A 57,671-nucleotide genomic window follows, 5' to 3' on the forward strand; every position below is an offset into this window, starting at 1 on the left:
GCGGCGCCATCGCGCTGGGCCATCCGCTCGGCGCGTCCGGCGCGCGCCTGGTCCTCACCGCCTTGCGCCAGCTAGAAGCCATCGGCGGCCAGCGCGGCCTCGCCACCCTCTGCATCGGCGTCGGCCAGGGCGCGGCCCTCGCCTTCGAGCGCGTCTAGTGTCGCTCGCCGATCCCGAACTGATCGAGGCCCTGCGCCACACGGTGCGGTCGCTGTGCCGCGACTTCCCCCCGCCCTATTGGCGCGGCCTGGATCGTGAAAAGGCCTATCCGACCGACTTCGTGGCCGCCATGACCAAGGCCGGCCTGCTGGGCGTTCTGATCCCCGAGGAATACGGCGGCGGCGGCCTTGGCCTGACGGCGGCGGCGGCGATCCTGGAAGAGGTCCACGCCAGCGGCGGCAACGCCGCAGCCCTGCACGCCCAGATGTATACGATGGGCACGGTGCTACGGCATGGATCGACGGCGCAGAAGGAAACCTGGCTGCCGCGCATCGCCGATGGTTCGATCCGCCTTCAAGCCTTCGGCGTCACCGAACCCACGGCCGGCACCGACACGACCTCGATCTCGACCTTCGCCCGCCGCGAGGGCGACACCTATGTGATCAACGGCCAGAAGGTCTGGACGAGCCGGGCAGAGCACTCCGACCTGATGGTGCTCTTGGCCCGCACCACGCCCAAGGACCAGGTGACGCGCAAGGCCGACGGCCTGTCGGTGTTCCTGGTCGACATGCGCGCCGCGCTCGGCCAGGGCCTGACGATCAAGCCGATCGCCACCATGCTGAACCACGCCACGACCGAGGTGTTCTTCGACAACCTCGTCATTCCGGCCGACAGCCTGATCGGCGAAGAGGGCAAGGGCTTCCGCTACATCCTCGACGGCATGAACGCCGAGCGCATCCTGATCGGGGCCGAATGCCTGGGCGACGCCGCCTGGCTAATCGGCAAGGCGCGAGACTACGCCAACAGCCGCGTCGTCTTCGGTCGTCCCATCGGCCAGAACCAAGGCGTGCAGTTCCCGATCGCCCGCGCCTACGCCCAGACCCACGCCGCGCGCCTGACCATCTATGACGCCGCGGCGCGCTATGACGCGGGCCAGCCCTGCGGCGAGCAGGCCAATATCGGCAAGATGCTGGCCTCCGAGGCTTCGTGGGCGGCGGCTGACATGTGCCTGCAAACCCACGGCGGCTTCGGCTTCGCCGAGGAGTACGACATCGAGCGCAAGTTCCGCGAGACGCGCCTCTATCAGGTGGCCCCGATCTCGACGAACCTGATCCTGGCCTATGTCGCCGAGCACGTGCTCGGACTGCCCCGCTCCTACTGATGTCGCCGCACGCGGACTGGATCGGGCGGACGCGCAAGAGGACCGCCGTGCTGGAGGCCTCCGACGTCGCCCGGCTGGCCGCGCTGCTGAACCGGGAGGCGCCCGCCGAGGTCCCGCCGGCCTGGCACTGGGCGTGCCTGGCCGAGCCGGTGGCCCGCGCTGACATCGGCCCCGATGGTCACCCGCGTCGAGGCCTGTTCCTGCCACCCATCGCGGCGACACGCCGGATGTTCGCCTCGGCCGACATGACCTTTTCCGGCACGCTGGCGCCGGGCCAGGAGACGGATCTCGTCGAGACCATCGCCAATATCGAGGAGAAGCCAGGCGCCAGCGGTCCCCTCACCTTTGTCACCGTCGATCGCGTGGTCTCACAGGCTAAGGAAGTCCGCGTTCGCGAGCGCCAGACCATCGTCTACACGAGCGCATCGCCGGCGCCGCGTGTGGCCGACAGCGGGCCTCCCCCGCCCGCCGCGTGGAGCCAAGACACGGCCACCGACCCCGTTCTGCTGTTCGCCTTCTCGGCCGCGACCTCGAACAGCCACCGCATCCACTACGACCTTGGCTATGCGACGCAGGTCGAGGGGTATCCAGGCCTCGTCGTGCATGGCCCGCTGATCGCCCTGCTGCTGCTGGACGCCATGCCCCCTCGGGCGATCAGCCGCTTCTCGTTCCGCGCGCTCAAACCCGCCTTCGCCGGGGAGACGGTCACGGCCGAGGGCCGTCTGACCGAAGACGGCGCGGAACTGTGGGCCAGATCCGGCGACGCCACCCTGATGCAGGCCCGCGTCGCCTTCTGAGCGCCCTACTCCTCCAGGGTCGACGTATCGAAGCCGTGGTACAGCGACAGGAAGCGGAACGGATGGCCGGGCACGTACTGGCTGAACATCACGTTGTTGATGTCGCTGAGCGTGTCGAAGGCGCCGATCTTCGCGTCCTGGACCTGCAACGCCAGATGATGGCGCGCCAGGTTCAAGGCGACCTGATCGATCCAGCGCGTGACCGTCTCGCGCGACAGCCGCGCGTCCAGATAGGCGCGCAGCCAGCGCAGCATGATCGCGGTCGTCGCCGTGGGTCGCGCCAGGAGCAGGTTGGCGGTGATCCGCGAGCCCGCCTGGGTGTTGCGCTCGTTCTCGTTGAGCACGAAATCGGCGTCGCGCCATTGGTCCAGAAGGTCCTCGACACCCCGCTGCAAAAGCAGGTCGATGTCGGAGACGAACACCGGCCTCTGTAGCAGGTCCAGCAGCCCGCCCAGGCGCTGGAAGCGCACCGACTGATAGTGCGCGACCGGAATCTCGATCAGCCCCTTGGGCGGGGCTTCGTAACACAGGGTGGTGACGGCCGAAGCGTCGAAGGCGTCTCCTGTGAAGACGAGGCGCGGATCGTTCACGCCGACGGTCGCAGCAGCGTCCGCGAGGCGCTCGGCCCCGCCGATGACGTGGATCACGACGAGGAACGGCACGTCGCTGTGCTTGATGACCGACAAGGCCAGCCAGCGCCCGTAGAGTTCGACATAACGCGCGTCGGCGGCGGCGAAGAACACGACTTGGGCGCCCACGGCGTCGGCGTGCGCCTTCAGCCCTTCAGCGTCGAGCGTGCGGCCATCGCCGGTCAAGAAGACTTGAGGGCCATCGTCGACCGCCGCCGGCGTGGGCGCGTCCAGCTCGGCGCCCGTCAACGCCTCCATCACCACCTGATAGTGGATCACCCAGTCGCGCCATTCGGGCGCGGGAGGCTCGACCTGCAGCGCCGCCGCCTCATCGAGCAGCGCTTCGAACAAGGCCAGACGCTCGGCGCTCAGCGGCTCGCACAGGATCAGGCTGACGGCGTCATGGTAGTATTTCATGCGCCCCAGAGGGTGCAAGCCGGAGGTCGTATCGCGCGCGGCGGCCATCGTCTTGGCCAGCTCGGCGGCGACATCGAGCGGCGCTTCCGTAACCGGGAGCGGGGCCGCGTCATCGGGCGGGACGCCCTCGAAGAAGCGCCCCAGCAGCGCCGTCGCCGCCGCCTGTCCGGGAAGAACGCCCTCCCCCGTCAGGATCTCGTAGCGCAGCCCGCCGCGCCAGCCGACCTGCAGCTCGAAGCGGTCGGTCGCCTGCCGCCACTGGGCTTCGCCCGGAAAGGCCATGCGCTCGACCAGCGGGGTCTTGGGCGCCAGGAGCAGCACGCCCTGGTCGTTGTCCACGCCCCATCGGTGGTGGGCGAAGCCGCGATGCGCGCCCTCGATCTTCAGGACTTCGAGATAGCGGGACGGCGTCGTGATCCAGCCGGCTTCGGCGAGCAGCGGCAGGCGCTCCAGCAGCACCGACGGACGGGCCAGGGTCTGAAGAACGTGCGGCGCAACGGCGTAGTCGAACCGCCCTTCTCGCGCCACCTGAGCCAGCAAGGCTCGGTACGTGTCCGGATCAGAGAGGTCGCCGGCGTGCTCCCCCGCTGGTCCGCCGAGAGTGGCGTCGCGCAGATCCTCAGGCCATCCGGGCGGTCCGCCGCCGATCAGCAGCACGCGGAAGGCCGGATCCTGCGCCTTGCGGGCCCGCAGATGGGCGACCAGCTCGCCCAGAGCGTTCAGCCCCGTGAGCTGGCCAAACTGCGAGGGCCGCGCCGCCCGGCGCTTGAACAGGAAGTCCAGTTGCAGAAGACCGCCGTCGCGCACACCCCGCAGACGGTGGAAATCGGTGACGTCGGCCGGCACGAAACCCATCGCCCGCAGTTGCTCGAACACCTGCTCGGCGGGCGGGGCCCCCTCGTTGAAGTTCACCACCGAGATCTCGAGCAGGATGTAGTCGGCCTGGCGTAGGACGGTCTCCCCGCCGCGCAGCACGTCCAGCTCCGCGCCCTGGGTGTCGATCTTGACGAAGTCAAAGCGCCGCCCGGCCAGCAGGTCGTCCAGCCGCGCCTTGGGCACCACGCGGCGGATCATCACGTCGTCGCGGAAGAAGTCGGTATTCTCGCGATACAGCGATGTGCCCGTCGACTGCAGCCATTCCTTGGTCAGGAACAGCTCGGCCTCGCCGTTCTCGTGCGAGGCCGCGACCATGTGGCGCTCGAACGGCATGGCCGCGAGGTCAGGCTCGCAGAACGGGTTCGGCTCGACCAGGGTCGGCGCGCAGTCGGGAAACACCTGCAGGAAGCCCCGTGTGAAGCTGCCCACGTGCGCGCCGATGTCCAGCATGGTGCGCGGCGCGTAGCCGTCCAGCTTCAGGGCCTGCAGTTGCTCGCGGTTCACCGGCCCTGCCCCTCCCACAGGCGGCCATCGGGCGCGATGGCCTTGACGGCGTGCCTCCGCGCCAGCTCGCGGCGATAGACCTCGTGCAGATCCGGCTCGGCTTGCGCCTCGCGCTCGTCCCGATCCAAGGCGAGACCCACCGCGAGATAGGCCGCCAGATTGGCGAGGTTCGGCTGCGGACGCAGGCCCGCCTGATACTCAGCGATCATCTCGCCGTAGAGCGTCTCAAGCTTGTCGGCCAACAGGTCCATGTCAAACAGCACGCAGGTGTCGCGATTGGCCTCCAGCGTGGCGCGCAAGGCCTGGGCGCGCGCACGATCCGAACCGATCTCGACGGCCTTTTCGACATAGGCTGCGGCGCTATCCACGACCAGTTCGGGAAGGCCGGCGCTGCGCACCAAGCTGCCGCAGACCCGCGAGGCGAACGAGCGGCCCGACCAGGTCAGGACCGGCACGGCCATCCAGAGCGCGTCGGAAGCCGTCGTGTGGGCGCCGTAGGGCGTGGTGTCCAGGAACAGGTCCGCCAGGCGATAGCGCGCCAGATGGAAGGCGTTGGGCATCTTGGGCGCGAAGACCAGACGCATGCGGTCAACGCCCCGCGCCTCGGCGGCGTCGCGCAGGCGAGCGTTGGTCTCCGGGTTGCTGTCCAGCAGCCACAGCACGCTGCCAGATGTGCGCTTGAGAATCTCCATCCAGCGGTCGAAGACGTGCGGGGTGATCTTCTGCGTGCCGTTGAAGCAGCAGAAGACGAAGCCGTCTTCGGGTAGGCCCGCCTCGGTCCGCGTCGGGACGTCGCTGGCCACGATGCGTCGCCGGTCATTCGGCTGGTAGCAGGGAATCCGGCGAACGGCCTCCGAGTAGTAGAGCTCCATCTCCGGCGGGATGATCCACGGATCGCCGACAATGTAGTGGTGGTAGTCGCTGCCCATCGTGCCGGGATAGCCCAGCCAGTTGACCAGGATCGGCGCGGGGCGGCGGGCGAAGACGGCGGTGCGAGCGTCACGGGTGTGGCCGTTGACGTCTACCAGGATGTCGATGCCGTCGTCGGCGATGCGCTGGGCGGCCTCGTCGTCGCTCATGGGGCGAATATCGATGAAGTGCTCGGCCGCCGCCCGGATGCGCGTGTTCAGGCCATCGCTGGACTCCGGGCCGCAATAGTAGGCGAACACCTCGACCTTGGCCTTGTCGTGCACCTCGAAGAGCTCGGCCATCAGGTAGCCGACCGCGTGGTCGCGCAGGTCGGACGAGATATAGCCGATCCGGGGGCGGCGCCCCGCCAAGTCGATCGGCGCATCGCGGCGATCGGCACGGACTTGCTCTGGCGTGGTCTTGGCTTCGCGCTCGATGAACTGATTGGCCGCGCCCAGCTGCAGAAGCGGATCGTCGGAATAGGCCGCGATCGACAGCGGATTGACCCCATTCAGCAGCGTTTCGCGGCTCAGGCGCTCGGTCGGCTGCACGGCGGGCCATTTGCATTGCGACAGGCGCGTGGCGACCAGCTGGCCGATGACGTCCATGGCCTTCGGATCGATATCCGCCGCCCGCTGCAAGGCCAGTTCCGCCCGGGCGGGCTGGTGCATCTCGCCCAGCAAGCGCGCGATCTGCTTGAGGCAGGTGAAAGCGTAGCTGACTCCCATGCCGTTCAAGACGATCGGCCGATTGGCTCCGGCCTCCCAGGTCGCGATCGCCAGCTCTTGCAGGCCAGCGCGTTCCTGGAGCCCGCCCAGATTGACATAGGCGGGCATGAACTCGGGATTGATCTGAATAGCCTGCTCCAGCGAGGCGGCGGCGGCGACACTGTCGCCGAGTGCGGCCTGGAGAACCGAGCGGTTGAACAGGGCCACGCAGAGCTGCGGATGGTCTGGGTTGAACTTGATCCAGATCTTGTAGGCCTGGTCCGCAAGCGCCGGTTGGCCGCCGGTCGCCAGGTTGCTGGCCAGGGTGATCACATCGCCCAGCGAACAGCCGTCTGCGGTCAGCTTGCTGAGCATTTCCAGGGTGTCGAGGTCAGCCATTGTCTTCCTGAAACCGAGGGGCGGCGGACAGGCGCAAGCGAACGCGGCGCGCGAGTCGACCGAACGCGATCATGGCATGGGGGCGGAAACTCGACCATCGGCCGAGAGGCGATCGGCCGCCGACGTCCGGAGACATCGGCGGCCGGGCTCAAGATCAGGTGACGGTCAGGTACGAGCTGACCTGGGCGTCGCTCAGGCTTTGCACCTGCGTGGCGGTCAGAGCGTTGGCCTGGGTGCTGGTCATCGCCTCGATATTGGTCGTCGAGAGGAAGTCCAGCTGGGTCGTCGTCAAGCCGGAGATCTGGGTGGTCTGCAGCTGTCCGATCTGGGTCGTGGTCAGGCTGTTGATAACCGTCGTGGTCAGAGCGCCAAGCTGTGTAGAGGCCAGAGCGCCGATCTGGGTGGCGCTGAGGTCCGAGACGTCCGTCGAGCTCAGGCCCTTGAGCTGCGTGGTGGACAGACCCCTGAGCTGGGTCGTCGACAGCGCGGCGGTCTGGGTGGCGTCCAGCGCCGACAGGTTGGTCGCCGACAGGGCGCCGAGCTGCTGCGTGGTGAGCGCCGCGATCTGGGTGTCGGCGAACTGGCCGATATCCGTCGTGCTCAGAGCCGCCAGCTGGGTTGTGCCCAGGCCCTTGACCTGGGTGCTCGTCAGCGCGCCCACCTGGGTGGCGTCCAGCGTCGAGAAGGCCGTGACCGTCAGAGCGCCCAACTGGGCGCCGGTCAGGGCGGACAGCTGGGTGGTGGTCAACTGTTGCGCCTGGGTCGTCGCCAAGGCCCCGATCTGCGAATTGGTCAGAGCGCCGACCTGGGTATCGGCCAGTTCGCCGATGTCCGTGGTCGAAAGCCCCTTCACCTGGTCAACGCTCAGACCCTTGACCTGCGTCACGGTCAGGGCCGCCATCTGGGTGGCATTAAGAGCCGAGAGGTTGGTCGTGGACAGTGCGACCAGCTGGCTGGTCGCCAAGGCCCCGATCTGAGTGTTGGCCAGTTCGCCGATGTCGGTAGTCGTCAGACCCTTCAGCTGATCCACGGTCAGGCCCTTGACCTGCGTCGTGGTCAAGGCGGTGACCTGGGTGGCGTTGAGCGCAGACACGTTGGTCGCCGACAGCGCTGCGATCTGAGCCGCCGTCAGGGCGGCCACCTGGGTGTCAGCCAGCTCGCTGATGTCGGTGGTGGTCAGCCCCTTCAGTTGGGTGGTCGTCAGACCCTTGAGCTGGGTGCTGTTCAGCGCAGCGACCTGGGTGCCGTTGAGGGTCGAGAAGCCGGTCGCTGTCAGTGCGCCCAACTGGGTCGAGCTCAGCGCCCCCACCTGCGTATCGGCGAGGTCGCCGATATTGGTGGTGCTCAGACCGGCAAGTTGCGCGACCGTCAGGCCCTTGACCTGGGTCGTGGTGAGCGCCCCCACCTGCGTGGCGTTCAGCAGGCTGACGTTCGTCGCCGAGACCGCGCCGATCTGGGTGGCCGAGAGGCCGCCGATCTGGGTGGTCGACAGCTCCTGGATCTGGGTCGAGGCCAGCGCCGCGACCTGGGCCGCCGACAGAGCGCCGACTTGGGTCGCCGACAGCTCGTCGATGTCAGTCACCGACAGACCCTTCAGTTGCGTCGTCGACAACGCCTGGATCTGGGTGTTGCTCAGCGCCGCGACCTGGGTGTCCGCCATGGCGGAGATGTTGGTCGCAGAGAGGTTCTTCAGCTGATCGGCGGTCAGGGCCGTGATCTGTGTGGTCGAGAGCTCGCCGATGTCAGTGGTGCTCAGGCCCTTCAGCTGATCTGCGGTCAGACCTTTGATCTGCGTGGCCGAAAGCACCGCCACTTGGGTGGCGTTGAGCGACGAGAAGCCGGTGGCCGTCAGCGCGCCCAGCTGGGTCGCGCTCAACGCGCCGACCTGCGTGTCGGCGAGGTCGCCGATGTCGGTGGTCGTCAGGCCCTTCAGCTGCGTCGCGGTCAGCCCCTTGACCTGGGTCGTCGTCAGCGCCGCCGTCTGGGTGGCGTCCAGGGCCGAGAAGGCCGTGGCCGTCAGAGCGCCGAGCTGGGTCGCGCTCAGGGCGCCCACCTGGGTGTCCGCGAGCTGGCCGACGTCCGTGGTCGTCAGGGCCGACAGCTGGCTATTGGTCAGCCCCTTGACCTGGGTCGTCGTCAGAGCGCCGACCTGGGTCGCGTCCAGAGCCGAGAAGGCCTGGGTCGTCAGCGCACCGACCTGCGTAGCGTTCAACGCGCCGAGCTGGGTGGTCGACAGGGTCTGGGCCTGGGTCGTGGCCAGGGCCGCGAGCTGCGAGGTCTGCAGCGCCGCGATCTGGGTGTCCGCAAGGTCGCCCACATCCGTGGTGCTCAGCCCCTGGATCTGGGTGTTGGTCAGCCCCCTGATCTGGGTCGAGGTCAGGGCCGCCGACTGGGTCGCCGACAGCGCGGAGATGTTGGTGGTCGACAGGTTCTTGATCTGGTCGGCCGTCAGGGCGGCCACCTGGGTGTCGGCCAGTTCGCCGATGTCGGTGGTGGTCAGGTTCTTCAGCTGATCCGCCGTCAGGCCCTTGACCTGGGTGGTGGTGAGCGCTCCGACCTGGGTCGCGTTCAGCGCCGAGAAGCCGGTCGTGGTCAGGGCCCCGATCTGCACTGCGGTGAGCGCGCCGACTTGCGTCGTCGCCAGTTCACCGATGTCGGTGGTGGTCAGCCCCTTCAGTTGGGTGGCCGTCAGACCCTTGACCTGCGTCTCGCTGAGCGCGCCGACCTGGGTGGCGTTGAGGGTGGAGAAGCCCGTCGCGGTCAACGCGCCCAACTGGGTCGCCGAAAGCGCACCGACCTGGGTGTCGGCGAGATCGCCGATATTGGTCGTCGTCAGGTTCTTCAGCTGATCCGCTGTGAGGCCCTTGACCTGCGTGGTGCTGAGCGCCCCGATCTGCGTGGCGTTGAGCTGCGTCAGATTGGTTGTGGAGATCGCCGCCACCTGGGTGGCCGCCAAGCCGCCGATCTGGGTGGTCGACAGTTCCTGGACCTGGGTGGTGGCCAGGGCCCCGATCTGCGCCGCCGAGAGCGCGCCGATCTGGGTCGCCGACAGCTCGTCGATATCGGTGACCGACAGGCCCTTCAGCTGGGTCGTCGAAAGCGCCTGGATCTGAGTGTTGCTCAGCACCGCGATCTGGGTGTTCGCCAGGGCCGAGATGTTGGTCGCCGACAGGTTCTTGAGCTGGTCGGCCGTCAGGGCCTGGATCTGGGTCGTCGAGAATTCACCGATGTCGGTGGTCGTCAGACCCTTCAACTGATCGGCGCTCAGCCCCTTGATCTGGGTCGCGCTCAACGCCGCCGTCTGCGTCGCGTCCAGCGCCGAGAGTCCGGTCGCGGTCAGAGCGCCGATCTGGGTCGCCGCCAGGGCGGCCACCTGGGTGTCGGCCAACTGGCTGATATCGGTGGTGGTCAGCCCCTTCAGTTGGGTGGCGGTGAGCCCCTTGATCTGAGTGCTCGACAGCGCGGCAACCTGGGTGGCGTCCAGCGCCGAGAAGCCCGTGGGCGACAGCGCGCCCAGCTGGGTCGCGGTCAAGGCGGCCACCTGGGTGTCCGCCAGTTCGCCGATGTCGGTCGTCGTCAGGCTCGTCAGCTGGCTGGTGGTCAGACCCTTCAGCTGGGTCGCGTTCAGGGCGGCAACCTGGGTGGCGTTCCAGGCCGAGAACTTGGTCGGCCCGATGGCCCCGATGACCGTGGAGCTCAGACCCGAGATCTGAGTGGTCGTCAGGTCCTGGACATTCAGCGCGGTGATCTGCGCCGACGACAGCGCTGCGATCTGCGTATCGGCCAGGTCGCTGATGTCGGTGGTGCTCAGCCCGGCCAACTGGGTGTTCGTCAGGCCCTTGAGCTGGGTGACGGTCAGGGCGGCGGTCTGGGTGGCGTCCAGAGCCGACAGGTTGGTGGGCGAAAGGTTCTTGATCTGATCGGCCGTCAGCGCGCCGATCTGGGTGTTGGCCAGCTCGGAGACGTCGGTGGTCGACAGACCCTTCAGCTGGTCAGCCGTAAGGCCCTTGACCTGGGTGGTCGTGAGCGCCGCGACCTGAGTTCCGTTCAGCGACGATACGTTCGTCGCCGAGAGGGCGCCGATCTGCACCGCCGAAAGCGCGGCGACCTGGGTCGTCGACAGTTCGGCGACGTCCGTGGTCGTCAGGCCCTTCAGCTGCGTGGCCGTCACGCCCTTGATCTGTGTCTCGGTGAGCGCGCCGACCTGGGTGGCGTTCAGGGTCGAGAAGTTGGTCGCGTTCAGAGCGCCCAGTTGGCTCGCCGAAAGCGCAGCGACCTGGGTGTCTGCAAGGTTACCAACGTTGGTCGTCGTCAGCGCAGCCAGCTGGCCGTTCGTGACGCCCTTGAGCTGCGTCGAGGTCAGCGCCCCGAACTGCGTGGCGTCCATCAGGCTGAAGTTCGTCGGCGTGAGAGCGCCGATCTGGGTCGAGGAGAGACCACCGATCTGGGTGGTGGACAGCTCCTGCACCTGGGTCGAGGCCAGGGCCGTGATCTGGGCCGCCGACAGCGCGCCCACCTGGGTGGACGACAACTCGTCGATGTCGGTCGTCGTCAGGCCCTTCAGCTGCGTCGTCGACAGCGCCTGGACCTGGGTGTTGCTCAGCGCGGCGATCTGGGTCTGGCTCAGCGCCGAAACATTGGTCGCCGACAGGTTCTTGATCTGGTCGGCGGACAGAGCCGCGACCTGGGTGTCAGCCAACTCGCCGATGTCGGTGGTCGTCAGCCCCTTCACCTGATCCGCAGTAAGGCCCTTGACCTGGGTCGTGGTCAGCGCCGCGACCTGGGTTCCGTTCAAGGCCGAGAAACCGGTCGCCGTCAGCGCGCCGAGCTGGGTGGCGCTCAGGGCGCCCACCTGGGTGTCGCCGAGCTCGCCGATGTCGGTGGTCGACAGCCCCTTCAGCTGGGTCGCGGTCAGGCCCTTGATCTGGTTCGTCGTCAGGGCGGCGGTCTGGGTGGCGTCCAGCGCCGAGAAGGCGGTGGGCGTCAGCGCGCCGATCTGGGTCGAAGCCAGCGCCGCCAATTGGGTGGTCGCCAGTTCGCCGATGTCCGTCGTCGTCAACCCGCCGAGCTGAGCCGTGGTCAGGCCCTTGATCTGGGTTTCATTGAGCGCCCCGACCTGGGTCGCGTCGAACGCCGAGAAGTTCGTCGCCGACAGGGCTCCCACTTGAGACGCGCTCAGAGCGCCGACCTGCGTGGTCGACAGGCTCTTCACATTGGTCAGGCTCAGCGCGGTGATCTGCGACGTGGCCAGAGCGGCGATCTGGGTGTCGGCCAGTTCGCTAACGTCGGTGGTCGTCAGGCCTTGCAGCTGGGTCGCCGTCAGACCCTTGATCTGGGTGGCGTTCAGCGCCGCGACCTGGGTCTGGCTCAGAGCTGAGACATTGGTGGCCGAGAGATTCTTGATCTGGTCAGCGGTCAGGGCGGCGATCTGAGTGTCCGCCAGTTCACCGATGTCCGTGGTCGACAGGCCCTTGAGCTGGTCCGCCGTCAGGCCCTTGACCTGCGTGGTGGTCAGCGCGGCCGTCTGGGTCGCGTTCAGCGCCGACACGTTGGTGGCCGTCAGCGCGCCCAGTTGCGCCGTCGACAGCGCCGCCAGTTGGGTGGTCGCCAGTTCACCGATATCGGTGGTGGTCAACCCCTTCAGCTGGGTTGCGGTCAGACCCTTCACCTGGGTTTCCGACAAGGCGGCGACCTGGGTGCCGTTGAGGGTCGAGAAGCCCGTCGCGGTCAGGGCGCCCAGCTGGGTGGACGACAGGGCGCCGACCTGGGTGTCCGCCAGATTGCTGACATTGGTCGTCGTCAGCCCGGCCATCTGGGCGTTGGTCAGCCCCTTCAGCTGAGTGGTCGTCAGGGCGCCCAACTGGGTGGCGTCGAGCAGGCTCAGATTCGTGGCGGTCAGCGCCCCGACCTGAGTCGAGGACAGCCCGCCGATCTGGGTGGTCGACAGCTCCTGCACCTGGGTCGAGGCCAGCGAGCCGATCTGGGCCGTCGTGAGGGCCCCAACCTGCGTGGCCGACAGTTCCTCGACATCCGTGACCGACAACCCCTTGAGCTGGGTCGTGGTGAGACCGGCGACCTGCGTGTTGGTCAGGGCCGAAACCTGGGTCTGGCTCAGCGCCGAGACATTGGTCGCCGAAAGATTCTTGATCTGATCGGCGGACAGCGCCGCCACCTGGGTGTCGGCCAGCTCGCCGATGTCGGTGGTCGAAAGCCCCTTGAGCTGGTCAGCCGTCAGGCCCTTGACCTGCGTGACCGACAGCGCCGCAGCTTGAGTCGCGCTAAGCGCCGAGACGTTGGTCGCCGTCACCCCGGCCAGCTGGCTGGTCGCCAGCGCGCCGATCTGGGTGTCGGCCAGCTCGCCGATATCGGTCGTCGACAGCCCCTTGAGCTGGGTCGTCGTCAGCCCCTTGACCTGCGTCGTCGACAGCGCCGCCACTTGGGTTGCGTTCAGCGCCGAGATCGCCGTGGCCGTGATCGAGCCGATCTGGGTCGCCGACAGCGCCGCGATCTGGGTGTCCGCGAGCTCACCGATGTCGGTGGTGGTCAGCGCGGCCAGTTGAGACGTCGTCAGACCCTTGAGCTGCGTCTCGCTCAAGGATCCCACCTGCGTGGCGTTCAGCGCCGAGAAATTGGTAGCGCCCAACGCGGCGACTTGGGTCGAGGCCAGTACCGCCAGTTGGGTGGTCGACAGCTGCTGGGCCTGGGTGGTCACCAGCGCGCCGATCTGCGACGTGTTCAGAGCCCCGACCTGCGTGTCAGCCAGCTCGCCGATGTCGGTGGTCGTCAGCGCCTTGATCTGGTCGACCGTGACACCCCTGACCTGGGTCACGGACAGCGCGCCCACCTGGGTGGCGCTGAGGGCGGAGAAGTTGGTGGCCGTCAGGGCCCCGACCTGGGCGGCGGAGAGGGCCGCGACCTGGGTCGTCGCCAACTCGCCGATATCGGTGGTGCTGAGCCCCTTCAGTTGGGTCGTCGACAGCGCCGCCACCTGGGTGGTGCTGAGCGCTCCCACCTGCGTCGCGTCCAGCGCCGACAGGTTGGTGACGCTGAGGGCGGCGACGCGATCAGCGGCAAGCGCGGCGACTTGCGTACCGGCCAGTTCGCCGATGTCGGTGGTGGTCAGCCCCCTGATCTGGCTGGCCGTCAGCCCCTTGACCTGGGTCTCGTTCAGTTGGCCGACCTGGGTGGTGTCGAAACCCGAGAAATTGGTCGCCGAAAGCGCGCCAAGCTGCGTCGCGCTGAGGACGGCGATGTGGGAGGTGTCGAGCGCCGCCAGCTGGGTGGAGGTCAGCGCCGAAACCTGCTGGGTGGAAAGCTGCGTCAGCTGGGTGACGTCGAAGACCACCGAAGTCGCGAACTTCGGGATCTGGGTGGCGGTGAGCGCCTTGACCTGGGTGGTGGAAAGCGCGGCGACCTGGGTGGTGGCGAGCGCGCCGATGCCCGTCGCGCTGATGGCGGCGATCTGGGTTCCGTTCAGCGCCTGAATGTCGGTCGTCGTCAGACCTTGGATCGCGGTGACCGAAAGGGTCGAGATCTGCGCGGCGGAAAGATTGGAGATCGCCATTCGTCCATCCTTGCTGGTGGACGCCCCCACGTGCGCCCGAGCAATTTAAAGACGCCCAATACGCAAGCGCCCCAAGCTAGCCACACTAAGGCTAATTCTCGGTAACCATATTTCCTTTCCAACACCTTTCAACGAGACACACGGCCGCAGATCGATATTGGTCGCACGCGCAACCTGAGGAACGCATCCGGACGCGCTCCGAAGTTGAAAAAACCCTTTCAAATCAAGGCCTCAGGCCATCCAACCATTGAGCTGCGCCAATCCTTGCAGCCGCTCCATTTCTTGCCGCTGAGCCCGCTTTCACGACGAGAACAAGGTCTTCGAAGGTCGGTTGGAGCCCGTTTGGACGCGGTTTCGCCAAGACCCTGATTCGGGGATCAGCCCCGATCGAAGGGCAGCAGCTCGAAACTACCCATCAGCCCGTCGACGCAGGAGTTGGCGACCCAGACGTCAAAAGCGCCTGGCTCGACGGTCCAATAGTCGTTGTCGCCGACGAACATCAGGTTCTCGCGCCTGAGCTCGAAATGGACCTCGCGCTCGGCGCCGGGCGCCAGGCTGACACGCTGGAAGCCCTTCAGTTCTCGGACCGGACGAGTCCGGCTGGCGACCCGGTCGCGGATGTACAGTTGCGCCACATGATCACCGTGAACCGGACCGGTGTTCCGGACCTTGGCGGTGACGTGCAGCGTATCGTCCCACGCCAGGCGAGCCGTGCTCAGCTTGAGGTCAGAGAGGCTAAAACTCGTGTAGCCGAGCCCGAAACCGAACGGATAGAGCGCGTCGTTGCGGATCGAACGCCAGCGGGCCTTGTACTCCTGGGCGTTGGGATCGGCGGGCGCGGGCCGCCCGGTCGTGCGGCTGTTGTAGAAGAACGGCTGCTGGCCGCTCTCGATCGGGAAACTGACCGGCAGCCGGCCGGAAGGGTTCACCGTCCCGAACAGCACGTCGGCCACGGCGTGGCCCATCTCGCTGCCCAGGAACCAGGTCGCCAGAATGGCGGGAGCGTCCTTGACCACGCCTTCCAGCGCCATGGCCCGGCCATGGCGGAGCAGCACCACCACCGGCTTGCCGGTGGCCGCGATCGCCTCGGCCAGGCGCTGCTGGACGGGAGGGATGCGGATGTCGGTGCGCGACTTGGCCTCGCCGGTCATGTCCTCGCTTTCGCCGACCGCCAGCAGGACGATGTCGGCCGCCTGCGCCGCCGCGACGGCGCGCTCGAAGCCGCCAGCGATCGTTGTCTCGACCTCGCAGCCACGCTCCACGATGAGGTTGGCGGGATCGGCCATCTGGGCCCGCAAGCCGGTGGCCAGGTCGACGTTCAGCCTGCGGTCCGCAAAGAAACCGCCCCACGCGCCCAGCACATTGTCGCGGTCGTCGGCGAAGGGACCGATCAACGCCAGCCGCTTGCCGGCCTTCGGCAGCGGCAGCAGACCCTGGTCGTTCTTCAGCAGCACGATGGACCGCGCGCCGGACTCGCGGCTCAGCGCCCGCATCGCCAGCGTAGCGGTATGCTTGCGCTCGACCTCAGGGTCGAGGGACCGATACGGATTGTCGAAGAGACCAATCGCCTCCTTCAGCGCCAGCACGCGCCGCACCGCCTGGTCCACCGCCTCGACGGGCACCGCGCCCGAGGTGACCAGTTCGGGCAGGTAGCGGTTGTAAAGGCCGCTCTGCATGCTGATGTCGATGCCGGCCAGAATGGCCAGGCGGGCGGCGTCCCGATCATCGGCCGCATAGCCGTGCGCCACCAGCTCCTGGTCGGCGGTGTAGTCCGAGATCACGACCCCCTTGAAGCCCCACTCCCCGCGCAGGATGTCGGTCAGCAGGCGTCGATTGGCGGTGGCGGGAATGCCGTTGATGTCGTTGAAGGCCGACATCGTGGTCATCGCCCCGGCGGCGAACGACGCCTGGAACGGCGGCAAGTGCGTCTCGCGCAGCGTCGCCTCGGACATCTCGACCGAGTTGTACTCCATGCCCGCCATCACCGCGCCATAGCCGGCGAAGTGCTTGGGCGTCGCCAGCATGCTGTCCTCGGCCCTCAGGTCGCGCCCCTGGAAGCCGCGCACGCGGGCGGCGGCCATGACCTCGCCCAGATAGACGTCCTCGCCCGAGCCTTCGGCCACGCGCCCCCAGCGCTGGTCGCGCGCCACGTCGACCATCGGCGCGAACGTCCAGTGAAGGCCCGACGCCGAGGCTTCAACCGCCGCCGCCCGCGCCGTCCGCTCGGCCAGATGCGGATCGAAACTGGCCGCCTCGGCCAGCGAGATGGGGTAGACGGTCCGGAAGCCGTGGATGACGTCGGCCGCGAACAGCAGCGGGATCTTCAGCCGCGAACCCTCGACCGCCGCCTTCTGGGTGTCGAGCGCGGCCTGGGCGCCGACCCCGTTGATCAGGGTTCCAATCCGCCCCGCCTTGATCTCGGCGATCAGGGTCTGGGCGTTGCGGATGTTGACCAGCGGATTGATGTCCCCGATCGGCGGGCGGATCATGTCGGCGAAGCACGACAGCTGACCGGCCTTCTCCTCGAGGCTCATCTGGGCCAGCAGGGCCTCGACGCGCCCTGAAGCCCGCGCGAAGGCCGAAGGCGCCGTAACGGCCAGCCCCGCCAGCGCGGCCGCGCCAGACAGGAATCCGCGTCGGCTCGACCCCACGGGGCCGCCGGTCTTCGTCTTCAAAACCATGGAATCCCCCGGCGACGCTTCACGAGGCGGGCAAACTCGCCGCTAAAGCTCCACCGTGCAACCGCGCTCGCCTATTCGGCCGCGTGGAACGCCGCGTCGGCATGCGAACCCGGCTGGTTATAGGCCTCAAGGTCAAGAATGCCCTCGCGCTTGGCGACCAGGGTCGGGACCAGCGCTTGCCCCGCGACGTTCACCGCCGTGCGTCCCATGTCGAGAATCGGATCGATCGCCAGCAGGAGACCCGCGCCTTCCAGCGGCAGACCCAATGTCGACAGGGTCAAGGTCAGCATCACCGTCGCCCCGGTCAGGCCCGCCGTCGCCGCCGAGCCGATGACCGACACGAAGACGATCAGCAGATAGTCCGACCAGACAAGATGCACCCCGAAGAACTGGGCGACGAAGATTGCGGCGATGGCCGGATAGATGGCCGCGCAGCCATCCATCTTGGTGGTCGCGCCCAGCGGTACGGCGAAGGCGGCGTAGGCCCGCGGCACGCCCAGACGCGTCTCGGTGACCGTCTCGGTCAACGGCAGCGTGCCGATGGACGAGCGCGACACAAAGCCCAGCTGGATAGCGGGCCAGGCCCCTTGGAAGAAGCGGATCGGGTTCAGGCCGTTCAGCGCCAGCAGGACCGGATAGACAAGCAGCAGAACCAGACCAAGGCCGGCATAGATCGCCACGGTGAACGCGCCCAGCTGGCCCAGGGTCGTCCAGCCGTATTGGGCGACGGCGTTGCCGAACAGGCCCACCGTGCCGATCGGCGTCAGGCGGATCACCCACCACAGCACCTTGCGGACAATGGCCAGGGCCGAGGCGTTGAACTTCAGGAACGCTTCGCCCGCCTCGCCGACCTTGAGGGCCGCAACGCCGGTGACCAGCGAAATGACGACGATCTGCAGGACGTTGAACGACAGCGACGTGCTGGCCGCGCCGGCGTCCGAGATCTTGGTCGAGGCGGCCAGGCCCAGGATGTTCACCGGCACGAGGCCCGTCAGGAAATCGAGCCAGGATCCATGCGTCTTGGGCGCCTTGGCCGCGGCGGCGTCGAGGCTGGCGTGCAGGCCGGGCTGGAGGACGAGGCCCAGCGCGATGCCGATGACGACCGAGATCAGGGCGGTGACCGCAAACCAGAACAGCGTCCGCCATACCAGGCGCGCGGCGTTCTGCATCTGGGCGATGTTGGCGATGCTGGCGACGATCGCGGTGAACACCAGCGGCGGCACCAGCACGCGCAGCAACTGGACGAAGATCTGCCCCACCTGCCGCAGGGTTTCGGCCAGGACATAGCCGGCCTGCCCCTCGGCGGGACCTAGCTGACGCGCCAGCAATCCCAGCCCCAGGCCCGCGACCATGGCGATCAGGACCTGGGCCCCGAACCCGCTGATGAAGCGGCTGCTCTTGGTCTGCGTGGCGGCCATGACGTTCCTCGACAATCGTATCGCCGGGCAATGTCGTGTCGCGGAGTGGGATTTACGAGCGAGGTTTTTCCAGGGGCGACCCCAGGAAATCTGAAGCGCTCAAAAACGAGGCGAGCCAGGCCCGCCTTCCCTGCCCTCGCCACAAAAAGAACCCCGGGAGGACGAACCTCCCGGGGGCGCTTGCAGGGCAGTATCAGGCGAAAGGCTAGTGGCCGGCGGCCACGCCTTCCTGGATCTCGTGGGTCGGGGCCTTCTTGGCGACCAGGGCGAACCACAGGACGTAGACGTAGCAGAGCAGCGGGGCTGCAAAGGCAAGGGCGCGAGAGCCAGTCGCTTGCTCGATTGCACCGAAGATCAACGGCAGAGCCGCGCCGCCGACGATTGCCATGCAGAGCAAGCCCGAGGTGGCGGACGTCGGCGCCGACGAGCGCTGCAGAGTCAGGGTGAAGATCGTCGGCAACATGATCGAGTTGAAAAGGCCGATCAGCAGGGCCGCGAAGGCCGGGATCAGACCAGTCGTCACCGGCGCAGAGGCCAGCAGCAGGTTGATCGTGCCGGTATGCGCTGACGGCGTCATGTCCTTGGTGAAAATCACCAATAGGCACAGCGCAATTGCACCAACGGCAACTAACGCCAGCAATACATAGTCCTTAACAACTTTTAGCAGCGCCGACCCGGCAAACCGACCAATCATGGCGAACACCATGTAGAAAGTCGTCAGCTTTCCGGCCTGTTCCGCCGTGACGTTAAGCACATGGCTGTGCTCAAGGAACCGGATCAAGTTCAGCGAGATGGCAACCTCGGCGCCGACATAGAGAAAGATGCCGATAGCACCTAGATTGGCCCACTTTGAGTTAAGCGCCGACAGCGGACTGACAAGGTTACCCGTTTTTGGCGCAGCATCGGTGATCTTCTGGCGAACCATGAAGATGAGCAAGATGAAGAGAGCTAGGCCAATGCCAATTGCCATGTAGACGTTACTGACAAAGCCCAAAGCCTGTTCGCGCAGAGCGTCAGTTATTACTGCGTCTTTGGCAAAGATATCGCCCTTTAGCAGGAAGTTAGCACCGAACCAGAGGCCGCAGGCAGCACCCAGCGAATTGAACGCTTGGGACAGATTTAGCCGGAAGGAGGAGTCCTCGGGTTTGCCCAAAGAGGCGATAAGCGGGTTGGCTGCGACCTGAAGCAATGTGATGCCAGAGGCCATGACAAAGAGACCGGTCAGAACCAAACCGTAGGTGTGCAGCTTAGCAGCAGCGACGGCGATGAAGCAGCCGGCGACAATACCGCCAAGGCCCACCATAACAGATCTGGCGTAGCCAAACTTGGATAGGAACGCCGCTGATGGCATCGACATCAGGCCATATGCGATAAAGAACGCTGAACCGGTCAGATTGGCCTCGACCGGCGTGAGCGTGAAGACTGTCATCATGGTCTTCAGCAGCGGGTCGAGCAGGTTGGTGACCAGCGCCCAGATGAAGAACAGGCAGGTCACGTAGACGACGGCGAGTTTGACGCCCCCGCCCTTGGCCGTGGTCTTGGTGATCGCGGCGTCGGTCATTGGCCGACACCTCCGAGGTTGAACGTCAGGAACGCAATCACTGCACCACTCCCTAGTGACGATGTGTCAAATCCGTCTTCGCGCGGATGTCGCATTCACCGGAAACGTGACAACGTTGTCAACCATACGTGTGGATTTTCTCGCGTTTTCGTGTCGGCGGCGATCGCCGAACCGGCCGTCGCGTTGATGCATTTCGTCGGCTGGGACTCACGCCGATGGACGGCGATCCGGGCAACGGCCGAGCCGGTTCAGCCCCCGCGACACGGGATCACCGCATAGCGATGCGCCGTCATCCAGCGACGGCCTGACGCGTCCGAAAGATCCTCGGCATAGGGCGCGGCGGGCGACCAGACCCGCGCCTTCAGTCCTGCATCGAGCACCCCCTCCCCGTCCCAGAGCGGTGAGACGATCCAAGCCGGGGCATCCGAGGCCGCGCAGAACGCCCGCACCTTCTCCGGCTTAGGCGGCGGCGGCTTCAGCGCATCCATCAGCAGCGGTCGGATCCAGTCAGGCCCCGCGAGGCCGGCGGCCTCGACCCGCGCCACCCGATCGTGCAACGCCATCGCCAGGGGACGCGAGAACACCACGCCTGCGCTCTGAACCTTGCTGATCCAGCTGGCCCGGCCCGCAACGAGCCATGGCTCCACGTCGCCGGCCAGCCAGAGGACTTCGCCCGGCCGGGAAGCCATCATCGAGACCAGGGTCGGATCACGGCCGGCGTCGCGCTGGCGGATATAGGCGGATCGGTCGTCCCAGAGCAGGGTCGCCGACAGCCCGACCACCAGCAGGCCGACGAGCCGCAGAGACCGGCCGGGCGCCTTCCAGGCCTTAGCCATCCAAAGGCTAAGCCCGCCGGCGATCAGCAGGGCGGGCAGATCGCTGGCCCAGACCAGCCCTTGGCTGAAAGGCCAGGCGTCCGGCAGGCGGGCCAGGGCTTCGCGCAGCGCATAGCTTCGCAGCGCCCCATAGCCGACCAGCGCCACCACGAGCGCGCCCACCGCGATCGCTCCATAGAGCCTGGGCCGCGACAGGCGAACCCGATCGCCCAGCAGCAGGAACGCCAGCCCGACCGGCGCGATCAGCAGTCCAAGATCGCTGATGCCGCGAACCATCCAGGCGATGCTCAGGAAAGCCAGGCCGATCAGGCCCGAAGCGCCCTTCCGAGGGGCTTCGATGCAGACCAGGGCCAGACCGATCGTGGCCAGCACGGCCATCGGCTGCAGGGTCCGCCAGGTCTGAGCCTGGAGAAAGAGCAGCAGCGAGACATGATCGGCCAGCAGCGCGGCTGCGGCCACCCCGGCCAGTCCCGCCGCCAACCCGCCCAGCGCCAGCCGACGGGCCGCCCCCGTCAGCAACGACGCCGCTGCGGCGAGCGTACAGGCCTGGACGGCGAGCCGTCCCCAGGTCTCGGCCGACCACTGCGACGGAAACAGGATCGGGCTGCGCGTCTCGACAATCGCTCGCCAGGCCGGGTCCATGACCGTCACCAAGCGGTCGGCCAGCGGCAGGCGAAAGAGGCCCGCGACCACCAGGACGCCCAGCGCCGCCAGACCCGCCCAGAACCAGCGACGGTCTTCCAGACAGATCGCCAGCCCGATGGCGGCGGCCGCGCAGAGACCCATGATCGGATGGAAGAGCATGCCCAGAGCGCAGGCGCCCAAGGCCAGGACGCGTCGCCCCGACAGATAGGCGGCCATGCCCAGGAGACCGGCCGCCTCGGCCAGGCCGCGCGGCGTGGCGTAGGGCTCGCCAAAGCCGATCACGTTCATCGCGCCATAGAGCGCCGGCAGGATGGCGGCGAAGACCAGGGCGACCCAGCGCTCCCCCTGGGAACGATCGGCGAGCAGCCGCTCGATCAGCAGCGCCAGGGCGACGAACCAGAGCAGGAGCGTGACCAGGACGATCGCCAGCGTCGCCCCCGAAACGCCCAGCATCGCGATCAGCCGCGCCAGCAGCGGCGTGTAGAGACTGAAGCCGAACTGGCCGTCGTGGACGAAGATCAGGTCGCGCCCGACCCCGCCCGGGTCCAGCTTGGCCAGGGCGTCGCCCACATAGAGGCGGCCGTCGTGATGGACGCCCGGAAACGGTCGGCTGAGCAGGAACAGGCCGAACGCCGCCAGCCAGCCGAGCCAGCGGCTGTCGGCGAACCGCTCCAGACGATTCACGACCGGGCGATGTCGGCGCGCGGCGCTCGGAACAGCAGCGCCCGGCGGACGGTGAAGTTGAACAGGAAGACGAGACAAGCCGTCGGCCCCTTGGCCGAGGCGGGAGCCATGCCGAACGCTTCGACGCCGACGATCATCAGTCCTTGGGTCAGCAGCAGCCCGGCCAGGCCCACCCCAAGGAAACCGGTGAACTCGCGCCAGCGGTCGGCGATCGGACGATGGGCGAACACAAGTCGGATCGACAGGACATAGGCCACGCCGATGCCAAAACAGAAGCCCACCCCGGAGGCCAGCAGGTAGTCGACACCGGCCCAGGTCAGCAGAACCAGAAGCCCCCAGTCGACCGCCAGCGCGGCGGCGCTGACCAGGCCATACAGGATCAGCTCCCGAAAGCCCTCCGGCAGGAGGCGCCAGATCGGTCCGGCCAGGGTGAAGATCATGCGGCCACCTTGGTCGGCACGGCGCGCTCGCTGCGCAGGGCCTGACGGGCGCCGGAGACGCCGGCCTCGCCGTACTCGGCGTCCTCGTTGACCTCCCAGACATCGTGGAGGGTCTCGCCGGCGATGATGTTCTCGGCCGTCAGCAGGCCGGTCATCATGGCGTGGTCCTGGTTGTTGTACTTGTGCATGCCGTTGCGGCCCACCAGGTGCAGGCCCGGGAAGTGCATCTTCAGGTCCAGGCGGATCATCTTGACGTGCTCGGCATAGGCGTCGTCATAGACGGGGTAGGCCTTGTGCTGTCGCACCACGCAGGCGTCATAGACGTCCGCCGGCTCCATCAGACCGATCTTGCCGATCTCGCGCTTGGCTTGAGCGATCAGGTCCTCATCCGAGGTCGTCCAGAGGCCGTCGCCCTCGAAGCAGAAGTATTCCAGCCCCAGGCAGGTCGAGACGCCGTCCGGGATCATCTCCGGCGACCACGAACGGAAGTTCTGCACGCGGCCGACCTTCACCGACGGGTCGTGGATATAGATCCAGTTGTCCGGCAGTTCCTTCTGCGGCTTGCCGATCAGCACCACGGTGATGAAGTCGCGGTACATCAGCTCGCCGGCATGGAAGACGCTGATCGGGGTCGGGCTGATCGACTGCATCAGCTCGCGGATCGGCGCGGACGAAACGACGTTGTCGGCCGTGTAGATCTCCTTGCGGCCGTCGGCGCAGGTCACCGCGACGGTCCAGAGCTTGGCGATCTTGTCGAAGTGCAGGCCGTCGACCTTGCGGCCCATGCGGACGTCACCGCCCAGGGCCATGACCTTGTCGGCGCAGGCCTCCCACATCATGCCCGGGCCCTTGCGGGGATAGCGGAAGCTCTCGATCAGGGTCTTGGGACCACCCTCGGCGGCCTTGCCGCGCAGGCCCAGCGAGCGCTTGACGCCGTCGATGATCGCCGCGCCCAGGTCCAGGCCCTTGATCCGCTGGCTGGCCCAATCGGCCGAGATCTCGTCGCAGCTCATGCCCCACACCTTCTCGGTGTAGGTCTTGAAGAAGATCGAAAACAGCTTCTCGCCGAACTGATTGCGCACCCACTGGTGGAAGGTGGTCGGCGCCGCGATCGGGGTCAGCTTGGCCCAGCCGAACGAGGCCATGCACTTGGCGGCCGTCCAGACGCCCAGGTTGGCCAAGGCCTCGAAGGCCTTCAGGGGATAGGCGTAGAACTTCTCGCGGTAATAGATCCGCGACAGGCGCGGCCGGTCGATGAAGTCGTCGGGCAGGATCTCGTTCCAGAGATCGACGATCTCCTGGCTCTTGGAAAAGAAACGGTGTCCGCCGATATCGAACTTGAAGCCCTTGTAGTCGACGGTGCGGCTGATGCCGCCGACATAGGTTTCGTCCATCTCGAGCACGGTGACGCCACGCCCGGCCTTGGCCAGAGTGTAGGCGGTGGTCAGGCCGGCCGGACCGGCCCCGATCACCAGGGTTTCCACGTGCTGGCCCATGCGGCCCCCTCCCAATCCCGTTCCGGTACAGAATGGTCCGCGATGGTTAAGGCGGTGTACTCACGCGTGGTGAATTCTGGTTAATTGCACGAGCGAGACGATTGGTCGCGGACGCTGGAGCTTCCCGCCTCCCCCTCGCGGGGGAGGTGTCCGCGAAGCGGACGGAGGGAGAAGCGCCGCCGCCCCTATCGATACCCCAGCAGCGCCCGAAGGCCCGGCGCATGGAAGTCCACGACCCGCTTGTGGGTGTCTGACAACACCTTGGGCACCTCGGCCGTGACCTTCAGGTTCTCGCGGGCGGTGCGGCTTTCCTTCGGATCGGCGCCGGCCTCGACCCGGTCGCGCCAGTCGGCGGGCAGGTCCAGGCCGCAATCGGCCAGCAGCTGGCGGAAAAAGGCCTCGGCGCGCTTGGAGCCCAGGTCTTTCAGGTTCTCGACGATGTCCTCGTAGCGGACCACGACCGCTCGCGAGCCCATCCAGGCCACGGCGTTCATGCTGAAGACGTCCTTCAGGTCCGGCACACGGCCATGGGCGCCCAGGATCATCATCATGATGACGTCCTCGACCGCCGCCCCGCCGTTCTTGATATGCTCCAGATTGCCCTGGAACTCGTCGGACAGATAGAAGCGCGCCCGCGCCAGCACCCAGTCGTAAGGGTCGCGCACCAGGACGATGTGACGGGTGTCGCGCAAGGCCACCGCCGCCTCGTCCGAGAACAGCATGTGGCCCCAGCTGATCATCGGCTTGTCGACCAGGAAGGCGTCGCGGCTGCGCGACAGCAGGGCGTGCTGGATGTATTCGCGCCGCCAGTGCTGATCGGGATGGACGAACATCCGCAGGATATTGCGGATCAGGTGCGTGCCGGCCTTGGGAACGCTGTTGAGGAACACCGATTGGGTCAGCCGCGCACGCTCGAAGCGCTGGCCGATCTCGTCGAGATTGTCGGGCTTGCCCCGGATGATGGCGTTCACGCGAACAGGTTCCTTGAAACAAAGACGGCGGCGACCACAGGGTCGCCGCCGCCATGTTAGCCCGTTGGGCTAAGACTAGAAGTGGGTCGAGATGTTCAGGAACACCCGACGACCCAGATAGTCGTACTGCGAGGCGAACACCGAGCCGCCCACCGTGTCGTACTCGCCCTGGCCCAGCGTGACCGCCGGCGGGGTTTCGTTGAAGACGTTCGAGACGCCGCCCAGGATAGTGAAGCCGTCGAACTTCTTCTGCAGCGAGATGTTGTGATAGGCGGTGAACTCGGTGTGGACCTTGTAGAAGGTCGTGCCGGCCGCGTTCTGGGTGGCTTCGGTTTCGGCGTCGGACGCCTTGCCGATCATGTTGATGCCCCAGAAGGCCGTCCAGTCGTTCTTGGTGAAGCGGAAGTTCAGACGACCGGTCCAGTCGGGGTCGCCGACGAAGCCGTTGTTGTCTTCGACCGTATCGGCGAACAGCGCGATCTTGTCCTCCAACTGCCAGGTCGACTGCAGGTCGACACTCATCTTCACATCCCAGGGCAGTTGCTGACCGTAGCTGACCGTGAGGTCGATGCCGCGGTTCGTCTGCTCGGCGATGTTGATGTAGTTGTTGGTGACCGTGTTGATCAGGTTCGATGCGTTACGGGTGAACAGCTTGCACAGCGAGTCGTTCGGGAAGTTGTCCGAGGTGTAGCAGCCGTTGACGATGTTCGCCGCGCCCAGGCGACGGATTTCGCCATCGATCTTGATGTCGAAATAGTCCACCGCGACCTGCAGATCGGCGAACTTCGGCGACCAGATCACGCCATAGGTCACGGCCTTGGAGGTTTCGGCCTCCAGCGAGCCCTTGCCGCCCGACGAGGTGATCGTCGCCGAGGAGCCGGCGCCCGTGTGGGTTCCCGGCACGCCGGCGGCGCGGCAGTTGTTGGCGACCTTCTGGGTGATCAGACCCTGAGCCAGATTCGTCGCCCAGCGGATGCAGGGGTCGATCGTACGCTGGCCCGCGAAGCTGGTTTCGGCGTTCTTGTACAGCTCAAACAGCGCCGGGGCGCGGAACGAGGTGCCCTGGGTGGCGCGCAAACGCACCGACGGAATGATCTGCCAGTTCAGGCCGATCTTGTAGGTGTCCTGCTTGCCATAGGAATTGATCTTGGTGTGACGGCCCGAGACCGACAGGTCGACCCGCTCGGCCAGGAACACGTCGCGCAGCACCGGGATGCCCAGCTCGCCATAGACTTCGCGCGCTAGGTCGTCGCCCTTGGTGATGCCGGCGCCCGACAGGCCCCAGACGTTGCCGGCCAGGGTGATCGGACCCGGAACGTCATTGATCGAGTCCTTGCGGTAGTGGAAGCCGACCGCCGCGCCGACCGGACCGGCCGGCAGGCGGAACAGGTCGCCCGACATCGAGCCTTCGATGGCCAGTTGCTTGTAGGTCGTCTTGCCGGCTTCGGTGTCGAACAGGAAGGCTTGCTCAGCGGCGCTATATTTGCCGGCCAGGAAGTCGGGCGTGACCCAGCTAACGTCGACGCAGGGCTTCTTGCTGATCGGCGTGGTCTGGCCGACACACGAGCCGGTGCGGAACGCGCCGATGTCGACGGCGTCCTTCAGGATCACGTCCTGCGAGTAGATACCCTTGTTGTGGCTGTACTGGGCGAAGATGTCCCAGTCCCAGCCCCTCAGGAACGCGACGTCGCCAAAGTCGCCGCGCAGGCCACCGACATAGCGCTGGTAGTCGACCTTCTGGCCGTCCTTGTTGAAATTGGTCACCGGGGTCGGCGACAGGATGTAGTCGCCCGTGAAGCCTGCCGAGAAGTCATCTTTGTCGCCGGTGTAGAAGTACGACCAGAACTGACGATAGCCGTTGTTCTTGGTCGCCCGGCGGTTCAGCAGGATCTCGCCATAGGCTTCGATGCTGTCGTTGATCTGGTAGGCGCCCTGGGCGAACACCGTCGAGCGCTCGGTGCGCGGGGACAGCGACGAGTCGAGATAGAACGGGCTGTTATAGTCCAGCACGCCCATGTCGGGATTGGCCGGATCACCGCTGTGGCCGACCACGAAGAAGCCGGCGGGCATGCCCGGATAGTTGGCCTGCTGACCCGCCGGATAGCGCGGGATCAAGCCGGCGATCTTGCCGGTGTAGTCGTACTGCAGCTTGCCATCGAGACCTGAGAAGTTGGAATCGTAGAGCCAGATCTGATCGTACAACCGATCGCGGCACTGGATCTGGCCGGTGCGCGGATCGATGGTGTCCTTGCGCTTGCCTTGGGCGTCGAAGATGTACTGACGGCCGCACGAGGTGAACGGGCGCTGGCCGTTCTTCTGCTCGGCGCGCTTGTTGTACTCGTACGCCATGCTGAAGAAGCCACGATCAAAGCTCTTGGCCCAAGCGGCGCTGGCGCGGAATTCTTCGCCGCCCTGCTTCTGCGGCTGGCTGTAGAACATGTCGAGGTCGACGCCGTCGGTGTTGCGCTTGGTGATGATGTTCACCACGCCCGCAACCGCGTCCGAACCATAGATCGACGAGGCGCCGTCCTTCAGGATGTCGATACGCTCGGTGATCGCCATCGGCAGCACGTTCAGGTCGAAGGCCGAGACCCCGCCGCGCACACCGGCCGGACCGGCGCGACGGCCGTTCAGCAGCACCAGGGTGCGGTTGGCGCCCAGACCGCGCAGCGAGATCGTCTCTGCGCCCGGACCACCGTCGGTGATGAAGGCGCTGGAGATGGCGGCGTTCACTTGCGGCGAACCCGATGCGATCGTCGCCGACTGCAGCAACGCGCCGGTCGAGCCGATGCCCTGCAGACGACCCTGCTCAGCCGTGACGACCTGGACGGGATCAGGGCTGTTGAACTCGTTACGCTTGATGCGCGAGCCGGTGACGACGACGGCCTCGACCTCGGTCGCGGGCGCTTGGGCGGGCTGGGCGGTCTGGGCCACGGCCGGAAGGGCCGTGCTGACCGCCAGACCCGCGATGATCGTCGACGCCAGGAGGTGTCTGCGTTGGGTTAGCATGGGAGATCTTGCCTTACATTGCGGATACGCGGTCACGCCTTCCCACCAAGCCCCCTTGGCGCGGCGACCCACCGCTCATGAGCAAGGCAACCTGCTTCGCCGCAGCATCGCAATCTTCCTGTCGCCTTTTCGTCGCATTTCGCACCGAGTGTGGCATTACACACCCAGTTTTCGCGCAAGAATGTGCTGTTTTTGCCTGACCTTAGCGTCAAGCGGGGCGTCGCCACCGCGCCCTTGGCGCGGGACGCAAGCGGCCCGGGATTCGGCTGGGCTGGCTGAGAGCCCCTACCCCTCCGAAGATGCGGCGAAGCGCTTGGCCTGGGCGATCCAGGCATCGCGTTCGGCGCGCCCCTTCAGATTCAGCAGCTGGTCGATCGAGGCCAGTTCGTCAGGCGACCAGGCGGCGATCTGGCTGAAGCGGGTCACGCCCAGTTCCGCCAGCGAGGTCGCCAGCTTGGGGCCAATGCCCACCAGCCGCGTCAGATCGTCGGCGGCGGCTTCCAAAGGTTCGGCCACAACATCCGGAACGAGGTCGGGGACGGCGACGGCTTCAGGCTCAGGTTCGGGGATGACCGTGATCGCCGCCTTGGCGGTGTCGGCGACGATCTCCACGACGGTCTCGGCGGTCAGCGCCAGAGCGTCCTCCTCGCCGTCCATCGCGATCTCGACGATTTCCACCACCGCATCCGCGACAGGCTCAAGGATGGGTTCGACGATCGGCTCGGGCGCAGCCTCGAGCACCGCCTCGGCCTCAGTGGCGGGCGCCACGGGCTCGGGCGTCAGCGCCATCAGGGCTTCCAGGTTCACCGCCTCGCGCCAGCGCGACGCCCACCACCAGTAGGCCGCGCCGGCGGCCGCCGCGCCACCGAACATCAGCCACAGAGGCGAGGCCGCCCCCACCGCCACACGCGGCGCGACTTCAGGTTCGACCTTGTCGGTCGGGTACTGGGGAAGAAAGGTGAAAAGCGAAACCATGGCGCGCTCCTGGCAACCGCGATTTGTTGCAATGCAACATAGCACGGAAATTACGTTCGCAAGCGCAAAAAGACTACCGCTACGTCAATTCAGCCCGATCACCCGCAAAAGCACCGCAGTGATCACCGTCGCGGCGATCATCAGCAGCATGGGCAAGCGCAAAACAAAGGTCAGCCCCAGCGCCAGGGCGACTAGCCCGAACGCCACGGCATGAACGGAGCCCAGATCGGGAACCATGACGCGCAGCATCCCGCTTCCGAGGGTCTCGCCGCTGCGGAACAGCAGGTGGATCGCGAACCACAGCGCCAGCTGTCCGATGACGCCCACCGCCGCCGCCGACACCATGGCCAGGGCGCGGGCGGGCCTGGGCCGACGGCCCCACCGCTCGAACAGGGGGCCGCCGGCGAAGATCCACAGGAACGAGGGCGCGAAGGTCGCCCAGGCGGCCATCAGCCCTCCCAGCACGGCCAGCAACCAGGCGCTCTCGGCCGGCGCGGCCTGGAAAGCGCCGACGAAGCCGACGAACACGAAGACCAGAACGAGCGGTCCCGGCGTCGTCTCGGCCAGGCCCAGGCCGTCCAGCATCTGACTGGCCGACACCCAGCCAAAGCCCGCCGCCGCCTGCCCCAGATAGGCCAGCGCGGCATAGGCGCCGCCGAAACTGATCGCCGCCAGGCCGCCGAAGGTCAGGCCCATCCAAGCCAGGGTCGAGCCTGGCGCGATTCCCCAGGCCAGGGCGATCGGCGCCAGCCAGGCCGCCAGGCACACCAGGGCCACGCGCGCGCCGCCGGTTCTGGCCGGCGCGACAGGGGTGGGCGCCGCCTCCCCTTTCCCGCCCAGGAACCAGCCCACTAGGCCTGCCGCCAGAACCACCAGCGGAAACGGAAGGGTGGTGAACGCCATCAAGGCGAAGGCCCCAGCCGCGACGGCGATCGCCGCGCGATCCTTCAGCGTCTTTTGACCGATCCGGATCAGCGCCTGGACGACCAGCGCCACCACCGCCGCCTTCAGGCCCAGCAGGACCGGGCCTGCCCAGGCCGAGCGGCCATGGACGACATAAAGCGCCGAAAGGCCCAGGATCACCACAAGGCCCGGCAGGACAAACAACAGGCCCGCCGCCAGACCACCCCGGATCCCATGCAGCCGCCAGCCCAGCCAGGTGGCCAGCTGTTGCGCCTCGGGCCCCGGCAGCAGCATGCAGAAGCTCAGCGCGCGGGCGAACTCGGCGTCGTCGATCCATCGACGGACCTCGACCACCTCGCGATGCAGCAGAGCGATCTGGCCCGCCGGGCCGCCAAAGCCTAGCACGCCGACCTTCAGCCAGACCGGCAGGGCTTGAGCCAGGGTCGGCGACGGTCGCGTCATGTCAGGTCCGCCAGACCCGCGAGCGGCCGCCGGGCTCGCCGAGGCGCGTAGCGATCCAGTCGCCGGCCGCTACGGCCGCGTCCTCGACCGAGGGCGGCGCGCCGATCATCACCATCGCACAGCCGTTCATCTTCATCGGGTCCGTCAGGGGGCGAAGGCGGAGCTCCGCCACTAACAAGTCGCTCGTGACGGTTTCCATCGCCCGCAGGAAGGCGTCGAAGGTCTCCAGATCCTTGATCGGCAGCCAGATGGCCAGGGCCGCATCGGGCGCGCGGGCCAGCACGGCGCGGGTGGTGGCGACGATGCGATCATAGTCGTCCGGCCGCTCGAACGGCGGGTCGATGACGATGAAGGCGCGGCCGCCCTTGCCGGCGTCCTTGACGGCGGTGTCGAAGCCGTCGGCCTGCAGCGCGCGGGCGTTGGCGCAGGGCGCCAGGGTCTTGCGAAGGAGATCGGCGTCATCGTCGCGCAGTTCGCATCCGGCATAGCGGTCTGCGCCACGCAGCGCCCTCGCCATCAGGCGTGGCGAGCCGGGATAGAGGTCGCCGTCCTTGCCGCCGTTCATCTGCGTAACGGCGTTCAGTAGCAGCTGGAACACCGCCGGCGCGTCGGCGGCCGCCTTGAGCCGGAAGATCCCCGCCTGGGCCTCGCCCGAGCGTCGCGCCATCTCGCCGGCCAGGTCATAGCCGCCCGCCCCGGCGTGGGTGTCGATCACCGCCAGTGCGTCGCTCTCCCCCTGCAAGGCCGAGAGCATGGCCAGCAGGATCGCGTGCTTGTGCAGGTCGGCGAAGTTGCCGGCGTGGAAGGCGTGGCGGTAGTTCATGTGCTGGCTCCTACCACGCCCCGTGCGCGCGACCAGCCTCGCGCAACTCCTGCACCATCATATCCCTGAGCGCCTGCGGCGCGACGATCTCGACCGCGTCGCCCCAGGTGAACAGATGCCAGGACAGTTCGCGCATCCCCCCGGCCCGGAAAGTGACGAGCACTGAGCCGTCCGCTTCCGGCGTCACCTTTTGGGTCGCGTGGAAGCGCCAGCGCAGGGCGTCCTCGGCGCGGCTCTTGTGGATGCGCAGCACCACGTCCTGGATCTCGTCGTGATAGATGCCGAAGCTCTCGTCGGCGAAGGCCTGCAGCGAGAAGTCCTGCGGCGGCGGGGCGGGCTTGTCGAGCACCTTCAGGTCGCTCATCCGGTCCAGCCGCCAGGAGCGCGGCTTGCCGCCCTTCCCTTCCAGCGCCACCAGATAGTTGGAGCGGCCGAACAGCACGCCCAGCGGCGTCACCTCCCGCGTCCGGCCGGGCGTGGAGCCGCCTTCATAGCGAAACGACAGGGCCTGCAGCCCCTTGATCGCGGCGCGGATCGCGCCCAGCACGGCCTGATCCTCATAAGGGCGTGGGCCGGCGTGGACGGCGATCGTTTCGGCCTGGACCAGGGCCTCGACATCGGGCGCCACCCGGCGGCGGGCCGAGCCGCGCAGCGCCGACAAGAGCTTGGCCTCCAGGGCGTAAAGCGAGGCGGCGCGGGCGTCGGCCCCGGAGGCGCGCAGCGAGTCGGCGGCCACCCGCAGCGCGGCCAACTCTTCGGCGGTCGGGGTCTGAAAGACGCCGTCCAGGCCCGAAGGGATGCGGAAGCGCTTGGTCGGCGGATCGTCGATCGCCTCCATCTGCGGAAAGGCCGCCCAGACCGCATCACGCATGCGCTCTGCGGTGCGGCGGCCCACGCCCAGGGCTGCGGCCATCTCGTCCAGGGTCAGCCCCTCGGCGGACCCAGCCAGCATCCGGGCCAGATCCAGAAGGCGGGTGGCTTTCTCGTGTCTCATGCCGCCCGTCATACGACCGTTTCTGTCGCAATGCGCGGACAATCTTCCATCATCGCCCCTGGAGAACCCAAGGACCCCCGATGACCCGCTTCGCCTGCCCCGCCTGGACGATCGCCCCCGTCAACGCCGCCATGATCTCGGCGGTGCTGGACTTCGCCGACATCCATCGCGATCTGGGCGGCGGCCGCAGCCTGCGCCGGATCAGCCACGAGCGCGCGGCCAAGGCCGACATGTTCCTGCTGCTAGGCCGCGACGTCGAGCGCGTCACCGACATCGGCCTCGTGTGGAACGATCGGGAGGACCAGATCGTCCGCGTCACCGACGACGCCGAACTGCGCGAGTCGCGCTTCATGCCCTGGGAAGACGCCTTCGAGCTTTTCGAGACCGAAGAGACCGACGAAAGGGCCGAACCCCTGCGTCTCTGCGCCTGACACCCCGCATCGCGCCGCAGCCAGATCGCCGCCTCCAAGCCGAGGCGCCGGTGCGTTCTGCCTAAAATCCGTGAACAGACGCCGCGCAAAGGGGCGCCACCATGGGCGCTGGCGCGGCTTGCGCATTTTTCTTCGGCGCGCCCATTGCCGAACGCCACAGCTTGAAACCTCATGAATAGATCGATGGTTCGTCGATATATTTTTAGTACCCGCGTCAAAAAATATAATCGCCGGGAGAAAAACGCCATGGAGAAGGGAATCGTCATGCGTCAATAAACAGAATGAGGGGGCTACTTATGACTCAGCGTTTTAAACCCGCACTTCTTGCGGGTATTTCCGCGCTATCCATTACTTCAGTATACTTCACACCCAGCTTCGCTGCTGACACTGCTGTAGCGACCGCCGACACCCAGGCCGCAGAACTCGACACGGTTGTCGTCACGGCCCGCGGCAAACCTCGCACGGTTCTCGACTCCGCCGTCCCGGTCGACTCCTTCAGCGAGAGCGATATCAAGGCGTCGACCTTCACCGACACCAACGACATTCTGAAGACCCTGGTCCCGTCCTACACCCTGGCTCGTGAGCCGATCTCGGACGGCGCCACCTTCGTTCGCCCCGCCAGCCTGCGCGGCCTGCCCACCGACAAGACCCTATTCATGGTCAACTCCAAGCGCCGCCATCGTTCGGCGCTGGTGACCATCGGCGGCACCGGCGCCCAGGCGCCCGACGCGGCCACCATCCCCGCCTCGGCCCTCAAGAACGTGGTCGTCACCCGCGACGGCGCGGGCGCGCAATACGGCTCGGACGCCATCGCCGGCGTCATCGACTTCCAGCTGAAGGACAGCCCCAGCGGCGGCTCGCTGATCGCCCAGTATGGCCAGTTCTATCTGGGCGACGGCGAGGACGTGCTGCTCACCGGCAACCTTGGCCTGCCGATCGGCGAGAAAGGCTTCATCAACACCACGGTCGAATACACCAGCCAGAACCAGGTCAACCGCGGCAAGCAGTACTGCAATGTCGGCATCCCGAACCAGTCGGCCGGCTTCTGCGTCACCAGCTATGCGGCGGCCAACCCGGCCTATAAGGCGCTGATCAACGACTACGTCCAGAAGTGGGGCCAGCCCGACGCCGAGGCCACGCGCGCCGTCGTCAACGCCGGCTACGCCTTCAGCGATAACCTGTCGATCTACGGCTTCGCCAACTATTCCAAGAGCAGCGCGGTCGAGTACTTCAACTACCGTCCGCCGGTCAGCAACGCCGTCAACGCCACGCCGATCCGCCTGCAGGATGGCTCGACCTTCCAGTTCAGCTCGATCTTCCCGGCCGGCTTCACCCCGATGTTCGGCGGCGATGTCAGCGACTACAGCATGACCGGCGGGGTCAAGGGCCTGACCGGTTACGGCCTCAGCTATGACCTGTCGGCGCGGTACGGCAACAACAAGATCGCCTATTCGATCTGGGACACCGTCAACCCCTCGATGGGCCCGGCCTCGCCCAAGAAATTCTACGACGGCGCGCTGGTCTCGACGGAATCCTCGGCCAACGCCGACTTCGCCTATGACTGGGACGGCTTGAGCTTCAAGACCCCGGTGACGATCAACTTCGGCGCGGAATATCGCAAGGAAGGCTACGAGATCGAGCCGGGCGATGTGCCCTCGTACATCGCCGGGACCTGGGCGGTGCCCGATCCGTTCAAGTTCTGTAACGCCACGACCCGCACCCCGACCGCGGCGGGCCTCGCCCTGCCGGCCACCGCCGGCCTGAACTGCGCCAACTATCTGTCGACCACCGCCGACGGCTTCGCCGGCATCGATCCGGTCTACAACGCCCTGGCGGTTGGCTCGAATGGCTTCCCGGGCAATACGCCGCTGTACTCCGGCAAGCTGACCCGCGACTCCTACGCCGGCTATCTGGAGACCTCGGGCAATGTGACCGAGGAATGGTTCCTCGACTTCGCGGTGCGCGGCGAGCACTTCTCCGACTTCGGCAGCACCTGGAACGGCAAGGCCGCCACCCAGTACCAGCTGACGCCGAACTTCGGTCTTCGCGGTTCGGTCGGCACCGGCTTCCGCGCCCCCACCCCCGGTCAGGCGTTCACCACCAACGTCTCCACCCGGGTCGAGAATGGCGCGATCATCGCTTCGGGCCTGTTCCCGGCGACCAATCCGGTGGCCAAGTTCCTGGGCGCCAAGGACCTGAAGCCCGAGAAGTCCACCAACCTAGCCATCGGCTTCACGGCGACCCCGATCGAGGGGCTGTCGCTGACGGTCGACGCCTACAGCATCAAGATCAAGGACCAGTTCTACGCCACTACGCCGATCACCGTGACGCCGGCGATCCGGACGGCGCTGGTCTCCGCCAGCATTCCGGGCGCTGACACCATCGGCCAGGTGCAGTTCTTCCAGAACGCCTTCGACTCCACGACGCGCGGCATCGACGTCGTCGCCACCTACCGGATGAGCTGGGAAAACGGCCAGTCGACCAACCTTTCGGTCAGCGGCAACTACAACAAGTTCAAGATCGACAAGGTCTTCTCGACCAACTTCTTCGACGCCGAAGGCGTGCACGACTTCGAGAACGCCGCGCCGCGCTGGCGGTCGGTGATCTCGGCGACGCACCAGATCGACAAGTTCAAGGCCGTCGGCCGCCTGAACATCTGGGGCCCGTACAAGAACATGTTCAGCGTCGGCAATCCGATCGTCCAGAAGTGGGATCCGGAGACCTTCTTCGATCTGGAGATGTCCTACCAGGCCACCGACAACTACTCGGTCGCCATCGGCGCGCGGAACCTGTTCGCCAACTATCCCGATCCCGACAAGACCGGCGAGTCGGCCACCAACGGCCGCATCTATCGCTCGGACGCCATCGTCGATTGGCAAGGCGGCTTCTGGTACGCTCGACTGTCGGCGACGTTCTAGGATCAACACTCACGGCGGTGGGCGGCCTGCTCGCTCACCGTCTGAAACAACGAAGGGCCGGGGCGATCCTCGGCCCTTTTTCTTTGGCTGTTTCGGGTTGAGTGTTGATGAGATCGTGGGAGCCGCCCTCGCCCTTCGACAGGCTCAGGGTGAGGACGACTTTGGAGTCCTGCGCGCACAAAATCCTCATCCTGAGCTTGTCGAAGGACGAGGATTTCGCTCCGGATCTGCGGTTACACGCGACCTGAGTTCAGCTCTTTTCTTCCCGCTAAAGCGCCTTGCCCATCCGGATCAGCGGCACGCGGTAGCCCGTCGAGGTCACGGCCTCGAAGGGCTCGATGTCGTGGTACCCGCAGGCGCGATACAGCGGCACGCCGCCCATGGTCGCGGCCATCTCGACGCTGGAGAAGCCCTCGGCGCGGGCGGCGGCTTCGCAGGCGTCCAGAATGATCCGGCCCACGCCTTTGCGGGTGTGATCGGGGTGGGTGTACATCGCCCGCACCCGGGCGGCGTCGGTCTTGGGGTCCAGAAGCGCCGCGTCGCGCCCCGCCGAATGATCACCGCCGAACAGGGTGGCCCGCCGGCTCCAGCCGCCGCAGCCGGCGATCGCTGCGCCGTCCTCGACCACGAAATAGGTGCCGTCGGCGATCAACTGGGTGTCCAGGCCCATGATCTCGTACGACGCCTTGACCCCCTCGGGCGGCAGAAAATCCTGAAGCAGCTCGCCGATCGCACGGTCCATCAGCGCCGACAGCGCGGGCATGTCTTCAGGGCGCGCCAGGCGCAGGCGAAGGTGGGGACGGGCATCGGTCATCACCCTTCATCACCTCGCGCCGATCCAAGGCAAAAACAAGGATTCGGCGGGGGCGGCGCGATCCCGCGCCCTCGCTCAGTGATCGAACAATCACCGCCCCAGGCGCCCAATGGCGAGGCGTCTGACATGTCAGTCCGGGCCACCACGGAAAACGGATTGCGCGCCGGAAGCGCGCCTTTCGAGATGGTGAAGGTTTCGGCGCTGGGGATGGCCGAGACCGCGCGGGTCGTCCTGGCGACGCCTCCGCAAAAACAAGGGCAGGGATTGTATGAGCGGATCTGACGCGTCACCGGCGGCGAGCGTGCTCACGCGCCGACGGTTCTTTGAAAGCCTGGCCGCGGTCGGCGGCATGTCGCTGGTGCTGTCGGGCATGGAAGCGCTGGGCTTCAGCCAGGCCTCGGCCACCGAGCTGCCGCCGACCCTGACCGGCGGCGCCAAGAACACCAAGGTCATCATCCTGGGCGCGGGTCTGGCGGGCATGACCGCCGCCTACGAGATGTCCAAGGCCGGCTATCAGGTGCAGATCCTGGAGGCGCGCGACTATGCGGGCGGTCGCTGCCAGACGGCGCGCAAGGGCTTCAAGCACACCGACCTGCTGGGCAACACCCAGGTCTGCGAGTTCGACGACGGGCACTACATCAACCACGGCGCCTGGCGGATCCCGTACCATCACCGCTCGACCCTGCACTACACCAAGAGCTTCGGCGTCCTGCTGGAGAGCTTCGTCAACGACAACGACGCGTCTTACGTCTATTTCGAGAAGGGCAAGGGGCCGCTGAACGGCAAGCCCGTGCGCAAGGGCGAGATCGCCGCCGACGTCCGCGGCTACACCGCCGAACTGGTCGCCAAGGCCGCCAGCGCCGGCGCGCTGGATGCGCCCCTGAGCGGCGTCGATCGTGAGCGGTTCGTCGCTTACCTCGTCAATGAAGGACGCCTGTCCAAGAGCGACCTGACCTACAAGGGCACCGAGGGGCGCGGCTTCTCGGTGCATCCGGGCGCCGGCGTCAATCCGGGCCCCGGCAAGGAGCTGGAGCCCTTCGCCTTCAAGGACGTGCTCGACAGCAACGCCTGGCGGGTGCTCAGCTCGGTCACCGGCTATGAGCAGCAGCGCACCATGCTGCAGCCGATCGGCGGCATGGACCAGATCGCCAAGGCGTTCGAAAAGCGCGTCGGGCCGATGATCCGCTACTCGACCGTGGTTCAGAAGATCAAGCAGTCCCCCACCGGCGTAACCGTCTCGTTCAAGGGGCCGGACGGCAAGCTGGGCGAGGTCACCGCCGACTATTGTGTCTGCACCATCCCGCTCAGCGTGCTCAAGCAGATCGAGCTCGACGCCTCAGCCCCGTTCAAGGCGGCTATGGAGGGCGTGGCCTATGCGCCGGTCAACAAGATCGGCCTGCAGATGAAGAGCCGCTTCTGGGAGGACAAGCACCACATCTACGGCGGCCACATCTATACCGACCTGGCCGGCATCGGCTCGATCTCCCTGCCCTCCTATGGCTGGCAAGCCCAGAAGGGCGTGCTCTTGGGTTACTACGCCTTCGGCGGCGAGGCCGCGCGGATCAGCGCCAAGAGCCCGGCCGACCGCGCCGCCTTCGCCGTCGCCGGCGGCCAGAAGGTGTTCCCCGAATATGCCGAGAACTTCGAGAACGCTTTCTCGTTCAGCTGGCACCTGGCCGAGCACAATCTGGGCGGCTGGGCCGAGTGGGGCGAGAACGGCCGCAAGGAGGCCTATCCCATCCTGTGCGAGCCCGACGGTCGTCTCTATCTAGCGGGCGAGCACCTCAGCTACCTTGGCGGCTGGCAAGCCGGGGCGATCGAGTCGGCCTGGCAGCAGATCGCCAAGATCCACGCCCGCGTCCAACAAGCCTGACGTTTAAGTTTCGAGGATACGCATGACGTTCGCTTATCGCCTCGCCGCCCTGGCGCTCGCCGCGAGCCTCGCCGCTCCGGCCATCGCGTCCGCCGACGGCAAGTCCCTGTACATGGACAACTGCTCGGCCTGCCATCAGGCGACGGGCAAGGGCGTCAAGGGCGCCTTTCCGGCCCTGGCCGGCACGCCCCTGGTCCAAGGACCGCCCAAGGTTCTGATCACCACCGTCCTCAACGGCCGCGCCGGCATGCCCGCGTTCAAGGACGACATCAGCGACGCCGATCTGGCGGCGATCCTGACCTACGCCCGCACCACCTGGGGCAACAAGGGCTCGGCGATCAAGCCTGCCGAGGTCGCCTCCGCCCGCGCCGCCGCCAAGGCCGCCCCCAAGCCGCGCGGCCTGCAAGCGCACTGATCCGTATCACTCACTCTAGGGAAGACGCCATGAAACGCCTGATCGCTCTCACCGTCGCCGCCTGCGCCCTCGCCGGCGCCGCTCACGCCCAGGACATCGTCCGTGGCGGCGACCCCAAGTCGCCCATCGCCAGCGTCGTCACCGTGCCGGCCGGCTATGACATGATCTATGTCAGCGGCATGGTCCCGCCGGTGATCGACGACAAGGCGGTCGGCGTCGCCCGCTTCGGCGACACCAAGACCCAGACCCTGGGCGTTCTGGCCCGCATCGAGGCCGCCCTGAAGAGCCAGGGCGCCACCATGGCCGACGTCGTGATGATGCGCGTGCTGCTGGTCGGCGATCCGGCCAAGGAAGGCAAGATGGACTTCGCCGGCATGATGGAAGGCTACCGCACCCATTTCGGCACCGCCGCCCAGCCCAACAAGCCCGCCCGCATCACCAGCCAGATCAGCGGCCTCGTCGCCGACGGCATGCTGGTCGAGATCGAGGTCCAGGCCGCCAAGAAGAAATAGGCCTCGCCCGTCACCCGCCGGATTTCACCGTTACGCGAAATTATTCGCGTGACAACGTTGTCAAGGCGAAGTCAAACAGCTATATGGAATTCAGCCCTTTCGGGCGTTTCCTCCCAATGACTCGGCCGCCCTCTTCTCCTGGAGGGCGGCCGTTCTTTTGTCTGGGGGCCGGCTTGGCGCCCATCGGGAGACGGTTCGACCCGGAGCCGATCGGCCCCGGTGGGGTTGAAGCGCCTGTCGGCTAGCCACACAAGCGCCGCCAGCCGTTTCCCCGCATTGGCCCATGAACCTCGCGGGCATCGCGTCCTCGCGAGGGGATGTCGGGGATGTCCCTTGAGGGTGGGGGCGGACCATCCGCCTTTAGTGTGTTGATGCACCGCCGCCGACAAACCATACGAAACCCTCATCGCGCCCTATAAATCTCGCGATGGTGCTTACGCCTTCGAGATTGACCTCCACACTCTTGGCCGTGGCTAGGTTGAGCAATTCAATGAACCGACACATGCCTGCAAACTCGACAGCATTCCGGATAGTCGGATGGAGTGAGAAGCTTAGCAACGTCGGCACCCAGATGCACCAATCGTATGTAACCCCGGCTATCTTGACCTGAGCTGTCACTGCCGAGGTCGCCAACCACTCGATGATCAGAGACGCATCGCGAGGCGCTGCCTTAGCAACGCCCTCGACTTCAAACGAAATCACCTCACCTTGCAGGCGCAGTAAATCCAATACGCTTTGCCAATCGGCGAGCGTGGCGTTTTCCACTTCAATGTACCGGTACTGACCATCGTCAGCGAAGTCGCTCGCTAGCGATGGCCACTCGTGTTCCGCTATCATAGTCCAAACTATGCTCGACGTCGCAGTATCCGACTAGTGTCGGGAACGGAAATGAGACCCACGCCGACCTCCGGACATTGACCGCCCTTCCCCTGAAGCGGACGCGCGGAAGAGCAGCGAGGGGTGGTGAGTTGCCTTCTCCTCCCCCACTGGGGGAGGTGGCTCAGAGGGTCGGAGAGGGCAGCTCGGAGGCGGCGGCGATGCCCCCTCAGTCGCTCCGCGACAGTTCCCCCGGAGGGGAGCAGAATCTGTGAGCGTCCCCTCTGGGTCGGATGCAGTCTCCAACTCCCCCATAAACCCGACCTTCCCGGCGAATGCCGGGATCCAGATCGAGCCCACCAGCATCTGTCAGACAAACGCCGCGTGATGTCGCATCATCCCCAGCCGCCCCAGATGAATCTGGGCCCCGGCATTCGCCGGGGAGGTCGGTTGTTGAAGTATCCACCAAGGGTCGGATGCCGCAAACCCGGCCCGCGCTGAAACCGGACCTTTGGCGGATCGAGTGGCGTTACCCATCGTGGCCAGTCCAAGCCTCCTCGCCTTCCCGCAAAAGAGTAGGCCGCCTGGCATGGGGTCCAGGCGGCCTGAGATCGCGGCCTTCGCGGCGGTCCGCCGCGGGCGTGTTGAAGGCGGGGAACGCCCGCGAGTGCGGGCGAAGGCCGCGAAACCCTTGAGCGCCTGGATCTAGTCCTCTTCGCCCTCTTCCGGGCCGCCGACCAGAAGCTCTTCTTCGATCTTCTGCGACGACTTGCGGACAGCCTTTTCGATGTCGGCGGCGACGTCCGGGTTGTTCTTCAGGAACTCGCGGACATTGTCGCGGCCCTGGCCGATCCGCTGGCTGCCGTACGAGAACCACGAGCCGGCCTTGTCGATGATCCCGGCCTTGACGCCCAGGTCGATGACTTCGCCCAGCTTGGAGATGCCCTCGCCGTACATGATGTCGAACTCGACCTCGCGGAACGGCGGGGCCACCTTGTTCTTGACCACCTTCACGCGGACATTGTTGCCGACGATCTCGTCACGCGCCTTCACCGAGCCGGTGCGGCGGATATCCAGGCGCACTGAAGCGTAGAACTTCAGCGCGTTGCCGCCCGTGGTCGTTTCGGGGCTGCCGTACATCACCCCGATCTTGTGACGGATCTGGTTGATGAAGATTACGATGGTGTTGGCCTTGTTGATCGAGGCCGTCAGCTTGCGCAGCGCCTGGCTCATCAGACGGGCCTGAAGACCCGGCAGGCTGTCGCCCATCTCGCCTTCGATTTCGGCCTTGGGCGTCAGGGCCGCCACCGAGTCGACGACCACGATGTCGACGGCGCCCGAGCGCACCAGGGTGTCGGTGATCTCCAGGGCCTGTTCGCCGTTGTCGGGCTGAGAGACCAGGAGGTTATCGAGATTGACGCCCAGCTTGTAGGCGTAGGACGGATCGAGCGCATGCTCGGCGTCGACGAAGGCGGCGGTGCCGCCGGCCTTCTGGACCTCGGCCACGACGTGCAGGGCCAGGGTGGTCTTGCCCGAGCTTTCCGGACCATAGACCTCGACGATCCGGCCCTTGGGCAGGCCGCCGATGCCCAGCGCGATGTCGAGGCCGAGCGACCCGGTGGAGACCGACTCGATCTCGACCTTGCCCTTCTCGCCCAGCTTCATCACCGAGCCCTTGCCGAACGCGCGGTCGATCTGGGCGAGAGCCGCCTCTAGCGCGCGTTGCTTATCGCCTTCTTCCTTGGCCACGAGTTTCAAAGCCGCCTGACTTGTCATTGTTGATCCGCCTTCTATTCCATGATTCCGGCCGCCCGATTGACGCTTCCCGCGCCCCGCCTCAGCAACCTGTGGAACTTGGTAAAGGCGTACACTCTTTGTTCCATGTTCGCAAGATGTTCCGCCAGATAGAAACGACCGTTTCTGTCGCACCCTCAGTCGCACCGTCCGGAACCGGAATTGGGTTTAGTCCGCGCCGCCGCTGAAACCGGTCTTTAAGTCCCGGCATGCAAGGTTTGCGGGCTTACTGGGGGATTGCCGTCTTGTCGCTAGATCCGCGTCGCCTTCTTGGTCTGGCCTTCGCCAGCGCTGACCTTCTGGTCGAGTTACAGAACGGGCGGGTTCGCCTGGCTCTGGGCGCGGCCCAGAAGGTGATGGGCGCGAGCGAGGCTGCGCTGGCCGGCAAGGCTTGGGCCGAGCTTTTCCACGCCGATGACCGCGCCTTGATGGAAGCCATGCTCAGCTGCGCCGACGATGGCGTGCGGCGCGGCCCTGTCGTGCTGCGCCTGGCCGAACCTGCCGACAAGCACATCCGCGTCGTTCTGCGCGCCCTGCCCGAGAACCAGGGCCGCATCTCGGCCGCCGTCACGGCGGCGCAACCCGCCGGCCCGCCCCTGTCGGCCAGTTCGCTGCAGCCCCGCGAGTCGTTCGACGATATCGCCCAGGGCCTGTTCGAGGCCGCCCGCGTCACGGGCATCGAGCTGGAACTGGCCATGGTGGAGTTCGCCGGCCTGGGCGACATGCGCGAGGCGCTGTCCCCTGACGAGGCGGTGGCGCTGGATGTCCGGGTGGCCAGCGCGCTGCGCGCCGAAGCCCATGGCGGCGCGGCCGCCACCAAGCTGTCGGACGACCGCTTCGCCCTGCTTCGTCAACGCGACGATCGCCCCGAGAACATGATCAAGCGCCTGACCAAGATGGTCAGCGCCGAGGCCAGCGCCCATGTGGTGCCGCTGGAGAACGGCGGCGGCTCGTCGCGGGCGCTTCGCGCGCTGCGCTATGCGCTGGACGACTTCCTGCGCGAGGGCCTGAAGGAAACCCCGCCGATGACCCTGTCGGAGGCGATGAACCGATCGGTCAAGCGGACCCTGGCCCGCGCCGGCGCGCTTGGCGTCGCGGTCAGCCAGCGGCGTTTCAATCTGGCCTTCCAGCCCGTCGTCTCCTTGAGCACGGGCCTGGCCCACCACCACGAGGTGCTGGTGCGGTTCGAGGACGGCGGCAGTCCGTTCGCCCTGATCCGCATGGCCGAAGAGTTCGACCTGATCGAGGAGCTCGATCACGCGATCGTCGAGCAGGCGGTCAAGAAGCTGGCCAACGACAGCGAGCGCAAGCTTAAGCTGGCGGTGAACGTGTCGGGCCAGACGATCGGCAACGAGACCTTCGTCGAGCACGTCGGCCGGTTGCTGGCCAAGTTCAATGAGGCCAAGGGGCGGCTGATCTTCGAGATCACCGAGACCCGGGCGATCGACAATCTGGCGACCGCCAACCAGCATATCCAGAGCCTGCGCTCCATGGGCTCGCTGGTCTGTCTCGACGACTTCGGCGCGGGCTCCTCGTCGTTCTCCTATCTGCAGCAACTGGCGCTGGACATCGTCAAGATCGACGGCCGCTATGTGCGCGAGTTGGCCGACAACAGCCGCGACGGGGCGCTGGTGCGCCGCCTCGTGGAGCTGTGCCGCGACCTGAAGGTTCGCACGGTCGCCGAGATGGTCGAGACCTCGGAGGTCGAAGACGTCATCCGCAGTGTGGGCGTCGACTTCGCCCAGGGCTGGCTCTACGGCAAGCCGGCGGACAAGCCGTTGCCGGCGCTGCGTCCCGCCGCCCCGGTCAAGGCCGTGGCGCGCCGCGCGGGCGCGTCAGACAGCTGGGGCTAGAGGGAACGCCCCTCCCCCGCGTAGCGGAGGAGGGACGCCCCCAGGGGGCCTTATGCCTTGCCGCCCTTGCTGACGATGTAGTCGTCAACCACACGCTCCAGCACGGTCAGCGGGGTCATGCCCGACAGCAGACCCGCGTCGTGGAACTCGCGGATGTCGAACTTTTTGCCCAGCGCCTTCTGCGCCTTGGCGCGGGCGCGCAGCCAGACGATCTTGCCGATCATGTAGCTGCAGGCTTGGCCCGGCCACACGACATAGCGCTCGATCTCGGTGATCGCGCCGCTTTCCTCGTCGCCCATGGTCTCGGCCATGTACTTGATGGCCTGTTCGCGGCTCCACTTCTTGTGGTGCATGCCGGTGTCGACCACCAGACGCACGGCGCGGAACAGGGCGTCGTGCAGCATGCCGATCTGGCCGCGCGGGTCGTTCTTGTAGATGCCCATCTCGACGGCCAGTTGCTCCGAATAGAGCGCCCAGCCCTCGGCATAGCCCGAGAAGCCGATGATCTTGCGGATCAGCGGCAGGCCCTTGGCCTCGTTCGACAGCGACAGTTGCAGGTGGTGGCCCGGAACGCCTTCGTGCACGGTCAGGGTGGTCAGGGTGTACTTGGCCTGCTCCTTGGTGTCGCGCAGGTTGATCCAGTAGATCCCCGGACGCTTCCCATCCAGCGAAGGCGAGTTGTAGTAGCCGCCCGGCGCGCCGGCCTCGATGGCCTTGGGCACGCGGCGGATCTCCAGCGGGGCCTTGGGCAGCTGACCGAAATAGGCCGGCAGCTGCTTTTCGATCCACTTGGCCTTCTCGTTCAGGTCCTTGATCAGCTGTTCCTTGGCTTCGTCCGTGTTGGGATAGAAGTCCTCGCCCAGCTTACGCATGCGATCGCCGACCGTGCCCTTGGTCATGCCGATCTTCTTGAACAGCTTGTCGGCCTCGATCTCGATCGCCTTGACGGTATCCAGACCCAGCTGGTGGATCTCATCCGGCGTCAGGGTCGAGGTCGTGTAGTTCTTCAGCGAGACGGCGTAGTAGTCGCCGCCGTTCTTCAGGCGCCACACGCCCGCGTCATGGGTGGCCTTGCCGCGCACGCTCTCCATGAGCGCGATCTGACGCTTCAGGGCCGGCAGCACCGAGTTCTCATAGATCTTGGACGCCTCGCCCGCCCAGTCGCCGGCGATGGTCTTGTCCTTGGTGCGACGGGCGATCGACTTGACCAGGGTCGTCTCGGCCGTCGGCGTGTCGGCGAAGGCCTTCATCTGGACCAGGGTCTTGTCGATGACGAAGTCGGGCGGGATCACGCCGTCAGCCATGTCCTTGGCCGCCAGCGCAGTTTCTTGATCCATCAGGCGCGCAAAGCCCTCCATCCGCGACAGATAGGCGTCGGCGTCGGCCTTGGTCTCGATGCTGTGCTGGGTGTCCAGGAAGTCCGGCATCTGCTGGTAGCTGCCGGTCAGCTGGCTCAGCACATACGGCGCGCCCGAACCGCCGCCGCCATAGGTGAACTTGCTGTTGCCTTCGTCCATCACCGCCAGGATGAACTCGACAGTGTCGTAGTTGACCGCGTCCATGCCCTTCAGCGCGCGGCGGTCGATGGCGCGCAGCGCCGCCAACTGTTTGCGCGTCTCGGCCTGGCCGGCCTCGATCGCGGCGAACGAACGGTCGCTGAGCAGACCCTTGGTCCAGGCCAGATCGCCGCTGTCGATGCCCAGCCCCGTCGCCGTCTCCGGCGACTGGCGCAGTTGCTTGGCCATGACCGCGTCGAACAGGGCGTTGAGCTTGGCGGCTTCCCCCTCGCGCGCCAGGGCCAAGGACGGCAGGCCGCCTGTGGCCGCAAACCCGGCGGCGGCGGTGGCGAACATCATATGACGACGATTGAGCATGGTTTTCCTCCCCAGAGGCGCATTGAAGGACGAAGGCGTAAGCCCCGCCCCTGTTTGGGCTTAATTAATTCCGCGTCATACTCGCTGGGAAGAGGCCCGTCGCTCAAGCCAGCGTCACGAAAAGCTCGTTCTCGATCACCCACTGGCCCGTGACCTTCTTCCAGGTCGCCAGATAGGTCCCTGACTGCTCGGCGGCGTCCTTCCAGGTCCCGACCCAGCGGCCGCGCTCGGCGGCGCGGGCGCCCTCGGCGTCGAGGGTGATGTCCTCGGTCGTGCGGACATAGGCCACGAAGCCCTTGTCGGCGAACTGGCCGGCGAAGGCGGCCAACACGTCCTCGGCGCCCAGCAGCAGAGAGCCATCGCCGGCGATCAGGGTGATGCGCGGGTCGAAGAACGGCCGCAGGCGCGCGGCGTCCTTGGCGGCGATCAGCTTGTTGGTCAGCTTGCGGCGCGCAGCGATGGCGTCTTGCGGCGTGGTCATGGCGGTCTTCCGGTTCGAGCCCGTCGGTGTAGCGTGCGCGGACCACGCCTAGCAAACGCCGAGTCCCGATGCCCGCCCCGACCCTGACCACCGATCGCCTGACCCTGGCCCCGCCCACCCTCGCCGACTTCAAGGACAGCCTGGCCATGTGGATGGATCCGCTGGTGGTCAAACACGTGGGCGGCCGCCCCTTCACCGAGGAGGAAAGCTGGACCCGGCTGATGCGCGCCCGGGGACTCTGGGAGGTGCTGGGCTTCGGCTACTGGGCGGTGCGAGAAACCGCGACGGGCCGCTATGTCGGCGAGGTGGGCTTTGCCGACCTGCGGCGCGAGCTGGAGCCCAGCCTCTATGGCCTGCCCGAGATGGGCTGGGTGCTGGCGGCCTGGTCGCACGGCCAGGGCTTTGGGACCGAGGCGGTGCGGGCGGGCCTGGCCTGGATCGACCAGGCCCTGGCGCCCGAGGTCGTGCCCTGCATCATCAATGTCGAGAACGCCCCCTCCATCGCGCTCGCCCAGAAGGTCGGCTTCACGCTGAAGACCCACACGACCTACAAGAGCTCGCCGATTCTGATGATGGAGCGGCGACGGTAAGGGCCTGACCGCCTTCCCAATGACAGCGCTGCCACATAGGGTGGCGCCGCCCGCAAGCGGGCGTGGGAGGACACATGCTCAAGACCCTGGCCCTGACCCTGGCGATCGCCGTGACCTCGCCCGTTCTGGCGCAAACCCGCCCGCCTCTGGTCCTGACGGATATCCCTGCGGCGGCGGGCCCGTCTGTCACGCTGTTCAATGGCCGGGACCTCAAGGACTGGGACGCTTGGCTCGGCTATGCCGATCCGGCCTTGACCTACAAGCGCCCGCCGGTCGCGCCCCTGGGCGTCACCGCCAAGAGCGCCGAGATGTTCAAGGTGGTGGTCGAGGACGGCCGCCCGGCGCTGTATGTGAACGGCGCTGTCTGGGGCAGCCTCGTGCATCGCGGCGACTTCCAGAACTATCACCTGCGCCTGCAGTACAAGTGGGGCAAGGGCCGCTGGGCCCCGCGCGAGAAGGAAGCGCCCAATAACGGTCTGCTCTATCACACCCACGGCGCGCCCGGCGTCGTCTGGGGCACCTGGAGCCAGTCGGTCGAGTTCGAGATCATGACCGGCTCGGTCGGCATGGTGGTGCCGGTCGGCGAGGCCATCGCCGTGGCGGTCGAGGGCGTCGAGGACCCGACCCTGATCGCGCCGAAGCTGCGCTATGTGCCAGGACGCCCCGCGCTCACCGCAAAGGGCGGCACAGCGAACTGGAACGTCGAGGCCTATAACGACGTCGAAAAACCGGCGGGCGAGTGGAACACCCTGGACCTCTACGTCGTGGGCGATCGCGCCGTGCACGTCGTCAACGGCGTCCCAGTCATGGAGGTGCGCGCCATGACCGCCAACGGCAAGCCCCTGACCCATGGCGCGATCCAGTTGCAGTCGGAAGGCGCAGAGACCTTCTTCCGCGACTTGGTGCTGACCCCCATCAAGACCCTGCCGCGGGTGGTTCCGAAGTAGCCGCGCGGTTCAAGCCCTTCGCGCCACGCCTCGGACCGGGAAAAATGCGGGTCATGGCGCGCTTGCGCGGTATAACCGCCGGCGATCCCCCTCCTCGTCCCAGGCTCTCCATGGTTCGCAAAGTCTCCGCCAAGCTCGTCGCTGTTCCCGATCCGACCGCCGAGGCCGACCGCGCCTGGTTCGACGCCCATCCGGAACGCAAGTTCCGTCTGCGTGACCCCGCGCCCGTGGAGTTCAAGGACCCGCTGGGCGATCCCGGCGAGGGCTTTTCCTGGCGCGTGCTGATCGCTCGCCTGCCCGACGGCGGCCGGCTGCGCCTGCCGGTTTCGCTGTCCTGGGAGTTGCACAACGACCATGCCAAGGACCAGCACCTGCAGATCCTGTTCGATCAGGTCGCCCCTCCCGAGGCCAAGGCGCGCCTGTCCTGAGCCTTGACGCGCCGCGCTGTTCACGCACCCTTTCGCCCATGATCCGCACGGTCGTTCTCTGGGCGCTGGTCCTGGCGCTGGGCGCGTTCGCCCTGCAATGGCTGGAGTACGGCTTCGTCGTGCGGGCCTTCTCCTGGCAGGTCTATGTCGGACTGGTCGGCGCGGCGTTCGCGGCCGGCGGCGTCTGGGTCGGTTGGCGGCTCGCCGCTCGCGCTCGCCCCGAGATCTTCCAGCGCAATGACGCGGCCCTGGCGAGCCTTGGTTTGACGGGCCAGGAGATCAAGGTTCTGGAGCGTCTGGCGGCCGGTCGCTCCAACAAGGAGATCGCCCGCGACCTCGGCCTTTCGCCCAACACCGTCAAGACCCACGTGGGCAACCTCTATGCCAAGCTGGAGGTCAGCCGCCGAACCCAGGCGGTCGGCAAGGCGCGGGAGCTGTCGCTGATCCCCTGAACTTGACCGCCCTCCGATTGGGCGAAACTGTCGATCTCACCCTTTTGGGCGATACCGCTTCGACCAGGAAGCGGGACAGCTTGCGGGGCGCGTCGCAGGGGGCGGCGCGGAGGAGAACACCATGCAACGCACTATTCTCATCCACGGCCTGGCGTCTGGCGCCATCATCATTCTGGGTATGATCGCCACCATCGTGCTCTCCAAGGGCGGAGCGCCGCATTCCAACGTCTGGCTTGGCTATCTGATCATGCTGGTCGGGCTGTCGTCGATCCTGCTGGCGGTCAAGTCGCACCGCGACAAGGCGCTGGGCGGCGTCATCAAGTTCTGGCCCGCCCTGCTGGTCGGCCTGGCCGTCGCCCTGGTGGCGGGGATCGCCTACGTCCTGATCTGGGAGGTCTATCTGGCGCTCACCAACTACACTTTCATGGAGCAGTACGTCGCCAGCACCCTGGCCCAGAAGAAGGCGGCAGGCCTCAGCGGCGCCGAATACGCCAAGCTGGCCGCGGATCTCGAGGCGATGAAGCGCAGCTACGCTAACCCGCTGCTGCGCATGCCCATGACCTTCACCGAGATCTTCCCGGTCGGGGTGCTGGTCGCTCTGGTCAGCGCGGCGCTGGTGCGCAATCCGAAGTTCCTGCCGGCGAAGGCTTGAGGCGCTTGTGGGCCCGCCGTTCCTTTAGGGCGGCGGGCTCTAAGCCGCCTGCAGCTGCTGCTTGACGCGCTCGGCCAGGGTCTTGATGTCGATCGGCTTGGGCAGGAAGGTCACGCCCGTCTCGCCCTCGAGCAGATCGCTGAACTCGGCCTCGGCATAGCCGGAGATGAACATCACCGGCGCGGTCCCCAGATAGCCACGCGCCTTCTTCAGCAAGGTCGGGCCGTCGATGCCGGGCATGATCACGTCGCTGATCAAGAGGTCGATCGTGCCGGCGTTTTCCTCGGCGATGATCAGGGCCTCTTCGCCGTCGGCCGCCTCAAGCACCTCGTAGCCACGGGCGCGCAGCAGGCGGGCGGCGACGCTGCGCACGGCGTCCTCGTCCTCGACGAACAGGATGCGGCCGGCGCCCGACAGGTCGCGGGCGGCGCGCGGCTTGGCGGGCTCGGCGACGGCCTGGACGGCGACCGCGCCGGCGGGCGCTTCATAGACCGGCAGGAAGATGCGGAAGGCCGCGCCTTCGTTCGGACGGCTGTGGACGTGAATCCAGCCGTCGCTCTGCTTGACGATGCCATAGACGGTGGCCAGGCCCAGGCCCGTGCCCTCGCCCACCGGCTTGGTGGTGAAGAACGGGTCGAAGATCTTGCCCATGACGTCGGGCGGAATGCCCGGACCATCGTCACTGACCTCAATGAAGGCCGTGTCGCCGTCGGCGGCCGGGAAACCCAGCTGGATCGCCTCGTCGCGGGTCAGGCGCGCGGTGCGGATGCGCACGACGCCGCCGCCCTTGGCCGCGCGCACGGCGTCGCGGGCGTTGACGGCCAGGTTCATGACCGCCGTCTCGAGCTGGCTCTTGTCGGCGCGCACCTGCGGCAGGTCGCGGCCATAGTCGGTGATCAGCTTGACGTCTTCGCGCAGCAGGCGACGCAGCAAGACCTCGAACTCGCTGATCAGCTCGCCCAGATCCAGCACCTCGCGCTGCACGGTCTGCTTGCGCGAGAAAGCCAAGAGCTTGCGCACGAGGTCGGCGGCGCGCACGCCCGTCTGACGGATCTCGTTCAGCCCCTCGTACGACGGATCGCCGACGGGATGGCGATGCAAGAGCTCGTCCAGGCGCAGCTGGATGGCGGTCAAGAGGTTGTTGAAATCGTGCGCCACGCCGCCGGCCAGCTGGCCGATGGCCTGCATCTTCTGGGCCTGGGACAGCTGCAGCTCGATCTGCTTCTGCTCGGACACGTCGATCATGTAGGCCACCAGGCGGCCTTCGGCGCGATAGAGGTAAAGGTGAGCGATGCGCGACGGATCGCGCGCCAACCGCACCTCGTAGGGACCGGCGCGGCCTTCGTTCAGGCGTGTCTCGGCCTCGGCGCGCGAGGCGGCGTCGATCAGATCGCCGAACAGCACACCGGCCTTGGCGCCGGTCATCGTGGTCAGCGCCGGATTGGTCTCCAGCACCCGCGAGGTGAACGGCTCCAGGCCTTCCAGCAGGGCCGCGCCGAACGGCGAGGCGCCGGCGAAGGCGTCCAGCGAGCTGGGTGGCGGGGCGGCGCGCTCGGCGACCGGGGCCGGCGACGCGTCTTCCACGACCGGCTCAGCGACAACGATGGGCGCAAGCCGGATCATCAGCCGTCCGCCCGCCAGGCGCGAGACCTTGGCGGTGTAGTCGGTTCCTCCAGCGCTCAGCATGCCCTCGGCCATCTGCCCCTGGCGCGCCTGGACCAGGGCCGCAAAAAGGCTGGAGCCCGCCACGCCCTTGGGCAGGCGGCGCTGTTCGCCCATGACTTCGCGCCAGGGCCCGTTGGCGGCCAGGACGCGACCGTCGGCGGCGGCCAGGGCGGCCGGCTCGGCCAGCGCCTCGATGAACCCCTCGGCCTGGTCGGCGTCGCCGCCGGAAAGCGCTGAGCCGCGAATGGCGACAAGGCCCAACACAGCCACGCCCGCGACGCCCAGAAGCAGCAGCAGGCCGGCCAGGGTGGTCGGTCCGGCCTTGAGCGCCGGCGCCGCCGAGAGGGCCGCCGCAGCCACGAAAAACACCGCCGCGCCGACCAGCCATGGATCAAACCGCCGACGCGGGGCGCCGGTCGAAACCTTGTCCTGGAGCTGCAAGTCGGCCATCGGCGAGGTTGTACCTTTCTTACGGCGAGCCAGCGACTCACCCGCAATTGGAGAAAGAATAGCCTTTTCTGGAGGCTAGGTCAGTTTTCTGGAGAATGTGGCTTAGAGAGGACGCGCCCGGGGCTGGGGCTTCTTTCCGTTGAGGATGAAGCTGATGACCTTGGCGACGGCTTCGAAGTGTTCAACCGGGATTTCCTCGTCGATCTCGACGCTGGCGTAGAGGGCGCGGGCGAGCGGCGGGTCTTCCAGGACCGGCACGCCATGCTCCTCGGCGACGGCGCGGATCTTCAAGGCCAGATCGTCGACGCCCTTGGCCACGCACAGCGGCGCGGGCGTCTCGCCCTGCTCGTACTTCAGCGCCACGGCGTAGTGGGTCGGGTTCATGACCACGACGGTCGCCTTGGGCACCGCCTGCATCATCCGCTGGCGCGAGCGCTGCATCTGGATCTGGCGGCGTTTGCCCTTGATGTGCGGGTCACCGTCGGACTGCTTGAACTCCTCCTTGACCTCCTGAAGGGTCATCCGCATGCGGTTCATGAACCGCATGCGCTGCCAGAAATAGTCAAAGGCCGAGGTGGCCACCAGCAGCAGGATCACGGCGATCAGCAGGCCCTTGGAGAGCTTCATCGCCTCGGGGATCATCGCCGCCGGGTCCATGCCGACGAGATTGCGGACCTCGCCGACATGCGGCTTGAGCACGAAATAGGCGATGACGCCGGTCAGCAGGAACTTCACCGCCGACTTCAGGAACTGGACCATGCCGTCCGGCCCGAAGATGCGGCCCAGGCCCTTGATCAGGTCGAGCTTCTGGAAGTCGGGCTTGATCTTCTCGGGCGTCAGCAGGAAGCCCGTCTGGGCGATGTGAGCCGCCGCGCCGGCGAAGGCGGTCACCACCATGACCAGCACCAGCGCCGGCAGCGCGGCCAGCAGAGCCTGCTTCAGCACGATCATGGCCCCGCCGCTGCTCAGGTCGATCGTGCCGGCGTGAGCGATGAAGGGGGTCAGGGCCGCCATCAGGTCCCGCGTCAGCCAGCCGCCGGCCAGCAGGATCACCGACACCGCCCCGGCCAGCGAGGCCAGCTGCGGGATGTCGGCCGACTTGATGACGTCGCCCTTGGCGCGGGCGTCCGACAGCTTCTTGGCTGACGGTTCTTCTGTTTTCGATTCTGGATCCGTATCGTCCGCCATGCTCGCCCCCTAGGTGAAGATGTCCAGGAGTTCGCGGTAGCGGTCGGTCCAGACCATGGCGATGCCGCTCAGCGACAGCGCCAGCAGAGACAGGCCCAGGATCACGCTGAGCGGCGAGGCCACGAAGAAGATCTGGAACGCGGGCATGATGCGCCCGACCAGACCCGTGGCGAGGTTGAAGACCAGAGAGAAAACGATCACCGGCGCGGCCAACTGAACGCCCAGGCTGAACGACTGCGCGACCGTCTGCACCGCCAGGGCGGCGGCGTCGTTGACGGGTACGGCGCGGGTGAACGGGAAGATCGTGTACGACTTGACGATGGCGGCGATGAACAGGTGATGCAGGTCCGTGGCCATCACCAGAGTCAGGCCCAGCATCGACAAGAAGGTCGCCACCGCCGTGCTCGACCCTTCCATCGACGGATTGGTGCTCTGGGCGAACGACAGCGTGGTCTGCATCGAAATGATTTCGCCGGCCGTCGTCAGCGAGGTCATGAACAGGCGCAGCACCGAACCGATCATCAGGCCGATCAGGACCTCGTGGATCACCGCCCCGCCCAGTCCGCCCAGGGTGCTCGGGATAGGACCGACCGTGTTCTGGACCAGCGGCGCCAGGATCAGCGCCATCAGCAGGGCGAACGACAGGCGAATGCGGGCGGGAATCGCCTGGTCGCCGATGCCCGGCATGGTCATGACCATGGCGCCCACCCGCGCGAAGACGAGGGCGGCGACATAGACCTGAAAGGCCGTGGCGAAGGCGTTCAAGGGCCCCTCGCCTCCTACATGCCGGCGATGCGGGCGGCGATCTGGCGCATGAAGCCGCTCATCAGCGAGCCCATCAGCGGTAGGAAGATCAGCAGCGAGATGAAGATCGCCACGATCTTCGGGGCGTAGACGAGGGTGGCTTCCTGGATCTGGGTCAGGGCCTGGAACAGGCCGATGATGACGCCGACGACCAGGCCGACGATCAGCACCGGCGCGCAGAGCTGAAGCGTCAGCCAGATCGCGTCCCGGCCGACATCAAGAACCTCGGCGCCCGTCATCAAAAGCCTCGTCGGAATCGGCCGGACCGGCCGCCTGGAATCGAGGCTCGAAGATGGACGAAATATGGTTAACAGGGCGTTAGGGGTTTGCGGCGTCCGCCCCCGGTTCGGCGGCCGCGACGCTGTGTCCCAACCGCCGTAAGGCCGTGATTAGCGGATGCGGATACGCACCGGCACCTGGATGTACGAGCCCGCACGGCTCTTGCCGTCGGGGCCAAGCAGGTCGACCTGGACCTGGGAGACCATCGACAGCGCGGCCTGGCCGACGCCCAGGTCATTGGGGCTCTCATCCTGCACGGTGCAGGCGGTCAGATAGCCGTCGTTCTTCACCAGGCAGTTCAGGATCGCGACCGCGATGCGCGGCTCGGACACGGGCTTCAGCAGGTCCGTCCGGGCCTGGGCCTGAGGGGCGGCGGCGAAGACGGCGGCGGCGAGAGCGAGCGAAGCGATCACGTGTTCATCCCTGTACTGGTCTTTTTTATCGGCGGGCCTTTCGCCGCCTGGTGTTCCGTTTCGGATCAGACGGCCTGGGCCTGCTTGAGACGTTGCAGGCCCTGTGCCGCCAGGTCGGTCAGTGACCGCAGGCCAAGCTCCGAGAAGACGTCGAAGGCGCACGCCAGGGCTGCGCCGGCCCGGGCCAGGCGTCCATCATCGCGGCCGGTGATCTCGACGCGCGCCTCGTAGAGGCGGGCCAGGTTCATCTGCGCCACGGCCCAGCTGGCCGGATCGCGCGCGCCCGGGGCCGCGGCGAGCTCGGCCTTGAACGCCAGTTCGGCCGCGTCCAGCACCGCCAGGTCGGCGGTCAGCTCGGCGCAGCGCGCCAGGCAAAGCGCGCGGTTGTTGGCGACCACGGCGCGCAGGGCCAGGGCCGGCTGCACCTTCAGGGTCTGGGTGGCCCGGTCATAGGCCATCACCGCCTGTTCGAAGGCGCGCTCACTGGTCGAGGCCTCGCCCATCGCCTGGAGGGCCGCACCGAGTCCCGCCTGGGCGCGCGCCCAGTCCATCGGGCTGTGATCGGCGGGAACCGCCTCGACCGCTTCGGTCAGCGCCTCGACGCCGTCGGCGATACGGGAGATCTCGCCATCCAGCTCGCCCAGTTGCACCAGCGCCGCGCCACGCAGACCTTGCAGGCGCGCCCAGGCCAGGGGCTCAAAATCGGGATCGAGAACGGCGGCGGCGGCCTTAGCTTCGCCGGCGGCCTGCTCGGCCAGGCCGCGGTCCTTCAAGCGAACCGCGCAGGCGAGGATCAGCTCGATGCGCGTGGCGCGATGCTCGGCCAGCATCAGACGGGCCGGACCGCCCTTGGCGCGCTTGGCGGCGGCCAGGACCCGCAGAGGACCGTCAAAGGCGCCGACGGCGGCCATGGCGCGGTCGAGATCGTTCTGGGCCAACGCCGCGCGCCCTTCCAGGCCGGCGGTCATGGCCGCACACTGCGCAGTGCGCTGATGAGCCGGCGTGCGGGCCAGGGTCGCCGACGCGGCGGCGACCAGCCCCTCGTCGCCGAAGAGATCCGCGCCCAGCACGGCCAGAACGGCCTGCTCACAGCGCGCGGCGCTCAAGGCGTCGTGCCGGCGTTCGGTTTCGAAGAGCTTCGCGGCGGCCTCGGCCTGGGCCGCGCCCTTGCGCAGCGCGGTGGCGTCGCCCGTTCGGCGGGCCAGTTCGCGCCAGACGACGGCGGCTTCCAGCAGCCGTGCGCCACGGTCCTTGGCGCCGATCCGTCCGGCGACGACATCGGCCGATCGCGCCTCATTGGCCAGAAGTCGCACATCCAAGAGCTCCAGCAGGGACGTGTCCCCGCCGGTCAGCCCTTCGCGCCAAGCCCCCTTGAAGCCGCCTTCAGCGTCGACGCCGAACAACCGCTTCAGATCTCGTCCGAACTCGAACATCGCCACGCGCACTCCGCTTACGGATCGTCCCACCCCGGGACAGCCCGGAGCAGGTTCAACGCCTGAGCAGCAAAACCGGAGCCAGCGGATTTTAACAAGTGGTTAAGAAGTGTTTACAGCGCGTTAACCATAAATATTTCCTTTGTTTTTACGCCGCGGTCGAGATCCCAACCATTATGGTTGAACGCGTATTGAATTGGCACACTTCTTGCTTTGCCGAATACGCGCACGGCGGCCCCGCGCCCGCCGTTCTTAGAACTTTGTTCACCGACCTTAAAATGACGTTAACTCTAAGTTTTAAGCGTCCGTTCACCCTTCATTCCACCCCACCCTCCCCCAAACGGCGCGAAGCAGGCTAGAAAGCGCTCAGGATCGTCGATTCCGGAGCCCGACATGGCCGCCGTCACCCTTTGGATCGCCAACCTCTGCCGCTCAGACCCGGGCTATGGCGGATGGGCCTATGTGCGGAAGATGGACGGCGAGACCGGCGCGGCGGCGATCAAGGGCGCCGCCGGCGGCGAGCGGCGCACCAGCAGCGCCAAGATGAGCCTGACAGCCCTGACCGAAGCCCTGGAAAGCCTCACCGACCTGCCGCCGGAGACGGCCGTCACCCTGCGGTTCCTGGACCCTGCTTTGGCCGGCCAGCTGGTCGCCGCGGACGGTGACTATGCGACCGCCGAGCCGGAAGTCTGGGCCCTGGCGCGCGCCGCGGTCGCCTCGCGCCCCGTGCTGGACCTTGTCCCCGCTTCCCCCGGCGAGCCGACCAGCGGCTTTCTGTCGGCCTGGGCGGAGTTCGGGCTGGATACGGCCAAGTCGCGCGGCAGCTTCAAGGCCGCTATCCCCAAGCCGAACCTAATGAAGTTCCCCGGCTAGCGGGGCAACCAAAGGACCAGCGGACCGTAACGGCGCTCCAAATTCGCGCCGACACAATCGACAAGTGCGTATGCCTGCCCGGGGCTTAGGCGCCGAGCGCTTTATCGCCTGCCCGACCCTTGCGCGGCCGGCGCCCTCGGCGCGTCCTTGAGCCCTCGCAACGCTGGGGAAGAACGACCATGGCCACCGAAACCTCGGACAAGCCCGCGCTGGCGCGGCGCTCCTTCCTGCGCAGCGCCGCCTTCCTGGCCACCGCAGCGCCGATCATGACCGAGGCCAGCCTGGCTTACGCGGCCCAGACCCCCGCCCCGCCCTCGGGCATGGCGCTGCACGGCCAGAGCGCCAATGCGCCGCCGTCCGGCATGGTGCTGATCAACGCCAACGAAAACCCGCTGGGTCCCAGCAAGGCCGCCTGCGACGCCATCGCGCGCGTGGCGCCGCTGGGCGGACGCTATGACCTGACCGGCGAAACCGAGCGCCTGATCAAGATCATCGCGACGCAGAGCGGCCTGAAGCCGGAGTTCATCGCCGTCTATGCCGGCTCGTCCGAGCCTTTGCACTACAGCGTCCTGGCCTTTACCTCGCCGACCAAGAGCTTCGTCACCGCCGATCCGTCCTACGAGGCGGGCATGTTCGCGGCCCGCACCAGCCAAGCCAAGACCATCAAGACGCCCCTGACCAGCGCCTTCGCCCACGACGTCAAGGCGATGGTCGCCGCCGACGCCCAGGCGGGCGTCATCTATATCTGCAACCCCAACAATCCGACCGGCACGCTCACGACCAAGCAGGACATCGTCTGGGCGCTGGAGAACAAGCCCGCGGGCTCGATCCTGCTGGTCGACGAGGCCTATATCCACTTGACCGACGAGCCCGACACCCTGGACCTGGTCGCCCAGGGCAAGGACCTGATCGTCCTACGCACCTTCTCGAAGATCTATGGCATGGCCGGCATCCGCTGCGGCTTCGCGGCGGGCCGTCCGGACCTGTTGGCCAAGCTGAAACCGTTCGGCCAGAACGCCATGCCGATCACCGGTTCAGCCGCCGCCCGCGCCTCGCTGGAGGACCCGAAGCTTGTCCCCGAGCGCCGCAAGATCATCGGCGACACCCGTCGCGACACGATCGCCTGGCTGACGGCCAATGGCTACAAGGTCATCGGCGATCCGCAGACCAACTGCTTCATGATCGATACCGGCCGCAATGGCCGCGCGGTGATGGCGGCGATGAAGGCCAGGAATGTCATGATCGGCCGCACCTGGCCGATCTGGCCCAACGCCGTGCGCATCTCGGTCGGCACGCCCGAGGAGATGGCGGCGTTCAAGGTGGCCTTCAAGGCGGTGATGGACGGCCCGCCTCTCGCGGAGGCGGATCACGTTCAGCTGGCGCAGCTCGACGGCTACGTAGCGCTGTAGGCTCTGTTCGCTCCAGCGGAGCGGAGCGGCCCGCCGCCTGACGCCCCTACGCCCGCTCCTTGGTCCGCTCGAACCGCACCTTCGGGTACTTGTCGGCGACGTAGCCGATCTCCCAGGCGCTCTTGCCCAGGAAGACCGGCGCTTCGTCGATGTCCTGGCCCATGGCCGACTTGTGCTTGTCGACGAAGTCCTCGACTGCGGCGCGCTCGCCCACCAGCCAGCGCGCCTCGGCGAAGGGGCTGTTCTCGAAGATCACGTCCAGCTGGTACTCATTGGACAGCCGGTC

At 66.8% G+C, this 57,671-nt stretch carries 45 protein-coding genes and 1 pseudogene (1 of these 46 running past the window's edge); 17 read left to right on the forward strand and 29 right to left on the reverse strand.

Going from position 1 to position 57,671, the window contains the following annotated elements; translation table 11 throughout:
• From CVUC_RS13440 to CVUC_RS13450, 3 genes and pseudogenes are all read left to right on the forward strand, one after another.
• A pseudogene (locus tag CVUC_RS13440) lies at nucleotides 1-158 on the forward strand (3-oxoadipyl-CoA thiolase); the annotation flags it as partial.
• Nucleotides 158-1,321 carry an acyl-CoA dehydrogenase family protein gene (locus tag CVUC_RS13445; RefSeq protein ID WP_010918994.1) on the forward strand — a complete coding sequence of 388 codons (1,164 nt, stop codon included), beginning with the start codon at nucleotides 158-160 and terminating at the stop codon, nucleotides 1,319-1,321. The pseudogene CVUC_RS13440 and the gene CVUC_RS13445, both read left to right, overlap by 1 nt.
• On the forward strand, nucleotides 1,321-2,118 hold the full coding sequence (locus CVUC_RS13450) for an FAS1-like dehydratase domain-containing protein (protein ID WP_096032837.1): 798 nt from the start codon (nucleotides 1,321-1,323) through the stop codon (nucleotides 2,116-2,118). Before CVUC_RS13445 ends, CVUC_RS13450 begins: the two co-directional genes overlap by 1 nt.
• A gap of 5 nt (nucleotides 2,119-2,123) precedes the next feature.
• Here the strand turns inward: CVUC_RS13450 and CVUC_RS13455 are convergent, their stop codons facing one another.
• The 16 genes from CVUC_RS13455 to CVUC_RS13525 form a co-directional block, all read right to left on the reverse strand.
• Entirely contained in the window at nucleotides 2,124-4,562 is a 2,439-nt protein-coding gene (locus CVUC_RS13455; RefSeq protein ID WP_096032836.1) for an FkbM family methyltransferase, read from the reverse strand.
• Nucleotides 4,541-6,559 (reverse strand): N-acetylglucosamine transferase, encoded by a 2,019-nt coding sequence (locus tag CVUC_RS13460; RefSeq protein ID WP_096032835.1) that lies wholly within the window; start codon nucleotides 6,557-6,559, stop codon nucleotides 4,541-4,543. The genes CVUC_RS13455 and CVUC_RS13460 overlap by 22 nt, the downstream gene beginning before the upstream one ends.
• A gap of 154 nt (nucleotides 6,560-6,713) precedes the next feature.
• Entirely contained in the window at nucleotides 6,714-14,153 is a 7,440-nt protein-coding gene (locus CVUC_RS13465) for an ice nucleation protein (RefSeq protein WP_096032834.1), read from the reverse strand.
• 347 nt (nucleotides 14,154-14,500) lie between these two features.
• Nucleotides 14,501-16,804 (reverse strand): glycoside hydrolase family 3 N-terminal domain-containing protein, encoded by a 2,304-nt coding sequence (locus tag CVUC_RS13470; protein WP_096032833.1) that lies wholly within the window; start codon nucleotides 16,802-16,804, stop codon nucleotides 14,501-14,503.
• Nucleotides 16,805-16,875: 71 nt separating this feature from the next.
• Nucleotides 16,876-18,222, reverse strand: a complete 1,347-nt coding sequence (locus tag CVUC_RS13475; RefSeq protein ID WP_096032832.1) for a dicarboxylate/amino acid:cation symporter — start codon at nucleotides 18,220-18,222, stop codon at nucleotides 16,876-16,878.
• A 205-nt stretch (nucleotides 18,223-18,427) separates the two neighbouring features.
• Complete coding sequence (locus tag CVUC_RS13480) at nucleotides 18,428-19,783, reverse strand: sugar MFS transporter (protein WP_096032831.1); 1,356 nt, start codon at nucleotides 19,781-19,783, stop codon at nucleotides 18,428-18,430.
• Nucleotides 19,780-19,824 carry a hypothetical protein gene (locus CVUC_RS20040; protein ID WP_024265671.1) on the reverse strand — a complete coding sequence of 15 codons (45 nt, stop codon included), beginning with the start codon at nucleotides 19,822-19,824 and terminating at the stop codon, nucleotides 19,780-19,782. Before CVUC_RS20040 ends, CVUC_RS13480 begins: the two co-directional genes overlap by 4 nt.
• A gap of 207 nt (nucleotides 19,825-20,031) precedes the next feature.
• Entirely contained in the window at nucleotides 20,032-21,948 is a 1,917-nt protein-coding gene (locus CVUC_RS13485) for a hypothetical protein (protein WP_096032830.1), read from the reverse strand.
• Nucleotides 21,945-22,388 (reverse strand): GtrA family protein, encoded by a 444-nt coding sequence (locus tag CVUC_RS13490; protein ID WP_096032829.1) that lies wholly within the window; start codon nucleotides 22,386-22,388, stop codon nucleotides 21,945-21,947. Before CVUC_RS13490 ends, CVUC_RS13485 begins: the two co-directional genes overlap by 4 nt.
• Nucleotides 22,385-23,884 (reverse strand): NAD(P)/FAD-dependent oxidoreductase, encoded by a 1,500-nt coding sequence (locus CVUC_RS13495; protein WP_096032828.1) that lies wholly within the window; start codon nucleotides 23,882-23,884, stop codon nucleotides 22,385-22,387. Before CVUC_RS13495 ends, CVUC_RS13490 begins: the two co-directional genes overlap by 4 nt.
• 185 nt (nucleotides 23,885-24,069) lie before the next feature.
• On the reverse strand, nucleotides 24,070-24,855 hold the full coding sequence (locus CVUC_RS13500) for a hypothetical protein (RefSeq protein WP_096032827.1): 786 nt from the start codon (nucleotides 24,853-24,855) through the stop codon (nucleotides 24,070-24,072).
• Nucleotides 24,856-24,930: 75 nt separating this feature from the next.
• A complete protein-coding gene (locus tag CVUC_RS13505; protein ID WP_164468087.1) occupies nucleotides 24,931-27,864 on the reverse strand; it encodes a TonB-dependent receptor plug domain-containing protein in 2,934 nt (977 codons plus the stop codon).
• Between the two features lie 285 nt (nucleotides 27,865-28,149).
• Nucleotides 28,150-28,839: a phasin PhaH gene (gene phaH / locus CVUC_RS13510; protein WP_096032825.1), complete on the reverse strand. Its 690-nt coding sequence runs from the start codon at nucleotides 28,837-28,839 to the stop codon at nucleotides 28,150-28,152.
• A gap of 84 nt (nucleotides 28,840-28,923) precedes the next feature.
• Nucleotides 28,924-30,204 carry a chromate efflux transporter gene (gene chrA / locus CVUC_RS13515; RefSeq protein WP_096032824.1) on the reverse strand — a complete coding sequence of 427 codons (1,281 nt, stop codon included), beginning with the start codon at nucleotides 30,202-30,204 and terminating at the stop codon, nucleotides 28,924-28,926.
• A 1-nt stretch (nucleotide 30,205) separates the two neighbouring features.
• Complete coding sequence (gene rlmJ, locus CVUC_RS13520; RefSeq protein ID WP_096032823.1) at nucleotides 30,206-31,027, reverse strand: 23S rRNA (adenine(2030)-N(6))-methyltransferase RlmJ; 822 nt, start codon at nucleotides 31,025-31,027, stop codon at nucleotides 30,206-30,208.
• A gap of 10 nt (nucleotides 31,028-31,037) precedes the next feature.
• Nucleotides 31,038-32,021: a helix-turn-helix transcriptional regulator gene (locus CVUC_RS13525; RefSeq protein WP_096034743.1), complete on the reverse strand. Its 984-nt coding sequence runs from the start codon at nucleotides 32,019-32,021 to the stop codon at nucleotides 31,038-31,040.
• 80 nt (nucleotides 32,022-32,101) lie between these two features.
• Between CVUC_RS13525 and CVUC_RS13530 the strand changes: the two genes are divergently transcribed.
• Nucleotides 32,102-32,452: a hypothetical protein gene (locus CVUC_RS13530; protein ID WP_024265668.1), complete on the forward strand. Its 351-nt coding sequence runs from the start codon at nucleotides 32,102-32,104 to the stop codon at nucleotides 32,450-32,452.
• A gap of 281 nt (nucleotides 32,453-32,733) precedes the next feature.
• Nucleotides 32,734-35,370 carry a TonB-dependent receptor plug domain-containing protein gene (locus CVUC_RS13535; RefSeq protein ID WP_096032822.1) on the forward strand — a complete coding sequence of 879 codons (2,637 nt, stop codon included), beginning with the start codon at nucleotides 32,734-32,736 and terminating at the stop codon, nucleotides 35,368-35,370.
• A gap of 2 nt (nucleotides 35,371-35,372) precedes the next feature.
• On the opposite strand, the gene CVUC_RS13540 is transcribed toward CVUC_RS13535, so the two are convergent.
• Both CVUC_RS13540 and CVUC_RS13545 read right to left on the reverse strand, forming a co-directional pair.
• The gene (locus CVUC_RS13540; protein ID WP_101685836.1) at nucleotides 35,373-35,549 is read right to left on the reverse strand and encodes a hypothetical protein; all 177 of its coding nucleotides are present in this window, start codon (nucleotides 35,547-35,549) and stop codon (nucleotides 35,373-35,375) included.
• An 89-nt stretch (nucleotides 35,550-35,638) separates the two neighbouring features.
• A complete protein-coding gene (locus tag CVUC_RS13545) occupies nucleotides 35,639-36,187 on the reverse strand; it encodes a GNAT family N-acetyltransferase (protein WP_012640141.1) in 549 nt (182 codons plus the stop codon).
• A gap of 123 nt (nucleotides 36,188-36,310) precedes the next feature.
• Here CVUC_RS13545 and CVUC_RS19910 point away from each other — a divergent pair, with 123 nt between their 5' ends.
• Genes CVUC_RS19910 through CVUC_RS13560 form a run of 4 tightly spaced genes read left to right on the forward strand, consistent with a single transcriptional unit; the run spans nucleotide 36,311 to nucleotide 38,984 of the window.
• On the forward strand, nucleotides 36,311-36,466 hold the full coding sequence (locus tag CVUC_RS19910; protein ID WP_164468086.1) for a hypothetical protein: 156 nt from the start codon (nucleotides 36,311-36,313) through the stop codon (nucleotides 36,464-36,466).
• A complete protein-coding gene (locus CVUC_RS13550) occupies nucleotides 36,453-38,057 on the forward strand; it encodes a flavin monoamine oxidase family protein (protein ID WP_096032821.1) in 1,605 nt (534 codons plus the stop codon). Before CVUC_RS19910 ends, CVUC_RS13550 begins: the two co-directional genes overlap by 14 nt.
• 22 nt (nucleotides 38,058-38,079) lie before the next feature.
• Nucleotides 38,080-38,472 (forward strand): c-type cytochrome, encoded by a 393-nt coding sequence (locus CVUC_RS13555; protein WP_010918974.1) that lies wholly within the window; start codon nucleotides 38,080-38,082, stop codon nucleotides 38,470-38,472.
• A 29-nt stretch (nucleotides 38,473-38,501) separates the two neighbouring features.
• Nucleotides 38,502-38,984, forward strand: a complete 483-nt coding sequence (locus CVUC_RS13560; RefSeq protein WP_010918973.1) for a RidA family protein — start codon at nucleotides 38,502-38,504, stop codon at nucleotides 38,982-38,984.
• Nucleotides 38,985-39,344: 360 nt separating this feature from the next.
• Here CVUC_RS13560 and CVUC_RS13565 read toward each other — a convergent pair whose 3' ends face one another.
• Together CVUC_RS13565 and recA are read right to left on the reverse strand one after the other, a co-directional pair.
• Nucleotides 39,345-39,821: a hypothetical protein gene (locus CVUC_RS13565; protein ID WP_010918972.1), complete on the reverse strand. Its 477-nt coding sequence runs from the start codon at nucleotides 39,819-39,821 to the stop codon at nucleotides 39,345-39,347.
• Between the two features lie 684 nt (nucleotides 39,822-40,505).
• Nucleotides 40,506-41,576: a recombinase RecA gene (gene recA, locus CVUC_RS13575; RefSeq protein WP_010918971.1), complete on the reverse strand. Its 1,071-nt coding sequence runs from the start codon at nucleotides 41,574-41,576 to the stop codon at nucleotides 40,506-40,508.
• Between the two features lie 263 nt (nucleotides 41,577-41,839).
• Between recA and CVUC_RS13580 the strand changes: the two genes are divergently transcribed.
• Nucleotides 41,840-43,447: an EAL domain-containing protein gene (locus CVUC_RS13580; protein WP_024265667.1), complete on the forward strand. Its 1,608-nt coding sequence runs from the start codon at nucleotides 41,840-41,842 to the stop codon at nucleotides 43,445-43,447.
• 50 nt (nucleotides 43,448-43,497) lie between these two features.
• Here CVUC_RS13580 and CVUC_RS13585 read toward each other — a convergent pair whose 3' ends face one another.
• Nucleotides 43,498-45,321: a DUF885 domain-containing protein gene (locus CVUC_RS13585; protein ID WP_012640139.1), complete on the reverse strand. Its 1,824-nt coding sequence runs from the start codon at nucleotides 45,319-45,321 to the stop codon at nucleotides 43,498-43,500.
• A 103-nt stretch (nucleotides 45,322-45,424) separates the two neighbouring features.
• Nucleotides 45,425-45,802 (reverse strand): DUF4440 domain-containing protein, encoded by a 378-nt coding sequence (locus CVUC_RS13590; RefSeq protein ID WP_012640138.1) that lies wholly within the window; start codon nucleotides 45,800-45,802, stop codon nucleotides 45,425-45,427.
• A gap of 68 nt (nucleotides 45,803-45,870) precedes the next feature.
• On the opposite strand from CVUC_RS13590, the gene CVUC_RS13595 reads away from it, so the two are divergent.
• The 5 genes from CVUC_RS13595 (at nucleotide 45,871) to CVUC_RS13615 (ending at nucleotide 48,871) form a co-directional block, all read left to right on the forward strand.
• The gene (locus CVUC_RS13595) at nucleotides 45,871-46,392 is read left to right on the forward strand and encodes a GNAT family N-acetyltransferase (RefSeq protein ID WP_096032820.1); all 522 of its coding nucleotides are present in this window, start codon (nucleotides 45,871-45,873) and stop codon (nucleotides 46,390-46,392) included.
• Between the two features lie 74 nt (nucleotides 46,393-46,466).
• Nucleotides 46,467-47,339 carry a 3-keto-disaccharide hydrolase gene (locus CVUC_RS13600; RefSeq protein WP_096032819.1) on the forward strand — a complete coding sequence of 291 codons (873 nt, stop codon included), beginning with the start codon at nucleotides 46,467-46,469 and terminating at the stop codon, nucleotides 47,337-47,339.
• Between the two features lie 110 nt (nucleotides 47,340-47,449).
• Complete coding sequence (locus CVUC_RS13605; protein WP_024265666.1) at nucleotides 47,450-47,767, forward strand: hypothetical protein; 318 nt, start codon at nucleotides 47,450-47,452, stop codon at nucleotides 47,765-47,767.
• A 38-nt stretch (nucleotides 47,768-47,805) separates the two neighbouring features.
• On the forward strand, nucleotides 47,806-48,219 hold the full coding sequence (locus tag CVUC_RS13610; protein ID WP_096032818.1) for a response regulator transcription factor: 414 nt from the start codon (nucleotides 47,806-47,808) through the stop codon (nucleotides 48,217-48,219).
• A gap of 121 nt (nucleotides 48,220-48,340) precedes the next feature.
• The gene (locus tag CVUC_RS13615) at nucleotides 48,341-48,871 is read left to right on the forward strand and encodes a DUF4199 domain-containing protein (RefSeq protein WP_096032817.1); all 531 of its coding nucleotides are present in this window, start codon (nucleotides 48,341-48,343) and stop codon (nucleotides 48,869-48,871) included.
• 39 nt (nucleotides 48,872-48,910) lie between these two features.
• On the opposite strand, the gene cckA is transcribed toward CVUC_RS13615, so the two are convergent.
• From cckA to CVUC_RS19915, 6 genes are all read right to left on the reverse strand, one after another.
• Nucleotides 48,911-50,986: a cell cycle histidine kinase CckA gene (gene cckA / locus CVUC_RS13620; protein ID WP_010918962.1), complete on the reverse strand. Its 2,076-nt coding sequence runs from the start codon at nucleotides 50,984-50,986 to the stop codon at nucleotides 48,911-48,913.
• A 102-nt stretch (nucleotides 50,987-51,088) separates the two neighbouring features.
• Nucleotides 51,089-52,174 carry a flagellar biosynthesis protein FlhB gene (gene flhB / locus CVUC_RS13625; RefSeq protein WP_010918961.1) on the reverse strand — a complete coding sequence of 362 codons (1,086 nt, stop codon included), beginning with the start codon at nucleotides 52,172-52,174 and terminating at the stop codon, nucleotides 51,089-51,091.
• 9 nt (nucleotides 52,175-52,183) lie between these two features.
• Nucleotides 52,184-52,939: a flagellar biosynthetic protein FliR gene (fliR, locus tag CVUC_RS13630; protein ID WP_010918960.1), complete on the reverse strand. Its 756-nt coding sequence runs from the start codon at nucleotides 52,937-52,939 to the stop codon at nucleotides 52,184-52,186.
• A gap of 14 nt (nucleotides 52,940-52,953) precedes the next feature.
• Nucleotides 52,954-53,220 (reverse strand): flagellar biosynthesis protein FliQ, encoded by a 267-nt coding sequence (gene fliQ, locus CVUC_RS13635; protein ID WP_012640137.1) that lies wholly within the window; start codon nucleotides 53,218-53,220, stop codon nucleotides 52,954-52,956.
• A 147-nt stretch (nucleotides 53,221-53,367) separates the two neighbouring features.
• A complete protein-coding gene (locus tag CVUC_RS13640) occupies nucleotides 53,368-53,670 on the reverse strand; it encodes a hypothetical protein (protein WP_096032816.1) in 303 nt (100 codons plus the stop codon).
• A gap of 65 nt (nucleotides 53,671-53,735) precedes the next feature.
• Nucleotides 53,736-55,115 carry a hypothetical protein gene (locus CVUC_RS19915; RefSeq protein WP_024265665.1) on the reverse strand — a complete coding sequence of 460 codons (1,380 nt, stop codon included), beginning with the start codon at nucleotides 55,113-55,115 and terminating at the stop codon, nucleotides 53,736-53,738.
• A gap of 381 nt (nucleotides 55,116-55,496) precedes the next feature.
• Between CVUC_RS19915 and CVUC_RS13650 the strand changes: the two genes are divergently transcribed.
• Both CVUC_RS13650 and CVUC_RS13655 read left to right on the forward strand, forming a co-directional pair.
• A complete protein-coding gene (locus CVUC_RS13650) occupies nucleotides 55,497-55,976 on the forward strand; it encodes a ribonuclease H (RefSeq protein WP_096032815.1) in 480 nt (159 codons plus the stop codon).
• A 179-nt stretch (nucleotides 55,977-56,155) separates the two neighbouring features.
• Nucleotides 56,156-57,385 (forward strand): pyridoxal phosphate-dependent aminotransferase, encoded by a 1,230-nt coding sequence (locus tag CVUC_RS13655; protein ID WP_096032814.1) that lies wholly within the window; start codon nucleotides 56,156-56,158, stop codon nucleotides 57,383-57,385.
• A gap of 46 nt (nucleotides 57,386-57,431) precedes the next feature.
• On the opposite strand, the gene CVUC_RS13660 is transcribed toward CVUC_RS13655, so the two are convergent.
• Nucleotides 57,432-57,671, reverse strand: partial view of a peptide chain release factor 3 gene (locus CVUC_RS13660; protein ID WP_096032813.1) — the 3' portion only. It continues 1,365 nt past the right edge of the window; only the last 240 of its 1,605 coding nucleotides appear in the window; the start codon falls outside the window, past its right edge; the stop codon is at nucleotides 57,432-57,434.

This window comes from Caulobacter vibrioides (genome assembly GCF_002858865.1).
Classification (GTDB): Bacteria; Pseudomonadota; Alphaproteobacteria; order Caulobacterales; family Caulobacteraceae; genus Caulobacter; species Caulobacter vibrioides.

Bases quoted from the DNA above. Each gene is read 5' to 3' on its own strand.
- CVUC_RS13460 (WP_096032835.1), bottom strand. From the start codon at position 6,559: ATGGCTGACCTCGACACCCTGGAAATGCTCAGCAAGCTGACCGCAGAC.
- CVUC_RS13450 (WP_096032837.1), top strand. From the start codon at position 1,321: ATGTCGCCGCACGCGGACTGGATCGGGCGGACGCGCAAGAGGACCGCC.
- CVUC_RS13595 (WP_096032820.1), top strand. From the start codon at position 45,871: ATGCCCGCCCCGACCCTGACCACCGATCGCCTGACCCTGGCCCCGCCC.
- CVUC_RS13600 (WP_096032819.1), top strand. From the start codon at position 46,467: ATGCTCAAGACCCTGGCCCTGACCCTGGCGATCGCCGTGACCTCGCCC.
- CVUC_RS13505 (WP_164468087.1), bottom strand. From the start codon at position 27,864: ATGCTAACCCAACGCAGACACCTCCTGGCGTCGACGATCATCGCGGGT.
- CVUC_RS13550 (WP_096032821.1), top strand. From the start codon at position 36,453: ATGAGCGGATCTGACGCGTCACCGGCGGCGAGCGTGCTCACGCGCCGA.
- CVUC_RS13495 (WP_096032828.1), bottom strand. From the start codon at position 23,884: ATGGGCCAGCACGTGGAAACCCTGGTGATCGGGGCCGGTCCGGCCGGC.
- CVUC_RS13470 (WP_096032833.1), bottom strand. From the start codon at position 16,804: ATGGTTTTGAAGACGAAGACCGGCGGCCCCGTGGGGTCGAGCCGACGC.
- CVUC_RS13490 (WP_096032829.1), bottom strand. From the start codon at position 22,388: ATGATCTTCACCCTGGCCGGACCGATCTGGCGCCTCCTGCCGGAGGGC.
- phaH (WP_096032825.1), bottom strand. From the start codon at position 28,839: ATGGTTTCGCTTTTCACCTTTCTTCCCCAGTACCCGACCGACAAGGTC.
- CVUC_RS13615 (WP_096032817.1), top strand. From the start codon at position 48,341: ATGCAACGCACTATTCTCATCCACGGCCTGGCGTCTGGCGCCATCATC.
- CVUC_RS13535 (WP_096032822.1), top strand. From the start codon at position 32,734: ATGAGGGGGCTACTTATGACTCAGCGTTTTAAACCCGCACTTCTTGCG.
- recA (WP_010918971.1), bottom strand. From the start codon at position 41,576: ATGACAAGTCAGGCGGCTTTGAAACTCGTGGCCAAGGAAGAAGGCGAT.
- CVUC_RS13480 (WP_096032831.1), bottom strand. From the start codon at position 19,783: ATGACCGACGCCGCGATCACCAAGACCACGGCCAAGGGCGGGGGCGTC.
- CVUC_RS13650 (WP_096032815.1), top strand. From the start codon at position 55,497: ATGGCCGCCGTCACCCTTTGGATCGCCAACCTCTGCCGCTCAGACCCG.
- CVUC_RS13525 (WP_096034743.1), bottom strand. From the start codon at position 32,021: ATGAGACACGAGAAAGCCACCCGCCTTCTGGATCTGGCCCGGATGCTG.
- CVUC_RS13605 (WP_024265666.1), top strand. From the start codon at position 47,450: ATGGTTCGCAAAGTCTCCGCCAAGCTCGTCGCTGTTCCCGATCCGACC.
- CVUC_RS13655 (WP_096032814.1), top strand. From the start codon at position 56,156: ATGGCCACCGAAACCTCGGACAAGCCCGCGCTGGCGCGGCGCTCCTTC.
- CVUC_RS13560 (WP_010918973.1), top strand. From the start codon at position 38,502: ATGAAACGCCTGATCGCTCTCACCGTCGCCGCCTGCGCCCTCGCCGGC.
- chrA (WP_096032824.1), bottom strand. From the start codon at position 30,204: ATGACGCGACCGTCGCCGACCCTGGCTCAAGCCCTGCCGGTCTGGCTG.
- CVUC_RS13555 (WP_010918974.1), top strand. From the start codon at position 38,080: ATGACGTTCGCTTATCGCCTCGCCGCCCTGGCGCTCGCCGCGAGCCTC.
- cckA (WP_010918962.1), bottom strand. From the start codon at position 50,986: ATGGCCGACTTGCAGCTCCAGGACAAGGTTTCGACCGGCGCCCCGCGT.
- CVUC_RS19910 (WP_164468086.1), top strand. From the start codon at position 36,311: ATGTCAGTCCGGGCCACCACGGAAAACGGATTGCGCGCCGGAAGCGCG.
- CVUC_RS13590 (WP_012640138.1), bottom strand. From the start codon at position 45,802: ATGACCACGCCGCAAGACGCCATCGCTGCGCGCCGCAAGCTGACCAAC.
- CVUC_RS13610 (WP_096032818.1), top strand. From the start codon at position 47,806: ATGATCCGCACGGTCGTTCTCTGGGCGCTGGTCCTGGCGCTGGGCGCG.
- flhB (WP_010918961.1), bottom strand. From the start codon at position 52,174: ATGGCGGACGATACGGATCCAGAATCGAAAACAGAAGAACCGTCAGCC.
- CVUC_RS13475 (WP_096032832.1), bottom strand. From the start codon at position 18,222: ATGGCCGCCACGCAGACCAAGAGCAGCCGCTTCATCAGCGGGTTCGGG.
- CVUC_RS13530 (WP_024265668.1), top strand. From the start codon at position 32,102: ATGACCCGCTTCGCCTGCCCCGCCTGGACGATCGCCCCCGTCAACGCC.
- rlmJ (WP_096032823.1), bottom strand. From the start codon at position 31,027: ATGAACTACCGCCACGCCTTCCACGCCGGCAACTTCGCCGACCTGCAC.
- CVUC_RS13585 (WP_012640139.1), bottom strand. From the start codon at position 45,321: ATGCTCAATCGTCGTCATATGATGTTCGCCACCGCCGCCGCCGGGTTT.
- CVUC_RS13565 (WP_010918972.1), bottom strand. From the start codon at position 39,821: ATGATAGCGGAACACGAGTGGCCATCGCTAGCGAGCGACTTCGCTGAC.